Below are 56,310 nucleotides of genomic sequence, written 5' to 3'. Positions count from 1 at the left end.
CGCTGGTAGGAGGTCAGACCCTCGGCGGCGTTGGCATGGCGCTGCTGCTTGTGGAATGCCGACCTCAGCTGCTCGTCATCCGGCAGCAGGGCCCTGGAGGCCTCCACCCATGCCGATATCTCGCGGAGCAGGCTCTCGTAGCTCGCGAAGGACTCCAGATGAGAGTCAAAGCACCGGAACAGTGAAGGCACCAGGCTCGACTCGCGGATGTTCGAGTAAGGCACCAGCCCCCGTTGGGCCAAAGCGGTCCTGTCAGGCACACGATAATCCTGACCTTGTCCCCGGAACCACAGTTGTACCCCGTTGATGGCCTTTGCGCCCTCCTGCAGGGCGGACACGACCTCGTTCAGATGCGCTTGGCTTCGTACCACGAGCTCTGCCACCGCGCTGCGCTTGATCGCGTCAGGCTCTGCCGGAACGAGGTTGTCGAACAGCAGCCGGCCGGCCAATGCGCCACCGGAAAGCAGATTGTCGGCGCGGTTTTCCCATAGTGCCGCCCGTATCCCGGGAGGCATGGTGGCCAGACGCGAATTCCAGAAATCAAGCGCGAGACAGTGATTGCGGTAGCCGCCGTTCTCGCGGAAGAAAACGAAGCCGTAAAGTGGATCCAGCAGTTGCAACGAGGTGCGGCTGCCCACCCGACGATGCAGCATGCTCGCTTCGGACTCCGGTGCAGCCCTGGCCACCATCGGCAGGGAAACCAGCGACATGCCGGCCTCCTTCAATGGCAGGAGCGGGCCACCGAGTTTCTCCAGTTCGCGTTCCATCCTGGCCGGGGGGACCGGGTGCGCCGGCTCCAGGCCCAGTGCAGATCGTTCATGGGGATTGGACAGACCAAGGTTGGCGATGTCATCCGCGAGCTCTGAGAAGTAATGCGCCCGGCGTGCCTGCTCTGGATGGAGCCCCTTGAAGCGAGGAGACACTGCAGCTTCCGAAGCACGCTGCCGTGCGCGCATGAAGCTCCGCTCCAGAACGTCAATGGTCGCATCATTCATCTGTTGGCACGCCTGTCTGAATCCTGGTGATTGCGGCGCAGCTGCAACGACAACGACGTCTGACAGCCGCCATGATGGGCTGCGTAGTGTGGCACGCGAGATCCGGCGCGATGCACGTGTCGCAGGGTTCACGGCGCACAAAAAAACGCCCCGCAACTGCGGGGCGTTTTCAGCACAACCTACGCGGGCCGATCAGCCCTGGTAGTCGCGCACGTCGCTGCCGGTGTAGACCTGGCGCGGACGGCCGATCTTCATTTCCGGATCGACCTGCTGTTCCAGCCAATGCGAGACCCAGCCGGAGGTACGGCCCAGGGCGAACATGACGGTGAACATCTCGGTCGGGATCTGCAGCGCCTTGTAGATGATGCCGCTGTAGAAATCGACGTTCGGGTACAGCTTGCGGGCGACGAAGTACTCGTCCTGCAGCGCGGCCTGCTCCAGCTTCACGGCCACGTCCAGCAGCGGATCCTGCACGCCCAGCTGCTTGAGCACCTTGCTGGTCATCTCACCGATGACCTTGGCGCGCGGATCGAAGTTCTTGTACACGCGGTGGCCGAAGCCCATCAGGCGGAAGCCGGAGGTCTTGTCCTTGGCCTTGACCACGGCGGACTCGACGTTGTCGGCGCTGCCGATCTCTTCCAGCATCTTCAGCACGGCTTCGTTGGCACCGCCGTGGGCCGGACCCCACAGCGCGGTGACGCCTGCGGCGACCGACGCGTACGGGTTGGCACCGGTCGAACCGACCAGACGCACGGTCGAGGTCGAGGCGTTCTGTTCGTGGTCGGCGTGCAGGATGAACAGCAGGTCCAGCGCCTTCACCACGTCCGGGTTCAGATCGTACTGGCCGTCAGCCGACTCGAAGGTCTGCTTCAGGAAGCGGCTGACGTAGTCCAGCGAGGTGTCCGGCTTGTTGGCCGGCAGGCCCTTGCCATGGCGGTAGATCAGCGCCGACAGGGTCGGCACCTTGGCGATCAGGCGCACGGCGGCCTGGCGGCGCTGTTCGGCGTCGGACAGGTCCAGCGAGTCGTGGTAGATGGCCGACAGCTGCGCGATGGCCGCTGCGAGGATGGCCATCGGGTGGGCATCCTTGGCGAAGCTGGCGATCAGGGCGTTGACCGAATCGTCGACGTTGGCTTCGGCGGTCAGCTCATCGGTGAAGGCCTTCAGCTGCTCGGCGCTCGGGCGCTCGCCGTTGATCAGCAGGTAGGCCACTTCGACGTAGCTCGACTTTTCCGACAGCTGCTCGATCGGGTAGCCGCGGTACAGCAGCACGCCCTTGTCGCCGTCGATGTAGGTGATGGCGGACTTGCAGCTGGCCGTCGCGGTGAAGCCGGAATCGTAGGTGAAATACCCCGTTTCCTTGGTCAGCTTCGCGATGTCGACGCAGTCGTTGCCAAGGGTGGGTTTGATGACGGGCAGAACGACCGACTTATCGCCGGCGTTGAGCGTGACCTGATCAAGATCGGACACTGTGTGCGCTCCTTCATGGGAAGGCGCCTGCCCAAGCGCATTGGTCAGGCACGTGAATGACGTCCACGACCTGTGTCGTGGATCACGCCATTATCGCACAGCAGCATTTGCCCGGCGCTAGACGGAAGTCGTAGACGACAGGCGGCCAGAACCCGGCCGTCGAGCGGCCCGGATCGGCAAAAGCACTGTCACACGGACGCAGTGTTCCGTCCATCCAAACGCCCGTTGGGCAGGCGTTGGGGAAAAACAAACGGCCGCGCAGAGCGCGGCCGTCGGTTCCAAGCGGGATCGACAGATCAGCGCGCGTAGCGCTTCTGGAACTTGTCGATACGGCCCGAGGTGTCGATGACCTTGTGCTTGCCCGTGTAGAACGGGTGCGAAGCCGAGGAAATTTCAACCTTGACCAGCGGGTATTCGTTGCCGTCTTCCCACTGGATGGTTTCCTTCGTCGCCATGGTCGAGCGGGTCAGGATCTTGAAATCGGAGGTGACGTCATGGAAGACGACGTCGCGGTAGTTCGGATGGATATCGGCCTTCATGGGCTCACACCGTAAATGGGCTGGTGGTCAAGAGCGGCATTATAAGCACCGGTTGCCGCCTGGGGCAACCGGTGCCGGCAGATCGACGTCAGTCGGCGCCCAGGGCCTGGCGCACCAGGGCCTCGAAACGCCCCTGGTCGTAGGCCATCAGCAGATCGCAGTTGTCCGGCTGGCCGGTCTGGCGGTTCCAGTCGACGATGGTCGCGCCGCGGCTGAACGTTCCGTTCAGCTCCACGTTCAGCGGCCGCGATTCGACCCGCAGCTGCCCTTCCGGGTTCAGCGCCCAGGCCATGGCCACCGCATCGGCGGTGTACCAGCGGCCGCCCTTGGCGTCTTCGGACAGCGCTCGGGTCTTGCGCGAGATCAGCTCGTAGAAGCGCGCGCGCTCGGAATCGGCCTGCAGCCACTGCTCGGCCAGCTCCAGCGGCAGGCCGTGGGCCACGGTGGCCTCCCAGTCCGACACCAGCAGGTGCTTGAACGAGGTGAACACCACGTGCGCCGCTTCCGGGTCGAAGGCGATGTTGAATTCGGCTGCCGGGGTGATGTTGCCGTGGCAGGTGACCGCCCCGCCCATCACCACGATGCGCTTGATGCGCTGGGGCAGGGTCGGGTCCAGTTTCAGCGCCAGCGCCAGGTTGGTCAGCGGGCCGAGCATCACCAGCATCAGTTCGCCGGCATGTTCATGCGACAGACGCAGGATGGCCAGCGCGGCATGCTCGGCCTCGGCCTGGCGGCTGGGCGGCGGCAGGTCCACGTCACCATAGCCATCACGGCCATGCACGTGGGCGGCGTCGACGGAGGGATGCAACAGCGGATCCGGGCTGCCGGCGAACACCGGCACGTCGGTGCGGCCGACGATGTCGCAGAGCTTGAGGGCGTTGCGGACGGTGTATTCGAGGCCGACATTGCCGGCGGCGATGGTCAGGGCGACCACGTCATGCCGTTCATCGGCAAAGGCCATCAGCAGGGCCAGGGCGTCGTCCACACCGGGGTCGGTGTCGATCAACAGGGGGATCTTGTGGGTCATCGTTGCCGTCTTCAGATCGGCAACGAAGTGTGGACCGGGATGATGACCGTTGCAAGTACGGGGGTTCTGGCAGGGCGGCGCCCTGCACCCTGCACCCGCGGTAGTGCCGGCCGCTGGCCGGCAGCGTCAACAGCAACGGCAGAAGCTGGTTTCCTGGGGGATGGCGGAGTGGATCCGGTTGCGGGGGACGCCGCAAGTACGTCCCTGAAGGCTTGGCCTCGGCATCCATGCCGCGGACACCCCCGCAACCGGACCCACCCCGCCTTCGATAGACCCTGCAGTCTGTCGGAACGGTGGCTGTCGGTAGGTGTCGACCTTGGTCGACACATCCACGCAATGCGCGGATGAACATGGAAATGATCGAAAAGGCCATCTGTAGCGTCGAGCCATGCTCGACTCCCGCGCGCAGCGCGAACGGCAGCCGAGCGTAGGCTCGGCTCTACAGTAGATCCACGCCATGCGTGGATGAACATGGAAATGATCGAAAAGGCATTCTGTAGCGTCGAGCCATGCTCGACTCCCGCGCGCAGCGCGAACGGCAGCCGAGCGTAGGCTCGGCTCTACAGTAGATCCACGCCATGCGTGGATGAACATGGAAATGATCGAAAAGGCCATCTGTAGAGTCGAGCCATGCTCGACTCCCGCGCGCAGCGCGAACGGCAGCCGAGCGTAGGCTCAGCTCTACAGTAGATCCACGCCATGCGTGGATGAACATGGAAATGATCGAAAAGGCATTCTGTAGCGTCGAGCCATGCTCGACTCCCGCACGCAGCGCGAAATAGATCCACGCCATGCGCGGATGAGCATGCCGGGACTGGGGTCAGATCCCTTTGCTGCGCAAAGGGATCTGACCCCGTGCCTTACGCCGAGGCGTAACGCACGGCGGTGCCGATCCAGCGCTGCACCACGCGGTCGGCCAGCGCCGGTTGCTGGTCCAGCAGGCGCTCGGCCAGGTCGTGCACGCCGGGCAGCAGGCCGGCGTCGCGGGCCAGATCGGCGATGCGGAAGCCGGCCAAGCCGGTCTGCCGCGTACCGAGCAGTTCACCGGGGCCGCGCAGCTCCAGATCCTTTTCGGCGATGACGAAGCCATCGTTGGTTTCGCGCATGGTCTGCAGGCGCTCGCGCGCCATCTGCGAGAGCGGCGCCTGGTACAGCAGCACGCAGCGCGACACCGCCGAACCACGGCCAACCCGACCTCGCAGCTGGTGCAGCTGGGCCAGCCCCAGGCGCTCGGCGTTCTCGATCACCATCAGCGAGGCATTGGGCACGTCCACGCCCACTTCGATCACGGTGGTGGCCACCAGCAGATCGATGTCGCCGGCCTTGAACGCGACCATCGTCGCCAGCTTTTCCGCAGCCTTCAGGCGGCCATGCACCAGGCCCACACGCACGCCCGGCAGCAGCGCCTGCAGCGATTCGTAGGTGGCCTGCGCCGGGGTGGCATCCAGCTCTTCGCTTTCCTCGATGAGGGTGCACACCCAGTACACCTGCCGCCCTTCCTGGCAGGCCAGGGCGATGCGCTCGATCAGCTCCGGGCGGCGGTCGTTGTTCAGTGCCACCGTCTGCACCGGCGTGCGACCCGGCGGCAGTTCGTCGATGGCCGACACATCCAGGTCTGCGTATTCGGACATCGCCAGCGTGCGCGGAATCGGCGTGGCGGTCATCACCAGCTGGTGCGGCACGCTGTTGCCACCTGCGCCCTTGTCGCGCAGGGCCAGCCGCTGATGCACGCCAAAGCGGTGCTGCTCATCGACGATGGCCAGGGCCAGGTCCTGGAACACCACCGCCTCCTGCATCAGCGCATGGGTACCGACCACCACCTGCGCTTCACCGCTGGCGACCTGTTCCATCACCTTGGCGCGCGCCTTGCCGGTGACCTTGCCGGCCAGCCACGCGATGCGCACGCCGAGTGGTTCCAGCCAGCCGCGCAGGTTGTTGAGGTGCTGTTCGGCCAGCAGCTCGGTGGGCGCGGCCAACGCGACCTGCTTGCCCTGCTCCACCGCCAGCATCGCCGCCAGCGCGGCGACCACGGTCTTGCCGGAACCAACGTCGCCCTGCACCAGCCGCAGCATCGGGCTGGGACGGGCGAGGTCTTCGCGGATCTGCTTGAACACACGCGCCTGCGCACCGGTCAGCGCGAACGGCAGCTGTTTCAGCAGCGCCTTGGCCAGCTTGCCCGGACCGGCCAGCGGCGGCGCATGGTGCGCCTGCAATGCAATGCGCTGGCGACGCAGGCTGAGGTGATGGGCCAGCAGTTCCTCCATCGCCAGGCGGCGCTGGGCCGGATGCGTGCCGGCGGCCAGCGCGGCCAGATCGGCATCCGGCGGCGGCCGGTGCACGGTCAGCAGCGCGCTGCGCAGCGACGGCAGGCCGAGGCCATCAAGCCAGCCGCTGGGCAACAGTTCCAGTGTGCTTTCCTCGGGCAGGCGGTCCAGCGCCTGGCCGATCAGTTTGCGCATCGTCATCGGGCCCACGCCTTCGACGGTGGGATACACCGGGTCGAGGCGATCGCCGAGTTCGGGATCGTCGTTGCGGCCCAGCACCTGGTAGCTGGGGTGGACGATTTCCAGGCCGAGGTGGCCGGGCTTGGGCGTGCCGAAGCAGCGCAGCCGGTTGCCGACTGCGAACTGGCCAACCTGCTGCTGGCGGAAGTGGAAGAAGCGCAGCACCAGGGTGCCCTGCCCTTCATCTTCCACCGCCACTTTCAGCATCGGCCGGTAGCGCATGCCGCGCTCGACCGCGACCACCCGCCCTTCCACCTGCGCCGGCACGCCGTTGCGCAGGTCTTCGATGCGGGTCAGCCGGGTGCGGTCTTCATAGCGCAGCGGCAGATGAAGCCAGAGATCCTGCAGGGTGGCCAGGCCACGCGCCTGCAGTTTGGCGGCCACGGCCGGGCCCACGCCAGCGAGCATCGCCAGGGATGCTTCGCCGGACGGTGACAGGACCGGGGTGACCGCCGCCTTGCGTGCCACGTGGCGGTCAGTCGATGACCATCACCGCGTCGACCTCGAAGTTGGCGCCCTTCGGCAGGCCCGAGACTTCGATGGTGGAACGGGCCGGGTACGGAGCCTGGAAGTAGTCCTGCATGACCGCATTGACCTTGGCGAACTCGCCCAGATCGGTCAGGTACAGGCCCAGGCGCACGACCTTGTCGAGCGAGCCGCCGGCGGCTTCGGCCACGGCCTTGAGGTTGTCGAAGGCGCGGCGGGCCTGTGCTTCCACGTCACCGGCGCCGACGATGTCGCCGGTGGCGGGGTCGAGCGGGATCTGGCCGGAGAAGTACACGGTGTTGCCGGCGCGCACGGCCTGCGAGTACGGGCCGATGGCGGCGGGAGCCTTTTCGGTGTTGATGATCTGGCGGGACATGGTCGCTCCGGTGCGTTGGGGGAAACAGAGCGGTGATTGTACCGGGTGGGGATGCATCCACGCATGGCGTGGATCTACCGCGCCGCTTCGGTAGTGCCGGCCGCTGGCCGGCAACCTCACAAATGTCGGAAGCACCGCACCGTTGCCGGCCAGCGGCCGGCACTACCGGGTGTGCGCAGGATCTACTGGCGGCGTACCGACTGCACGACCGACAGGCGGCGCAGGCGCCGCATCACTTCGGCCAGGTGGTTGCGGTCGCGCACCTGGATGTTGAACGCCAGCACGGCGGCGTTGAAGTCGCGGTCCAGGTAGTCCACGCGCTCGATGTTGGAATGGCTCTGCGCGATGGCGGCGGCCAGCTGCGCCAGCACGCCGGTGCCGTTCTCCACTTCCACCACCAGCGAGGTGTCGTAGTCGCCGGAGACGGTGGTGTCCCAGCCGATCGGCACCCAGCGCTCGGGCGACTTGCGCAGCTCGGCCAGGTTCGGGCAGTCCATGCGGTGCACCACAATGCCTTTGCCGGCAGTGTGGTAGCCCATGATCTCGTCGCCGGGAATCGGCTGGCAGCAGCCGGCGAAGGTGACCACGCCACGCTCGCTGCCATTGATCAGGATCTTTTCCTGCGAGTGGTGGCGCGAATGCGGGCCACCGCGCAGTTCGGCGTAGGCCATCAGCGCCTGCGCGGCCTGGGTCGGCATCCAGTTGCCCAGCGCGACCTCGGCCAGCAGTGCCTCCAGGCGCGGGAAGCGGTGTTCGGTGAGGAACGCATCCAGGCGCCCCTTGGGCAGCCGCTCCAGCGACGAATCCATCGCTTCCAGCGCACGGTCGAGCATGCGGTGGCCCAGCTGCACGGCGTCCTCGTGCTCCAGCTGCTTGAGCTGGTGGCGGATGGCGGTGCGCGCCTTGCTGGTGACCACGAATTCCAGCCACTGCGGTTTCGGCGTGGCCGAGCGCGCGGTGATGATCTCCACCGACTGGCCCGAGACCAGCTTGGTGCGCAGCGGCACCAGTTTCTTGTCCACGCGCGAGGCCACCGCCATGTTGCCGACGTCGGTATGCACGGCATAGGCGAAATCGAGCGCGGTGGAGTTGCGCGGCAGCGCCAGGATCTTGCCCTTGGGCGTGAACAGGTAGACCTCGTCCGGGAACAGGTCGACCTTGACGTTGTCGAGGAACTCCAGCGAAGAACCGGCGGCGCGCTGCGAGTCGATCAGTTCGACGATCCAGGCATGCGCGCGGCTCTGCGCGCTGTTGGGCGAATCGCCACCGAACTTGTAGGTCCAGTGCGCGGCCACGCCACGCTCGGCGATCAGGTCCATTTCCTCGGTGCGGATCTGCACTTCGATCGGCGAGCCATACGGCCCGAACAGCACGGTGTGCAGCGACTGGTAACCGTTGGCCTTGGGGATGGCGATGAAGTCGCGGAAGCGCCCATCCAGCGGCTTGAAGGTGGCATGCACCGAACCCAGCGCGTGGTAGCAGCTGGGCACGCTGCGCACGACCAGGCGGAAACCGAACACGTCCATCACCTGGTCGAAGGATTTGTTCTCGTCGCGCATCTTGTTGTAGATGCTCCACGGGGTCTTGATGCGGCTGACCAGGCGGTGCTCGATGCCCTCCTTGGCCAGGCGCTGCGACAGCTGCACTTCCACCTGCGCCATCGCCTCGCGGCGCACCACCGGCTGGCTGCGGATGTGCTTTTCGATGATCGCGTGGCGCCACGGGTACAGCGCCTTGAAGCCCAGGTTCTGCAGCTCGCTCTTGACCAGGCTCATGCCCAGGCGCTGGGCGATGGGTGCGTAGATCTCCAGCGTCTCGCGGGCGATGCGGCCGCGTGCCTCGCGGCTCTGCGCGCCCAGCGTGCGCATGTTGTGCAGGCGGTCGGCCAGCTTGATCATGATCACGCGCAGGTCGCGCGACATCGCCAGCAGCATCTTGCGGAAGCTCTCGGCGGCCGCTTCCTGGCGGTCGCGGAACTTCAGCTTGTCCAGCTTGGTGACGCCGTCGACCAGTTCGGCCACGGCTTCGCCGAACTCGGCGGCCAGCGCCTCGCGGGTCAGCGGGGTGTCTTCGATGGTGTCGTGCAGGATCGCGGCGATCAGCGCTTCCACATCCAGGCCCAGCTCGGCCAGCACCTGCGCCACCGCCACCGGATGGGTGATATAGGGCTCGCCCGACTTGCGCGTCTGCCCGGCATGCGCGGCGGCTCCGACTTCCCAGGCGCGGCGCAGCAGCGGCAGCTGCTCCGGCGGCAGGTAGTGGGCGGCGCGTTCAAGCTGGAGGACGTAGTCGGGTACGGCGGCAGCGGGGACTGCGGCGACCTTGGCAGTGGGGCCTGGGTTCATGCCCGAAGCCTATTCCAGCGCGACGTTTACGGCAAATCCTGAATGCGAAACAGCCCGCACGGGGCGGGCTGTTCGGCGATCCAGCAATGACGTTGATCGATGCGATCAATCGTCGTTCTTGGACATGTCTTCGTCGGCGACCACTTCGGCGGCGGCCCACTCCAGCGCTTCGCGCTCGGCGCGCTCACGCTCGGCCTTCTCGACTTCGTCGATCAGCGCGTTGTCGATCTTGCGGGCGGCGATTTCGCGCAGCGCCAGCACGGTCGGCTTGTCCTCGGTCTCGCTGTTGTCCAGCGTGGCCTGCACGCCGTTGGCGAGCTGGCGGGCACGCTTGGAAGCCATCATGACCAGTTCGAAACGGTTGTTAACGACTTCCAGGCAATCTTCTACGGTGATGCGGGCCATACGGGCTCCCGGCGACCGATCGGCCGCTCAGTCGAATGAGGGAAAGGGGACGGAGTGTACTGGCAGGGGCTGGACAAAATCAAGCCAACCCCCACCCGATTCTTTTGGAATCAGTCAGTTGCGCCCGGATCGGGGGTCAGCAGCGCCTGGATCAGGCCGGCGTGGCGGACCTTCTGGGCCTCCCGGCGCAGGCGGCTGGCGGTGAAGATGGCGCACAGCTCGTCCACGGCGGTGTCGAACACCTCGTTGACGATGACGTAGTCGAACTCGTTGAAGTGCAGCATTTCATCGCGGGCCGCGCCCAGGCGCTGGGCGATGACCGCCTCGCTGTCCTGGCCGCGCTTGCGCATGCGGTCCTGCAGCGCCTGCTTGGAGGGCGGCAGGATGAACACGGTGACCGTACCCGGCACCAGCTGACGCACCTGCTGGGCCCCCTGCCAGTCGATCTCCAGCAGCACGTCCTGGCCGGCGGCCAGCTGCGGCTCCACCGACTGCCGGGCGGTGCCCTTCCAGTCGCCATGCACCCAGGCATGCTCGAAGAAGTCGCCGGCGGCGATCATTTCCTCGAACTTCTCCGCCGAGACGAAATGGTAGTGCTGGCCGTTCACTTCACCCGGACGCATCGCGCGCGAGGTGAAGGAGATCGACAGGGCGATCTGCGAATCACGCGCCAGGGTGGCGTTGACGATGCTGCTCTTGCCGGCGCCGGACGGGGCGGCAACGATGTACAGCGTGCCGCGCGCGATGGCGGCCGACGGATTCGACGGGGCGCTCATGCGGGGGATCCAACGGGTTGATTTCGCAAACTTTTTTCCTCGGTGTTCCAGATCCGGCGCGGAGGATCGCGCCAGGATGGCGGGGGCTGCGCGGAACATCCTGGAACCAGGCCCGGCAGACGCTTCCCCGGGGTGCGGGCACGCAACTTTACCAGAGCGGCCCCTTCCCGCGCCCGTCCGGCCGGTGCCGGCCCTAGTGCCACATGGGCATCCGGGGGCCTGTGCTATAACCGGCGCGTACCTACCGACAGCCGGGTGGTCTGCGTGCCGCCCCGCCATCCAAGGAGAACGGCATGCCCTCGATGAGTCGCCGCCAGTTCCTGAAGGTCACCGGGACAACCCTGGTGGGCTCCAGCCTGGCTTTGATGGGCTTCGCGCCCGGCATCGCGCTCGCGGAGGTTCGGCAATACAAGCTGACCCGAGCGACCGAGACCCGCAACACCTGCACGTACTGCTCGGTGGCCTGCGGCATCCTGATGTACAGCCTCGGCGATGGCGCCAAGAACGCCGAACCGAGCATCTTCCATATCGAGGGCGACCCGGACCATCCGGTGAACCGCGGCACGCTGTGCCCGAAGGGTGCCGGCCTGGCCGACATCATCCACAGCAAATCGCGCCTGCTCTACCCCGAGTACCGCGCACCGGGCTCGAACGAGTGGAAGCGGCTGAGCTGGGACGATGCGCTGGACCGCATCGCGCGGCTGATGAAGGAAGACCGCGATGCCAACTTCGTGCAGAAGAACGAGGCCGGGCAGACGGTCAACCGCTGGCTGACCACCGGCATGCTGGCGGCCTCGGCCACCAGCAATGAAACCGCGGTGCTGACCCACAAGGTCGTGCGCTCCCTGGGCATGCTGGCATTCGACAACCAGGCACGTGTCTGACACGGCCCGACGGTGGCAGGTCTTGCCCCGACGCTAGGCCGTGGTGCGATGACGAATCACTGGGTCGACATCAAGAATGCCGACCTGATCCTGATCATGGGTGGCAATGCCGCCGAGGCGCACCCGTGCGGGTTCAAATGGGTGACCGAAGCCAAGGCACACAACAAGGCCCGCCTGATCGTGGTCGATCCGCGCTTCAACCGCTCGGCCGCGGTGGCCGACGTGTACGCGCCGATCCGCACCGGTACCGACATCGTGTTCCTGGGTGGGCTCATCAACTATCTGTTGACCGAAGACCGCATCCAGCACGAGTACGTGCTGAACTACACCGACATGTCGTTCCTGGTGAAGGACGAGTTCGCCTTCAAGGACGGCCTGTATTCGGGTTACGACGCGCAGAAGCGCAGCTACGACCGCTCCAGCTGGGACTATGTGTACGGCGATGACGGTTTCGTGCGCAGCGACCCGACGCTGAAGGACCCGCGCTGCGTCTACACCCTGCTCAAGCAGCACTACGCGCGCTACACCGTGGAGATGGTCGAGCGCATCTGCGGCACGCCGGCCGACAGCATCCGCCAGATCTGGGACATGATCGCGTCCACCGCCGGCAAGGACAAGGCGATGACCATCCTGTACGCGCTGGGCTGGACGCAGCACTCGATCGGCGCACAGAACGTGCGTGCCGGCACCATGGTGCAGCTGCTGCTGGGCAACATCGGCGTGGCCGGTGGCGGCATGAACGCACTGCGCGGGCATTCCAACATCCAGGGCCTGACCGACATCGGCCTGATGTCCGACCTGCTGCCCGGCTACCTGACCCTGCCGAAACAGGACGAGCAGGATTACGACGCCTACATCGCCAAGCGCACGCAGAAACCGCTGCGCGCCAACCAGATGTCGTTCTGGCAGAACTACCCGAAGTTCCACGTCAGCCTGATGAAATCGTGGTGGGGTGATGCCGCCACCGCCGACAACAACTGGTGTTTCGATTACCTACCCAAGCTCGACAAGCCGTACGACATGCTGCAGGCGTACGAGCTGATGAACGAGGGCAAGATCCACGGCTACATCTGCCAGGGCTTCAATCCGCTGGCCTCGGCACCGAACAAGGGCAAGCTGATCAGCGCGTTCTCCAAGCTGAAGTTCATGGTCAGCATGGACCCGCTGGAAACCGAGACCATCGCGTTCTGGCAGAACCACGGTGCGTTGAACGACGTCGATCCCAGCGCGATCCAGACCGAGGTGTTCCGCCTGCCGACCACCTCCTTCGCCGAGGAGAACGGTGCGGTGGTGAACTCCTCGCGCTGGCTGCAGTGGCACTGGAAGGGCGCCAACCCGCCGGGCGAAGCGCGCAGCGACATCGAGATCATGTCCGAGCTGTTCCATCGCATCAAAGCGCTGTACCAGAAGGACGGCGGCGCGTGGTGGGAACCGGTGCGCGACCTGGCCTGGAAGTATTCCAACCCCGAGGCGCCGACGCCGGAAGAGCTGGCGATGGAATACAACGGCAAGGCGCTGGTGGATGTGTTCGACCCGAAGGACCCGACCAGGCTGGTGCGCAAGGCCGGTGAACAGCTGGCCGCGTTCGGCGACCTGCGCGATGACGGCAGCACGTCCTCCGGCTGCTGGATCTACATCGGCGCGTGGGGGCCGACCGGCAACATGATGGCGCGGCGTGACAACAGTGACCCGACCGGCATCGGCAACACGCTGGGCTGGGCCTGGGCATGGCCGGCCAACCGCCGCGTCATGTACAACCGCGCTTCGTGCGACGTGGCCGGGCAGCCGTTCGATCCGCGGCGCACCCTGCTGGCCTGGAACGGCAAGAACTGGGGCAGCGTGGACGTGCCGGACTTCAAGGCCGACGAGGACCCGGCCGGTGGCATGGGCCCGTTCATCATGAACCCGGAAGGCATCGCCCGCTTCTTCGCCAAGGCCGGCATGGCCGAAGGCCCGTTCCCGGAGCACTACGAGCCGTTCGACACCCCGCTGCGCAGCAACCCGCTCAGCCCCGGTCAGGCACAGACGCTGAACAACCCGGCTGCACGCGTGTTCGCCAGCGACCGTGCGCAGATCGGTTCGCCGGACGAGTTCCCGCATGTGGCCACCACCTACCGCCTGACCGAGCATTTCCACTTCTGGACCAAGCACGGCAAGCTCAACGCCATCATCCAGCCCGAGCAGTTCGTCGAGATCGGCGCCGCTCTGGCCGACGAGCTGGGCATCAACAACGGCAGCCGCGTGCGCGTGAGCTCCAAGCGCGGCCACATCGAAGCCGTGGCGATGGTGACCAAACGCATCAAGGCCCTGCAGATCGATGGCAAGACCGTGCACCAGGTGGGCATACCGATCCACTGGGGTTTCCTCGGTGCAGCCAAGCCCGGCTACATCGCCAATACGCTGACCAACGCCATCGGTGACGGCAACTCGCAGACGCCCGAATCGAAGTGCATTCTGGTCAAGGTCGAGAAGGTGTAGGAGACACGCCATGTCACTGCAATCGCTGGACATCATCCGCCGCTCGGCCACCACCACGCCCTCGCCACAGGCGCGCAGCGCCCACACCGGCCAGGTCGCCAAGCTGATCGACGTGAGCAAGTGCATCGGCTGCAAGGCCTGCCAGGTCGCCTGCATGGAGTGGAACGACCTGCGTGACGAGGTCGGCAGCTGCGTCGGCAGCTATGACAACCCACCGGACCTGAGCGACCAGTCGTGGACGGTGATGAAGTTCCGCGAGTACGAGGACGAGAAGGGCAAGCTGGAGTGGCTGATCCGCAAGGAGGGTTGCATGCACTGCAGCGATCCGGGCTGCCTGAAGGCCTGCCCGTCGCCCGGCGCGATCATCCAGTACGCCAACGGCATCGTCGATTTCCAGGAAGAGCACTGCATCGGCTGCGGCTACTGCGTGACCGGCTGCCCGTTCGATGTGCCGCGCATTTCCAAGAAGGACCACAAGGCCTACAAGTGCACGCTGTGTTCGGACCGGGTGGCGGTGGGCCAGGAACCGGCCTGCGTGAAGACCTGCCCGACCGGCGCGATCACCTTCGGCAGCAAGCAGGCGATGACCGAGCATGCCGCCGGCCGCGTCGAAGACCTGAAATCGCGCGGTTACGAGAATGCTGGCCTGTACGACCCGCAGGGCGTCGGCGGCACCCACGTGATGTACGTGCTGCAGCACGTGGACAAGCCGGAACTGTACGCCGACCTGCCCAAGGACCCGCGGATCAGCCCGATGGTGGAGATCTGGAAGGGCGTGGCCAAGCCGCTGGGCGTGCTGGCGATCGCCGCCACTGCCTTCGCCGGCTTCCTGCATTACATCGGCATCGGCCGCAACACGGTCAATGACGAGGAAGAAGAGGAAGCCGAGCACGAGGCGAAGAAGATCGAAGAGGAGCAGCGGCCATGAAGTACGCACCGCACCCGCGTCAGATCATCCGCTACCGCGCGCCGACCCGCATCAACCACTGGATCGTGGCGATCTGCTTCGTGCTGACGGCCCTGTCCGGACTGGCATTGTTCCACCCTGCCCTGTTCCCGCTGACCCAGCTGTTCGGCGGCGGACCGTGGACGCGCATCCTGCACCCGTTCGTCGGCCTGGCGATGGTGGTGGGCTTTGCCTTGCTGGCCTTGCGCATGTGGCGTGACAACTTCCTCAGCGCCGACGACCGCGCGTGGATGCGCGGCATGCGCGACGTGCTGCGCAACGAGGACGAGAAGCTGCCACCGGTGGGCCGCTTCAATGCCGGCCAGAAGCTGCTGTTCTGGGCCATCATCGGCTGCCTGTCGGCGCTGCTGCTGACCGGCTTTGTGATCTGGCGGCAGTACTTCAGCCACTTCTTCCCGATCGGGGTGATCCGCTTCTCGGTGCTTGCCCATGCGCTGTTCGGCTGGGTGCTGATCTGCGCGATCGTGGTGCACATCTATGCGGCGATCTGGATCAAGGGCTCGGTGCGGGCGATGACCCAGGGCAAGGTGACCTACGGCTGGGCGTACAAGCACCACCGGCAGTGGTTCCGCGACATCCTGCGCGGGCGGCGGGAACAGGGTTAGCAGCAGGGCCTGCGGCCCTGCACCCGCTTCAAGCCAACGCAACGGCAGCTATCGGTGGGATGGCGGGGTCTGATGGTGGGTGCCGACCGTTGGTCGGCACTGATCGAATCCCGACCAACGGTCGGGATCCACCTCTGTAGAGTCGAGCCATGCTCGACTGTTTTGGCATTGGCACGCTGGACGCCAGCGCCGACAACGGCGAGGATGGAGCCTGGTTCTTCCGGCTGGCCCTGCATGGCGCAACGCATCCTTGAACCCGGTGAGATCGAGACGCTCGCCTCGCGCGACGTCCCCCGCATCATCCTGCCCGATCCGGCATCGCTGTTCACCGATCGCGCGGCGCGCCTGCGCAGCCTCGCCGCGCACAGTGCCATCGGCGGTTACCTGCAGCTGCTTGCGGCGCTGGCCGATGCCCAGCAGGCGCTGCTGGATGAAGTGACGCCACAGCGGCGCGCGGCATTGCAGGCACAGTCACGCGCGCAACAGTCAAGCGCCGCCGCCGGTGCCGGCATGCCGTTGCGGCCGGCCAACACGCTTCAGCTCGATGATGGCTGGCGCGACTGGCTGCGCACGCTGTGCCAGCACTGCGCCGATGAAGCCGGGCTGCCGGCAGAAACACGGCAGGAGCTGCAGCGTGTCGCCGCTGCCGATGACCGCTGGCTCGATGCGCAGGCCCATGCGGTGCTGGAGCGGGATGACGCACCGTCGGTGGATGCGGTGGCAGCGTTGCTGGTGATGAATGCACTGCAGGTGTACTGGGCCGTGCTGGCCGCCAGCTTCCGCGCCACCGACCTGAAACCACTGGCCGACGCGCCCGGCCTGTGCCCGCTGTGCGGCACCCTGCCGGTGGCCAGCGTGGTGCAGGCACGCCCGCCCTACGCGTCCTACCGCTACCTGTCATGCTCGCTGTGCGCCTGCCAGTGGCACTACGTGCGAGTGCAGTGCAGCCAGTGTGGTGCCGCCGGCAGGGACATCGCCTATCGCGCGCTGGCCGATGTGGACGGTGACAGCGGCGAGGCTGTGCGTGAGAGCGCGGTTCGCGCCGAAACCTGCGACCACTGCCACAGCTATCGCAAGATCCTGTATCTGGAGAAGGACCCGCAGCTGGACCCGGTGGCCGACGATCTGGCGACGCTGGCGCTGGATATCCTGCTGGGCGAGGAAGGCTATGCGCGTGCCAGCCAGAACCCGCTGCTGTGGCAGGCCGACGGCGACTGAACCGATGCCACGCACCCGCCCTGCCCCGGCATCCTCGGCTGCGCTGCCTTCACTGGATCGGCTGCTGCGCCTGCCGGCGCTGTCGGCACTGATCGAAGGCCACGGCCGCAGCCGCATCACCCAGCTGCTGCGCTCGCAGGTGCAGACGCTGCGCGAACGCATCAGCGCCGGTGCGCTTTCGGCCGAGCATCTGCAGCAGGCAACCGAGGGCCCGGCACTGGTTGCGGCGCTCGAGGCGGTACTGGCGGCCGATGCCCGCCAGGGACTGCAGCCGATGTTCAACCTGACCGGCACCGTGCTGCACACCAACCTGGGTCGCGCCCTGCTGCCGGAGGTTGCGGTGCATGCGGTCACCCGCGCAATGAGCGCGCCGGTCGATCTTGAGTTCGACCTCGACCGCGGCCGCCGTGGTGACCGCGATGCACGGGTGCAGGCACTGATCTGCGACCTCACCGGCGCCGAAGCCGCCACCGTGGTCAACAACAATGCCGCGGCGGTGTTGCTGCTGCTCAACAGCTTGGCCAACCGTCGCGAAGTGGTGGTGTCACGCGGTGAACTGGTGGAGATCGGCGGCGCCTTCCGCATCCCCGATGTGATGCGCAGCGCCGGTGCACGGCTGCGCGAAGTGGGCACCACCAACCGAACCCACCCGGCCGATTTCGCTGGCGCCATCAACACGCGTACCGCACTGCTGATGGAGGTCCATGCCAGCAACTACGCCATCACCGGGTTCACTGCCAAGGTCGACACTGCGGCGATGGCCACCATTGCCCACGGGCACGGCCTGCCGCTGGTGGTGGATCTGGGCAGTGGCAGCCTGTGCGACCTGGCCGCCTTCGGCCTGCCGTCCGAACCGACGGTGCAGGACGCGCTGGCCGCCGGTGCCGATCTGGTCTCGTTCAGCGGCGACAAGCTACTGGGCGGGCCGCAGGCCGGCATCATCGCCGGCCGCGCCGACCTGATCGCGCGGATCAACCGCAACCCGCTCAAGCGCGCACTGCGCCTGGACAAGATGAGCCTGGCTGCGCTGGAAGCGGTGCTGGCGCTGTACCGCGAACCTGAGCACCTGGCGCAGCGCCTGCCGACCCTGCGTACGCTGGCGCGCACACAGCAGGACATCGATGCGCAGGCGCAGCGCCTGCTGCCGCCGATGCGGTCCGCGATGACGGCCGACTACCACATTGAAGCGGCGCCGATGCACAGCCAGATCGGCAGCGGCGCGCAACCGCAGGCGCAGCTGGCCAGCGCGGGAGTGCGCATCACCTGTACCCGGCGCGGAGGACTGGATCGTTTCGCCAAGCGCCTGCGCCAGCTGCCGCAGCCGGTGCTGGGCCGCATCGCTGACGATGCCCTGTGGCTGGACCTGCGCTGCCTGGAGCCCGACGACGAAGCGCGCTTCCTCGCCCAGTGGAGCACGCTGCAGGCATGATCGTCGGCACTGCCGGGCACATCGACCATGGCAAGACCCGCCTGGTACGGGCATTGACCGGCATCGAGACCGATCGCCTGCCGGAGGAACGCACGCGCGGCATTTCCATTGAGCTCGGCTACGCCTATGTGCCGGTCGATGCGACCGCCGTACTGGGCTTCGTCGACGTCCCCGGCCATGAGCGCTTCGTGCACACCATGGTAGCCGGCGCCACCGGCATCGACGTTGCGCTGCTGGTGGTCGCCGCCGACGACGGCGTGATGCCGCAGACCCGCGAGCACCTGGCGATCCTGCAGCTGCTGGGCGTGGATCGCGGCGCGGTGGCACTGACCAAGATCGACCGGGTGGATGCGGCGCGCATTGCCCAGGTGGAGATCCAGATCGCGGCACTGCTGGCGGGCACGCCATTGCAGGATGCCCCCATGTTCGCCTGCAACAGCCTGGATGCCGATGATGCGGGTGTGACGGCACTGCGTTCCCAACTGCACGCCTGGGCCGCTGGCACCGACAGCGCGCACCCGGCTGAACGGCAAGGCGAACTGTTCCGCATGCCGGTGGACCGCGTGTTCTCGCTGGCGGGCCACGGCACGCTGGTGACCGGTGCGGTGCACGGCGGTGTGACCGCGGTCGGTGCACACCTGCAGCTGATGCCGGCCGGCAACGAGGTCCGCGTACGCAGCATCCATGCGCAGAACCAGCCCAGTGAACAGGCCACGGCGGGGCAACGCTGCGCATTGAACCTTGCCTCCATCGCCCGCGATGCGATCGACCGCGGCGACTGGATCGCCGATCCGCGCGCGCTGCTGGCCACTACCCGCGTCGATGTGCGCCTGCGGCTGCCTGCGCTGGCGACGCCGTTGCGCGATTGGACACCGTTGCACATCCATTGGGGCACGATGCACCGGCAGGCCCATGTGGTGCTGCTGGAAGACGACGATCACGGCAACGGGCAGCTCGTGCAGCTGGTGTTCGATACGCCGGTCTGCGCGATGTGCGGCGATCGCTTCATTGCCCGTGATTCAGCCGCCACCCGCACGCTGGGTGGTGGCATCGTGCTCGATCCGGATCCGCCACAACGGCGCCGGCGCAGCCCAGCGCGACTGGCCTGGCTGGGGGCGCTGGAGCAGCTGGCGGCCGGCGCCGGCATCGGCCCGCTGCTGCAGCAGGCGCCCGCCGGTGTTTCCGTCGCCGCCCTACAACGCTACTGCCGGCGTGCGATCGAGCAGATCGACCTGCCCGGGGACGCACGGCGCATCGCGACCCGCCAGGACACCGTCATCATTCTTGCCGCGCACTGGCAGGCGCTGCGCAATCAGGTGGTCAGCTCGCTGCGCGATTGGCATGAACGGCGCCCGGACGAGCCCGGTGTCGACAGCGGCCGCCTGCAGCGCAGCACCCTGCCCGCTCTGGCGGCGAGCCTCTGGAACGCGCTGCTGCAGGACCTGCTTGACGACGGCAGCGTGCAGCGTGTGGGCGCCTGGTGGCGCCTTCCCGGGCACGACCATGCGCCACCGGAGCGCGAACGCGTACTGCTGCAACGGGTGCTGCCGCGGCTGCATGCCGGTGGCTTCGATCCGCCCTGGGTGCGCACCGTGGCCACTGATCTCGGCCTCGCCGAGGATGAGCTGCGCGCCGTCCTGCGCCGAGCGGCGGCACGCGGTGACTTGTTCCAGATCGTGCCGGACCTGTTCTATGCACCGGCGCGTATCGCCGAGCTGGCCGCCATCCTCGCGCAGCTGTCGCACGCCACCGGCACGGTGGACGCGGCGGCGTTCCGCGATGCCATCGGCCTGGGTCGCAAGCGCAGCATCCAGATCTTGGAGTTCTTCAATCGCGTTGGCTACACTCGACGCGTCGGTGACCACCATCGGCCGCGCGGCGACCTGCAGTGGAACGCCCCGCACGGTTGAGCGCAGCGGCATCGCCGTACTTTCGGAAGGCATGCGCATCCGGGCATGCGGCTGGGCTTCAAACCCAGTAGGGGGCGTCGATCGTTCCCTGGTAGGTTCGACTCCTGCTGCCTTCCGCCATTCGTGTTTCCGCAGGAGATGCCGGCATGGCCACGCATGCGCAGTCCCCCACCGCTTCCACGGCCGAGGCCCCGCCGCGCCTGACCTCGCTGGCCCATGGCGGCGGCTGCGGCTGCAAGATCGCACCGGGCGTGCTGTCCGAACTGCTGCGCGGTGTTCCGGCACTTGCCGCACCGGCTGAACTGCTGGTCGGCCGTGAGACCAGCGATGACGCAGCGGTGTACCGGCTGAACGACGGCCAGGCGATTGTCGCCACCACCGATTTCTTCATGCCGATTGTCGATGACCCGTTCGACTTCGGCCGCATTGCCGCCACCAACGCGCTGTCGGACCTGTACGCGATGGGTGCGCGCCCGTTGTTCGCGCTGGCCATCGTCGGCATGCCGATCAACACACTGCCGCAGGACACCATCCGCGGCATCCTGCAGGGCGGGGAACGCGCCTGCGCCGACGCCGGCATCGTGGTCGCCGGCGGCCACAGCATCGACGCGGTGGAACCCATCTACGGCCTGGCCGCGATCGGCGTGCTCGATCCGCAGCGACTCAAGCGCAATGCCGATGCCCGCGCCGGCGATGTACTGGTGCTGGGCAAGCCACTCGGCGTGGGCGTGTACTCGTCGGCGCTGAAGAAGGAACGGCTCGATGCCAAGGGCTACCGGCAGATGCTTGATTCGACCACACGGCTGAACACCGTCGGCGTACCGCTGGCGGCACTGGGCGGCGTGCACGCGATGACCGACGTCACCGGCTTTGGCCTGCTCGGGCATCTGCTGGAAGTGTGTCGCGCCAGTGGGGTTTCCGCTGACGTGGACAGTGCCCAGGTGCCGCTGCTGCCTCATGCCCTGGAGTTGCTGCAGCACGGCTGCGTTACCGGCGCCTCCAGCCGCAACTGGGCCTCGTATGGCGCCGAGGTGCGCTTCGCCGATGGCCTGGCCGCCCATTGGCAGCCGCTGCTGACCGACCCGCAGACCAGCGGCGGCCTGCTGGTGTCGTGCGCCCCGGAGGCGGTGGATGCGGTGCTGGCCTGCTTCCACGAAGCGGGGTTCGGCCAGGCGGCCGTGGTCGGGCGGTTGAGCGAAGGAACGCCGGGCGTCCGCGTGGTCTGAAGCGAGGAAGGGCGCCCCAAGGCGCCCCTCCAGCATCACTCGATGTTCTGCACCTGCTCGCGGATCTGGTCGATCAGCACCTTCAGCTCCACTGCCGCGTTGGACGTGCGGCTGTCCACCGACTTCGAGCCCAGCGTGTTGGCTTCGCGGTTGAACTCCTGCAGCAGGAAGTCCAGGCGGCGGCCGACGGGCTCGCGCTGCTTGAGCACGCGGCGGATCTCGGCGATGTGGCTGCCGAGGCGGTCCAGTTCTTCATCCACATCCAGCTTCTGCAGCCACAGCACCAGCTCCTGCTCGGCGCGGCCGGGATCGACCGGGTGCGGCAGATCGGCCAGGCGGGCGGCCAGCTTGGCGCGCTGGCCGTCGCGAATGGCCGGAATCAGCGTGCGCACTTCGGTGGCGATGCGTTCGATGCCGTCCACGCGCTCGGCGATGGCAGCGGCAAGCTTGCCGCCTTCGCGTTCACGCGCCTCGATGAAGCCATCCAGCACCTGGTCCATCAGGGCCAGGGCCTCGGCCTGCAGGGCGGGCGCATCGGCGGCCTCGCCGCGGGTCACGCCCGGCAGCTGCAGCAGATCGGTGAAGCTGACCTGCAGGTTGGGGAAATCAGAGGTCAGGCGGTGCGCCAGGCGGCCCAGCTGGCCCAGCAGGGCCTCGTCCACCTGCAGGTTGGCAGCGGCCTCCGGTGCGCGCAGGCGCATCACCAGATCCAGCTTGCCGCGGCTCAGGCGTGCCGCGATGCGCTCGCGCAGCTGCGGCTCCAGCGCCCGCAGTTCCTCGGGCAGGCGGGTGCCGACCTCCAGGAAGCGGTGGTTGACCGAGCGCAGTTCGCAGCCCAGCGTGCCCCACGGGGTGACCCGCTCGCCGCCGGCATAGGCGGTCATGCTTCGAATCATGGAATGTGTCCGGTGCGTGCAAAGGGGGAATGGTACCCTAGCGCCCTCACCTGAGCCCCTTGCCCGCCCCGTGAAGGCCGCGGGCATGGCGGCGTACTCCCTCGCCATTACGGAACCTGCACCATGTCCGATTCCCGCCCCAGCGGCCGCCAGCCCGACCAGCTCCGCCCGGTCGTCATCCAACGCGGTTTCACCCGCCACGCCGAAGGTTCGGTGCTGGTGTGCTTCGGTGAAACCCGCGTGCTGTGCACCGCCAGCGTCGAGAACCGCGTGCCGGGCTTCCTGCGCGGCAAGGGCGAAGGCTGGGTGACCGCCGAGTACGGCATGCTGCCGCGCGCCACCCACACCCGCAGCGACCGTGAAGCGGCGCGTGGCAAGCAGGGCGGCCGTACGCTGGAGATCCAGCGCCTGATCGGCCGCAGCCTGCGCGCCTGCGTGGACCGCAACGCGCTGGGCGAACGCACCATCACCCTCGACTGCGACGTGCTGCAGGCCGACGGTGGCACCCGCACCGCCGCCATCACCGGTGCCTACGTGGCCCTGGTCGATGCGGTGAACGTGCTGATGAAGCGCGGCGACATCAAGCGCAACCCGATCCTCGGCGCAGTGGCCGCCGTGTCGGTGGGCGTGTACCGCGGCACTCCGGTGCTGGACCTGGACTACGCCGAAGACAGCGACTGCGACACCGACATGAACGTGGTGATGAACGACGGCGGCGGCTTCATCGAACTGCAGGGCACCGCTGAAGGCCACGCCTTCCGTCGCGACGAGCTGGACGCGCTGCTGGGCCTGGCCGAAAAGGGCGTGACCGAACTGCTGGCCGCACAGCAGGCGGCGCTGTCGGCATGAACCGCCGGATCGCCCTGACCACCCTGGTGGTGGCTGACTATGACGAAGCGATCGCCTGGTACACCGGCAAGCTCGGCTTCACGCTGCTGGAAGACATCGACCAGGGCACCAAGCGCTGGGTCGTGGTCGGCCCGAGCGACGGCAGCGCCGCCGCCCTGCTGCTGGCGCGCGCCAGCAACGACGAACAGCGCAGCCGCATCGGCAACCAGACCGGTGGCCGCGTCGGCTTCTTCCTCAACACCGACGATTTCCGCCGCGACCACGCCGCGATGCTGGCCGCCGGTGTCGAGTTCCTGGAAGCGCCGCGCGAAGAACCCTACGCGACGGTCGCGGTGTTCCGCGACCTGTATGGCAACACCTGGGACCTGCTGGAGCCCCGCACATGAAGAAACTGGTTCTGGCCAGCCACAACGCCGGCAAGCTGGTGGAGATGCAGGAGATCCTGGCCGACCTGCCGCTGCAGATCACCTCGGCCGCCGAGCTGGGTCTGGGCGATGTGGAAGAGACCGGCCTGACCTTCGTCGAAAACGCGCTGCTGAAGGCGCGCGCGGCCTGCGAAGCGACCGGCCTGCCGGCGCTGGCCGATGATTCGGGCCTGATCGTCGATGCCCTCGGCGGCGCACCGGGCCTGTACAGCGCGCGCTATGCCGGGCACCCGACCAATGCTGCGGCCAACAACGCCAAGCTGCTCGATGCCATGGCCGAGGTGCCCGATGGCCAGCGCAGCGCGCGCTTCTATGCGGTCATCGTGCTGCTGCGCCACGCCACCGATCCGCAGCCGCTGATCTGCGAAGGCCGTTGGGAAGGCCAGATCATCCGCGAACTGCGCGGTACGAATGGTTTCGGCTACAACCCGGTGTTCCTGGACACCACCCACGGCGTGACCGCCGCGGAAATGGAGCCGGCGCTGAAGAACGCCATCAGCCACCGTGCCCTCGCCCTGCAGCAGCTCAAGCAGCAGCTGGCGACGCTGTACTGACGCCACCCGATCGAACCAGGGAAGCCGGCCAGCGGCCGGCACTACCGATGAAGCCCATGCCGCACGCCCACGACCACTGCAACCACCTGCCCGGCGAAGCCTGCTCCGCTGACCACGACACGCCGCCGCGGCTGGTGCCGCCACCGCTGTCGCTGTACGTGCACCTGCCGTGGTGTGTGCGCAAATGCCCGTACTGCGATTTCAATTCGCACCAGGCCAAGGGCGAGCTGCCGTTCGATGCCTACATCGACGCGCTGCTGCGCGACCTGGACCAGGACCTGCCGCTGGTCTGGGGCCGGGTGGTGCACAGCGTGTTCTTCGGCGGCGGCACGCCCAGCCTGTTCCCGCCCGAAGCGATCGACCGCTTCCTGCAGCAGGCCAGCGCACGCCTGCGCTTCGCGCCCAATGCCGAGATCACCCTGGAAACCAACCCGGGCACCGCCGAGCACGGCCGTTTCGACCGCTACCGCGCGGCCGGCGTGAACCGCCTCAGCTTCGGCATCCAGAGTTTCGACGATGCGATGCTCAAGCGCCTGGGCCGCATCCACGACAGCGGCGAAGCCGAGCGCGCAGTGAAGATGGCGCAGGACGCGGGCTACGACAACTTCAACATCGACCTGATGTACGCGCTGCCGGAGCAGACCCTGGCCGGTGCCGAGGCCGATCTGGAGCGCGCGTTCGCGCTGCAGCCGGCGCACATCTCGCACTACCAGCTCACGCTGGAGCCGAACACGGTGTTCTTCGCACGGCCGCCGCAGGGCATCCCCGATGAAGACAACGCCTGGGACATGCAGGAACACTGCCAGGCGCTGCTGGCTCAGGCCGGATTCGGCCAGTACGAGGTCAGCGCCTATGCCCGCCCCGGCCGGCAGAGCGCGCACAACCTGAACTACTGGCGCTTTGGCGACTACCTGGGCATCGGTGCCGGCGCGCACGGCAAGATCAGTTCCGGCGCCGAGGAACACGTGCTGCGGCGCTGGAAGCTGAAGCACCCGCAGGCTTACCTGGACAGCGCCGGCACCCCGGCCTCGTTCGGCGGCGACGACGTGATCGCACCCGCGCGACTGCCGTTCGAGTACATGCTGAATCTGCTGCGTCTGCACGAAGGCTTCAGCCTGCGCGATTTCGAGTCGCGTACCGGCCTGCCACGCAGCGTGCTCGACGCAGCGCTGGCCGAGGCTGTTCAGCGCGGGTGGCTGGAGATGACCGATGGCCACGTACAGCCGACCGAACTGGGCCGCCGCTTCACCAACGATGTGGTGAGCCTGTTCTTGGAGGAATAAGCCCTCCGCCATGACGGGTAGTGCCGGCCGCTGGCCGGCACCACCGCACGCCCGAAGACCGTTCACATTCAGGCTAAAGTAGCGCCGGCATCGGCCGACACGGTAGATTCACCAGATCGATCCGCGGGAATCCGGGTACCGCCTGCCGATGTCAGCTGTCTTCTCCCTTACCTCCGTCGACAAGAACCGCCTGGCCGCCGCCGAGCTGCCACCGCGGGTGCGCGATCTGCTGGGCGCGCTGATCGGCCTGTGCCGGCAGGCACTGGCCGCGCCGCTGATCCTGACCGTCGAAGCATTGGAACAGACCCTGCTGCACGACGCCGACCGCGCACGCAATCCGGCGCAGCAGGCCGACCTGATGGCCCAGCGCGGCCAGCTGCATGCCTTCGCCGGCCACTTCCCGGATCGCGTGCTGGATGCCCTGGCCGAATCGCTGGCACGGCTGCGCGAACCGGCCAGCGCCGTCGCACCTGCCACGCCCGCGCCGGCCCTGCCAGGCATGCAGGGGCTGTCGCTGGTCGCCGAGCACGACGTGGATCGCGACCTGCTGCTGACCGAAATGGTACGCCGCGAAACCCAGCGCTCGACCAACGCGCTGAATCTGCTGGGCCAACGCCTGGGCGTGCTGGCCGCCGCACCGGCATTCGAAACGGACACCCTGCCGCTGGCACCGCAGGCGCTGTGCCTGATCGTGCGCCGGCTGGCCGAACAGGATGCGCTTGGCGCTGAGATCCAGCTGGCGCTGTACCGCAGCTTCGAGCGCCAGGTGCTGGAGCGCCTGGGCGATGTGCTGGATCGCGCCAACGCCCTGCTTGCCCAGCACGGCATCCTGCCGGGGCTGGTCTACACCCCTTACCTGGCGCGCTCCTCCAGCACACGGCGGATCATCACCCAGTCGGTGGGCGGCGGTCGCGCCACGCAGCCGGCCCGGCAAGCGGCCGCACCGCTGACCGGTTGGAACGGCTCCGCCCCGGCCGGCTCGTGGTCGCATCTGGTACAGGACACCGTCAACGACGCTGGCGGTGCCGCTGCCGTCGGCGTGACCGCCTCCACCGGCGGTGCCCTGCATGAGCTGCTGCAGCAGGCCCGCCACGCAGCCGCCGCCCCGGTTGAAACCGGCGCCGTCCCCAGCGCCGCCGTCGACGCGGTGCTCGCTCGCCTGCAGGCCCAGTCCAGTGCCGCCACCGGCGTAGCCGACCTGCAGGCAGCGGTGGTCGCCCAGCTGCGCAGCGAGCATGGCGCCCAGGCCCAGCTGGGCAGCCACGACCGCGACAACCTCGACCTGCTGCGCATGCTGATGCAGCAGGTGCAGCAGCGGCAGCGCCCCGACCCGGTACCGGCCGCCCTGCTGGCGCGCCTGCAGGTTCCGCTGGCCCGCGCGGCAATGGCCGACCCCGGCTTCTTCGTGCGCGACGAGCACCCCGCGCGCGAGCTGCTCAACCAGATCGCCGAAGTCGGTGCGCACTGGCTGGCCGACGATGACGTCGACCCACAGCTGTTGCAACGCATGGCGCAGAGCGTGCAGGGCCTGCTCGCCCAGGATGCGCGATCGCCGGAGGCATTCGCCGCTGCCAACGAAGACGTGCAGCAGCACCAGCGCGCCGCAGCGCACCGCGCCGAGCTGGCCGAGCGCCGCCATGTCGAAGCGGCCCGCGGCAAGGAACGCCTGGAGCTGGCACGCCGCCAGGCCAACGCACAGATCGACCAGTGCTGTGATGCACAGCAGCCCCCCCGTTTCGTGCAGTCCCTGCTGCGCCAGGCCTGGGCCGATGCGCTGACCCTGACCCGCCTGCGGCATGGCGACGATTCGCCGCAATGGCAGGAACGCCTGCAACAGACCGAACGCATTGCCGCGGTCACCGCCCAGGCCGTCGATGCCGCCGATGGCACCGATGCCGCGCTGGCCGCCGATGTGGAAGCCGCACTGGTCCAGGTCGGGTACCACGCCGAGGAGGCGGCCGCCGTTGCACGGCGCCTGGCCACACCCGGCGGCGAAGACGAAACGACCTCACGCACCGAACTCAGTGCCCGCCTGAAAGCGCGTGTGCGCCTGGGCGAGCACGCCGCCGGTGCAGACAATGCCGCCATCCCACCACCGCTTCCTCGCAGCAGTGCGGAAGAGGCCGCCTACCAGCAGCTCTCCAGCCTGCCGTTCGGCAGCTGGTTCGACATCGATAGCGGCGACGGCAGCGTGCGACGGCAGCGCCTGTCCTGGTACAGCCTGCTGACCGGCCATGCCCTGTTGGTCAATCCGCGCGGGCAGAAGATCGCCGAGACCGACCTGGACACACTTGCGCGGCAGGTCAGCGCCGGCCACGCGCAGCTGGTGACCGAAGACCGTGGCCGGCTGGTGGACCGTGCCTGGCAGGCCAGCCTCAGCGCCCTGCGCGCGCTGGCGGGTGGCCGCCGCAAGGAGACGCACGCATGAACCCGCTGCCACAGGACACCCGTCGCGCCCCACGCCGCCAGGTCTCGGATCTGGTGCCGGTCACCGACCAGATGCGCGACTGCGTGGTGGGCCGGCTCGGCAATGTTTCCGAGACCGGCATGCTGATGCTGGCCAGTACGCCATTGCGCGAGGACGCGCTGTACCAGCTGCGCTTCCCGCTGCCGATGGGCGACGGTCGCCATGAAGCCATCGACGTGGGCGTGCACCTGCTGTGGAGCGAACCGGCACATGCGCCGGGTCAAAGCTGGACCGGCTTCCGCTTCCTCACCCTGTCGCGCGAGCATCGGCAGCTGCTGCGCCAGTGGGTGGGCGAGGACAGCGACGAAGGGCCGCTTTCGACGGCCTGAGTGCCGGTTCCGGCACAGCGGTTTTTCGCGGTATGCGGCAGAATCTAGGGCCGTTTTCCGTGTCGAGCCACCGCAATGATCCAGCAAGACCCCGGCGCCCTGTATCCCGACCACCTGGCCGTGCTGTGCCGACGCGCCGAAAAGGCGCTGGCCCGCGGCGGCTTCGATCATCTGGTGGTGCCCAGCGGCACCCTGCACTACCAGGTGTTCGACGATCGCGACTATCCGTATGCGGTGAACCCGCAGTTCAAGGCCTGGCTGCCGCTCACCCGCGTGCCCAACAGCTGGATCGTGTTCACCCCGGGCAAGCGCCCGGCGGTGATCTTCCACCAGCCCTTCGACTACTGGCACGTGGTGCCGGACGCGCCCAGCGGCTGGTGGGTGGACCACTTCGACATCCACATCATCCGCAAGCCCGAAGAGGCGCTGGCGCTGCTGCCGGCCGATCCGGCGCGCTGCGCGATCCTCGGCGAGCCGCAGAGTGCGCTGGGCGCCTTCGTGCCCAACAACCCGGCACCGGTGGTGAACTACCTGGAATGGCACCGCGCCCACAAGACGCCATATGAAATTGCGCTGATGCGCCAGGCACAGGTGCTGGGTGTGCGCGGCCACCGCGCCGCCGAGGCCGCCTTCCGCAATGGCGCCGACGAGTTCAGCATCCACATGGCGTACTGCCAGGCCGTGGGCCAGGATGCCAACGAGCTGCCGTACGGCAACATCGTCGCACTGAACGAACACGCCGCCGTGCTGCATTACACCGAACTGGGCCGCAAGGCACCGCAGCCGCTGCGCAGCTTCCTGATCGACGCCGGCGCCAGCGCCCACGGCTACGCCAGCGACATCACCCGCACCTATGCCGCACAGGGTCACGACGAATTTGCTGCGATGATCGCCGCCGTCGATGCCGCCCAGCAGCAGATGTGCGCTGCCGTACGCCCGGGCTTCGACTACAAGCAGCTGCATGTGGATGCACATCTTTCGCTGATGGACGTGCTGAAGGACTTCGGCGTGATCAACGTCTCGCCGCAGACCGCGCTGGAGACCGGCGTCAGTGCCGCGTTCTTCCCGCACGGCATCGGCCACCTGATCGGCCTGCAGGTACATGACGTGGCAGGCTTTGCGGCCAGCGACGAAGGTGGCCGCATCGAGCGCCCGGCCGGTCATCCGTACCTGCGCCTGACCCGTGTGCTGGAACCGGGCATGGTGGTGACCATCGAACCGGGCCTGTACTTCATCGACATGCTCTTGAACGAAGTGAAGGACGCCGGCCATGGCGATGCGATCAACTGGGACCGCGTGGACTTCTTCCGTCCCTACGGCGGCATCCGCATCGAAGACGAAGTGCTGTGCACCGAAGGCGAAGCGGACAACCTGACCCGGCCGGAGTTTGCAGCGGCCAACGGCTGAGCCCCTCGTGGTTGGCCGCTTGGAGCAAAAGCCGCGCTTGGTGGGGCGGGGTGGGGTCGCGGGGGACGCCGTGAATCCATCCCTGGAGGCTTGGCCGCGGCATCCATGCCGCGGACACCCCCGCGAACCCACCCCGCCCCACCTCTGACAGTTCCCTGCGCGCGTCCAACCACGGAAAAGAAAAAGGAAAAGCAGAAGCGGGTCGCTCGCTGGGCTCGCTCCGTGTCGACCAAGGTCGACACCTGCCAACAGCCGCGCGTCGCAACAATCGCAGTTGCCAGTAGATCCACGCCATGCGTGGATGATTCATTCGATATCTGACAGATGTGCCGACCAACGATCGGCACCCACCAACAGCCGCAGGAATCTGTCAGAGGTGGGGCGGTCCTGACCACCCGCACCGCCCCGCCATCCCACGGATAGCCGCTCTTGCTTTGGCCGTTGCCGTTGCTTCGGCTTGCAGCGGGTGCAGGGCTGCAAGCCCTGCCGAAACCCCCTTACCCCGCCATCACCGCTTCGATCTCGTCGGCGCTGCGCGCCAGCCCTTCGGTCAGCACCCGATGGCCATCATCGGTAATCAGCACATCATCCTCAGTGCGGATGCCAATACCGCGCCAGCGCGGCTCCACCGTCGTGTCATCCACGCCGATGTACAGCCCCGGCTCGATGGTGAAGGCCATGCCCGGCTCCAGCAGACGCGAGTCACCGGCCAGGCGGTAGTCGCCCACGTCGTGCACGTCCATGCCGATCCAGTGCCCGGTCTTGTGCCGGTAGAAGCGCTGGTACAGGCCTTCGGACAGGTTCTTTTCCAGCGTGCCCTTCAGCAGGCCCAGCCGCAGCAGCCCCTCGGTGAGCGTCTGCACGGCGGCCAGGTGACCGGCCTCGTACGGCACCCCCGGCTTGGCCTGGGCCAGCGCCGCGGCCTGGGCGTCACCGACCAGATCGTGCAGCGCGCGCTGCTCGGCACTGAAGCGGCCATTCACCGGGAAGGTGCGGGTGATGTCGCTGGCGTAACCACGGTACTCGGCACCGGCATCGATCAGCACCAGTTCGCCATCACGCGAACGTGCGTTGTTGTCGCGGTAATGCAGGATGCAGGCGTTGCGGCCGGCGCCGACGATGCTGCAGTAAGCGGGCACCGCATCGTTGGCGCGGAACACGCGCTCCAGCTCGGCCTGCAGTTCGTATTCGTGGATGCCTGCCTTCGCCGCCTTCATTGCGGCCAGATGCGCACGCACGCTGATCTGCGCGGCGTGCTGCATCAGCGCCACTTCCGCGCCGGACTTGAACAGCCGCTGCTCGTGCAGCAGGTGGCCCAGCTCCAGGAACTCGTGTGGCGGCTGCGCACCGTGGCGCACCTGCGAGCGCACGCGGTTGACCCAGCCGATCAGCTTCAGGTCGAAGTCGGCATCGCGGCCGAAGTGGTAGTAGACGCGCGAACGCCCTTCCAGCAGCCCGGGCAGGATGTCGTCCAGGTCGTCGATCGGGTACGCGTCATCCATGCCGTACTGCGATACCGCGCCTTCCTGGCCGGCACGACTGCCGTCCCAGGCCTCGCGCTCGGCATCACGCTCGCGGCAGAACAGGATGGCTTCGCCGTGGCGACGGCCGGGAATCAGCACCAGAACCGCTTCCGGTTCCGGAAAACCGCTCAGGTACTGGAAGTCCGAATCCTGTCGGTACGGGTAATGGGTATCCAGGCTGCGCACCTTCTCGGCCGCGGCCGGCAGCACCAGGATCGCGTCCTCGCCGGCCATGTCCATCAGCTGGCGGCGGCGACGCTTGTACTCGCCGGCCGCGATGCCGGTGCGCTGCTTGATATCCATCAGTTCAGGCGCTGCCGATGGCGCGCGGCCAGCACCACATCGCCGTGCAGCAGCAGCACCGCCACGCGGATGAATTCCTCGATCTCCGACAGGGCTTCGTCGTCATCCTCGCCACCGGCCTCGAAATCCTCGCTGGAGGCACGCGCCAGGCTGGCCATGTCGGTCAGCGCTTCCTCGCCCTCTTCGGACAGGGTCGGGCGGTTGCCACCACTGCCCAGGCCGAAGCCGCCGAGGAACGAGCGGGTCCAGCTGAACATGGCATCGGCCTGCGCGGACACGTCATCGTTGTCGGTCAGCAGCAGCTCGAAGGCGAAATCGCGGTCTTCCAGCTGCTTGATGGTGGCCTGCAGCAGCTGCCCCAGCACGCTGTCGGCGGCCACCGGCGGCAGGTTGTCGTCGGCCAGCACACGCGCCGGCCAGTCATTGCCGGGGGCGCCACCGGCGGCCAGCCAGCCGCACAGTGCGCCATGCAGTTCGGCAGCAGTGGCGCCCAGGCCCAGTTCCTGGCTGGCGCGGGAAACGTCGTCGACGGAGGGAAGTTCGGTCATCGTGCGGCTCGTTCGGAAAGGAAACCCGGAGCGCGCACGCGCGCGCCCCTCAGACCCGGTAGTGTAGCAACCCGACGGCATCCTCCCCGTGGCCGCCCAGCCTTGCTGCGACAGCGCTTGACCGCCCTCACCCCGCTTGCCTATCGTGCCCGCATGGAACCCGCCGATCCCCTCGCCCAGCTGCAGGACTTCGCCGCCCGCGTGGAAGCGTTGCTTGAACGCAACCAGCGCCTGGCCGAGGAGAACCGCAGCCTGCGCCACCAGCAGGAACAGCTGGTGGCCGAGCGTTCGACACTGCTGGCCAAGAACGAACAGGCGCGCTCGCGGGTGGAAGCGATGATCAGCCGGCTCAAATCCCTGGAGCAGCACACATGAGCGCCGAACCGGTCAGTGTCCGCATCCTCGATCGTGAATACACGGTGGGCGTCGGCGGCGATGAACGCGACAGCCTGATGGCCGCCGCGCGCCTGCTCGATGCGCGCATGCGCGAGATCCGTGGCAGCAACCGCATGGCCGCCGTCGACCGCGTCGCCGTTCTGGCCGCATTGAACCTGGCCCACGAACTGCAGCTGCTGCGCGACGAGAACGCCCGCCAGGCGGTGGCCCTGCAGCAGACCCTGGCCGACCTGAACCGGCGCCTGGACCGCGCCATCGACGGCACCCCCTAGAAAAAGGGGACGGAGGAAATCAAGGCGCATTCGCCCCTTCCGTGCTGAAAACGCCTTGATTCCCTCCGTCCCCTTTTCTGAATTGGCACGCACTGTTGCCGACGAACGGCCTTTCCAGATCCGGCGCGCTGGCTATAATGGCCACGCGTTCTCTGCGGTACTCGACGGCATGTGCAAACATTCGCCTTGTCCCTTAAGAACGACACCGGGAGCGCGACAGCGCCGGGAGTGCAGGTCCGCCTTGTAGCGGGAAGCCCGATGGTTCTCCAGCGTTCCCACTTGAGCCCCCGGGTTCAAGGTCGTTTCGCATGCATCGACATTGCGGAGAATGCAATATTCCAGCAAGGGCGGCGTCTTCGGGCGTCGCCCTTGTTCTTTGCGGCACAATGACGGCTGTTCCTTGCCGCACGCTGCCATGACCGACCCGCGCCAGGCCCTGCGCCACGACCTGCGGCAACGCCGCCGCGACCTCTCCGCCGCTGCGCGTATCGCCGCCGCCGAATCCCTTGCCGATGCCCTGCTGGCGCTGCCGTTCGCCCCGCGCGAAGGTGCGGTGGCCGGCTACTGGGCGCTGGATGGCGAAATCGCCCTGCACCGCTGGCAGCTGCAGTTGCCCGAAGGCGTTACCTACTGCCTGCCGGTGCTGGCCGGCGAGGCGCTGCGCTTCGCACCGTGGCGGCCGGGGCAGCCGCTGACCAGCAACCGCTATGGCATTCCCGAGCCCGACGTGGCGCTGGAAGACACGCTGGAACCGGCGCAGATGGCGCTGGTGGTGACCCCGCTGGTGGGCTTTGACACGCAGTGCCGGCGGCTGGGCATGGGGGGCGGCTGGTATGATCGCAGCTTCGCCTTCCGCCACGACCGGCCGGCGCCGCCCTGGCTGGTCGGTGCTGCCTTCGCGGTGCAGCAGGTCGAGTCCTTGCCGGTGGCGTCGTGGGACGTGCCGGTGGATGCGATCTGCACCGAAGACGGCACCCTGTTCCCCTCCGCTGCCCCCGTGAACGCATGACCGCCCGCAAGCGCTACTGGCTGATGAAGTCCGAACCGGACGCCTTCTCCATCGATGACCTGGCCAAGGTCAAGGTCGAACCCTGGAACGGGGTGCGCAACTACCAGGCACGCAATTTCATGCGCGACGGCATGCAGGTCGGCGACGGCATCCTGTTCTACCACTCCAATACCAAGGTGCCAGGCATCGTCGGCCTGGCCACGGTGGCCAGCACGGCCTACCCGGACGACACCCAGTTCGACCCGACATCCGACTACCACGATCCCAAGAGCACGCGCGAGAACCCGCGCTGGATGCTGGTGGACGTGGCCTACGACCGCAAGCTCAAGCAGGTGATCGCGCTGGACGAGATCAAGCTGCACGCCGACGAGCTCGGCGAAGGCTTCCCGCTGGTTGCCAAGGGCAATCGCCTGTCGGTGTTCCCGGTGACCGCCGCGCAGTGGAAGCTGCTGCTGTCGCTGGAAAACAAATCCTGATTCCCTGCCTGAGAGTTCTTCCCATGTCCGAAGCCAAGCGCCTGGCCGCCGAGAAAGCCATCGAGTACGTTGAAGACGGCATGATCGTCGGTGTCGGTACCGGGTCCACCGTGGCCTATTTCATCGATGCCCTCGCCCGCATCCAGCACCGCATCAAGGGCGCAGTGTCCAGCTCCGAGCAGAGCACCGCGCGCCTGAAGCAGCACGGCATCGAGGTGATCGAGCTGAACCACAGCGGCAACCTGTCGCTGTACGTGGACGGCGCCGATGAGTGCGATCCGGGCAAGTGCCTGATCAAGGGCGGCGGCGCCGCACTGACCCGCGAGAAGATCATCGCCGAGGCCAGCGAGCGTTTCATCTGCATCGTCGACCCGAGCAAGCAGGTGCCGGTGCTGGGCAACTTCCCGCTGCCGGTGGAAGTGATCCCGATGGCGCGCAGCCTGGTCGCCCGCCAGATCCGCGACATGACCGGCGGCCAGCCGACCTGGCGCGAGGGTGTGGTCACCGACAACGGCAACCAGATCCTGGACATCCACAACCTGCAGATCACCGATCCGGAAAAGCTGGAGCGCGAGCTCAACCAGCTGCCGGGCGTGGTCTGCGTCGGCCTGTTCGCGCGTCGCCGCGCCGACGTGGTGATCGTCGGCGGCGAACCGCCGATCGTGCTCTGACCCTTCTGAAGGATCCTGACGATGTCGCTGTTGCGTTCGCTGCTGATGCTTCCATTGCTGGCGCTGGCCGGCTGCGCCACCGATGCGGCCCGCCACTGGGTAGAGCTCGATGGCGCCCGTTACCAGGTCGAGCTGGCCACCAATGACGAGACCCGTGCGCGCGGGCTGATGTTCCGCGACCAGATGGCGGCCGACCACGGCATGCTGTTCATCCACGACCGCGAGGAAATGCAGGCGTACTGGATGAAGAACACCAAGATCGCGCTGGACATCCTGTACTTCGACAACGAACGCAGGCTGGTCAGCCAGCAGCGCGACGTGCCGCCCTGCTCGGCGGGCGACATGTGCCCGCCCTACCCCAGCGGCGGCCCGGCACGGTACGTGCTGGAGCTCAACGCCGGCCAGGCCGAGAAGCTCAAGCTCAAGGACGGCACCGCGTTGACCTTCGGCCCGGGCATCGAAAAATAAGCGGTGCTGCCGGCCACTGGCCGGCACCCTGGCCGGGGTCAGATCCCTTTCGCAAGCGAAAGGGATCTGACCCCTGAATTTTTCACGCGACACTGCTTGAAACCGTCTGCGAATGACGCCAGTCTGTGGTCATGCAGGACCGGATCACACTCCCCGACTGGGATGCACTGGCCGACCTCGAAGACGAGGCGCTGCCGTTGTTGCCGACCGCGCTGCTGATCGCGCGCGATGAATACCCCGATCTGCAGCCGTCCACGTACGACGCGCTGATCCAGAGCCATGTTGACCATCTCCGCTCGGAAGTGGAGAGCATCGACAACAGCCCGTTGAAGATGGCCGCGATCAACCGCCACCTGTTTGACGAGCTGGGCTACAGCGGCGACCACGACGAGTACTACGACCCGCGCAACAGCTACCTCAACCAGGTGTTCGAACGGCGCCTGGGCAACCCGATCTCGCTGGCGCTGGTGCAGATGGAAGTGTCGCGACGGCTGGGCATCCCGCTCGATGGCGTGTCCTTCCCCGGCCATTTCCTGGTGCGCCTGCCGGTGGACGACGGCGTGCTGGTGATGGACCCGTTCAACGGTGGCCGCCCCCTGGATGTGGATGAACTGCGCGAGCGGGCCAAGTCACACCTGGGCGGGCAGATGCCCGATGACCAGGTGCTGGCGCAGATCCTCGACCCGGCTCCCGCGCGCGCGATCCTGATGCGCATGCTGCGCAACCTGCACGGCGTGTATGCCGAAGCGGGAGAATGGGACCGCGCCGCGCGCAGTGCCGACCGCCTGCTGAAGCTGGCCCCGGACCAGCACGACGCCCTGCGCGACCGCGGCCTGGCCTACCTGCAGCTGGAGTACCTGGCCGGCGCCCGCCACGACCTGGGGCAGTACCTCAAGCGCAATCCCGAGGCCAGCGACGCGCAGTGGCTGCGCGAGAAGCTGATCGACCTCGGCGGGCCGATGCCGCGGCTGCATTGATTTACCGGTGTGCGGACCAACGGTCCGCACCCACCCCAACGGTCCGCACCGGCATTGAGTAGAGTCGAGCTTGCTCGACTGAGGTGCCTCAATCGACCTCGACCATCTCGAAATCGGCCTTGCTCACCCCACAATCGGGGCAGGTCCAGGTCTCGGGGATGTCTTCCCAGCGCGTGCCCGGCGCGATGCCCTCTTCCGGCAGGCCGTCCGCTTCGCGGTACAGAAAGCCGCAGACCACGCACATCCAGGTACGCAAGGTGGTGGGGGTGGCATCGCTCATCGGATAATCGGGGCTGGATTCACGGGCCGCCATTGTCCCATCGCGGCCCACGCACCGGTAGCCATCGATGACTTCTGCTTCCCCGGCGCCCCGCGGCGTCTACCTGATCACCCCGGACGAGCCGGATACCGCGCGCCTGCTGGCCCGCACCGCGCCGCTGCTGGCCGCCGGCGCCACCTGGCTGCAGTACCGCAACAAGACCGCCAGCGATGCCCTGCGGCAGGAACAGGCGACGGCCCTGCAAGGCCTGTGCGCCGCCCACGGCGTGCCGCTGATCATCAACGACGATCCGGAGCTGGCCAGGGCCGTGGGCGCCGCCGGCGTGCATCTGGGCGGCACCGACGGCGACATTCCCAGCGCGCGCGCCCTGCTCGGGCCCGACGCCATCATCGGCGCCTCCTGCTACGACCAGCTGGCCAATGCTGAAAAGGCCGTGGCCGCCGGCGCCAGCTACGTGGCCTTCGGCGCGTTCTTCCCGACCACCACCAAGGTCACCACCAGCCGTGCCCATGCCGATCTGCTGCGGCAAAGCGCCGCACTGGGCGTGCCGCGGGTGGCGATCGGCGGGCTGACCCCGGACAATGTCGGTCCCATCATCGAAGCCGGCGCCGACCTGGTGGCCGTGGTCAGCGGCATCTACGCCGCACCGGACCCGGTCGCAACCCAGCGCGCCTTCCTCGCCCAGTTCGCGTAATGCCCAGGAAAGCCCCATGAACCACGACCAGTCCCACGCCCTGTTCTCCCGCGCCCAGCAGCTGCTGCCCGGCGGCGTCAATTCCCCGGTGCGCGCGTTCAAGTCGGTGGGCGGTGAGCCGTTCTTCGTCGAGCGCGCCGACGGTGCCTACCTGTACGACGTCGACGGCAACCGCTACATCGACTACGTGGGTTCCTGGGGCCCGATGATCGTCGGCCACAACCACCCGGCCGTGCGCCAGGCGGTGAAGCGCGCGATCGACAACGGCCTGTCGTTCGGCGCGCCGTGTGCGGCCGAAGTGACCATGGCCGAGACCATTACCCGGCTGGTGCCGTCGTGCGAAATGGTACGCATGGTCAATTCGGGCACCGAAGCCACGCTGTCGGCGATCCGGCTGGCGCGCGGTGCCACCGGCCGCAACCGCATCGTCAAGTTCGAAGGCTGCTACCACGGGCACGGCGACTCGTTCCTGGTCAAGGCTGGCAGCGGCATGCTGACCCTGGGCGTGCCGACCTCGCCGGGTGTGCCGGCCGGCCTGAGCGAACTGACCCTGACCCTGCCCTACAACGATTTCGAAGCCGCCACCGCGCTGTTCGAACAGCAGGGCGAGGACATCGCCGGCCTGATCATCGAACCGGTGGTGGGCAACGCCAACTGCATCCCACCGCGCGAGGGCTACCTGCAGCACCTGCGTGAACTGTGCACGAAGCATGGTGCGCTGCTGATCTTCGACGAAGTGATGACCGGCTTCCGTGTGGCGCTGGGCGGCGCGCAGGCGCACTACGGCATCTCCCCGGACCTGACCACCTTCGGCAAGATCATCGGCGGCGGCATGCCGGTGGGTGCCTATGGCGGCCGCCGCGAACTGATGCAGCAGATCGCCCCAGCCGGCCCGATCTACCAGGCTGGCACGCTGAGCGGCAATCCGGTGGCGATGGCCGCCGGCCTGGCGATGCTGGAGCTGATCCAGCAACCGGGCTTCCACGCCGATCTGGCCGAGCGCACTGCGCGCCTGTGTGCGGGCCTGGAAGCGGCCGCCGCCGACGCCGGTGTGACCGTGACCACTACCCGCGTGGGCGCGATGTTCGGCCTGTTCTTCACCGATGAAACGGTGGAGACCTATGCGCAGGCCACCGCCTGTGACATCCCGGCGTTCAACCGCTTCTTCCACGCGATGCTGGAGCAGGGCGTGTTCCTGGCACCGTCGGCGTACGAGGCGGGCTTCCTGTCCAGTGCGCACGACGATGCGGTGATCGAGGCGACGCTGGCCGCCGCACGCGTCGCGTTCAAGGCCGCCAAGGGCTGAGTCCGCCCTGGTAGGTGCCAACCTTGGTTGGCACTGCCGCATCTGGTAGGTGCCAACCTTGGTTGGCACAGAGCCGTCGAGCATGGCTCGACGCTACAAACGGCATCAACCGAAGACGAGCTTGCCCTTCATCATCGCGAAGTGGCCGGGGAACGAGCAGAAGAAGGTGTAATCCCCGCCCTTCTGCAGGCCCTGCGTAGAGAAGCGCACGCGCGTGGTCTCGCCACCACCGATCACCCTGGTGTGCGCCAGCACGCGCTTGTCGGCCTTCGGCAGGTAGCTGTCGGCCAGGGTCATGCGCATGCCAGCCATCGCCACCGGCTGGTAATCGGCACTGCGGGTCAGCACCCAGTTGTGGCCCATCGCGGTCGCGGCCAGCTTGCCGGTGTGGCGCAGGGTCAGGTCCACCGCCGTGCAATCGGCGGCAACCTTGATCTCGCGGCTGCTGAAACTCATCTGGTCGGTGCTGTCGATGCTCACCGCACACACCCGCGCCAGCGCCGACGGCGCCAGCATCAGCGCGCCCAGTCCCACTACGATCATCCAAGCCTTCATCGTTGTATCTCCTGCCGGTTCAAGCGCCATTCTAGGCAGGTGCCCGCAACCTGCGCTGCGACCGTCTGTCGCACGCCCGCTCCAGGGTTTCCGCGCCCGCATGCCGATGGCATGCTCGGCCAATGCAGATCGAACTGTTGCTGCTGGATGTGGATGGCGTGCTGGTGCGGTACCAGCGCGCGCAGCGCGTGCTGCAGCTTGCGCACGCGCTGGACGTGCCGACGCAGGCGGTGCAGGCCGCGCTCTACGACAGTGGACTGGAGGCCGCGCATGACGACGGCACGCTGGATGGCCCGGCCTATCTGGAGCGGCTGGGCCAACAACTGGGCAGGAGCCTGGATGTGCCCGCCTGGATCGCCGCCCGCCAGGCCGCCAGCCACCCGCAGCAGGCGGTGCTGCAGCGGCTGGAAAGGCTGCAGCTGCCGATGGCGGTGCTGACCAACAACGGCGCGCTGATGAAGCAGACGTTGCCCACCCTGCTGCCGGAGCTGTTCCCTGCCCTGCAGGGGCGTGTTTTCTGCAGTGCCGATTTCGGCCTGCGCAAGCCGGCACCGGAGGTGTTCCTGCGCACGCTGGAAACACTGGGTGTGGCGCCTGCACACACGCTGTTCGTCGATGACCTGTTTGCCAACGTGCGCGGCGCACGAGCTGCCGGCCTGCACGCGGAAACCGTGCGCGACGGACGTGGGCTGGGCAAGGTGTTGAAGCGCTATCGGATCGCGTGAAGCACCGTAGAGCCGAGCCCATGCTCGGCTGCCGTTGCCTGACATCGCGATGAGCCGAGCATGGGCTGGGCGCTACAGCGATTCCGCGGCAACGGGGTCAGAGCCCTCTCCGCAGGAGAGGGATCCGACCCCAGCGTCAGGGCTTCAGCGCGCCGCGACGAACGCGGCAATCGCTGCGCGCAGGCGCTTGAGGCCTTCGGCCACTTCCTCGTCGGTGATGTTCAGCGAGGGCACGAAGCGCAGCACGTCCGGGCCGGCCTGCAGGGTCAGCAGGCCCTGCTCGGCCGCCTGGTCGAGGATCGCACCGGCCTGGCCGGCGAAGTCCTTGCTCAGCACCGCACCCAGCATCAGGCCGCGACCACGCACCTCGCTGAACACGCCGAACTCGTCGTTGATGCGCGCAAAGCCATCGCGCAGTGCCTTCGACTGGCGGCTGACGTTGGCGGCGATCTCCGCCGAGGCCAGCTTGCGCAGCGCCACGCGAGCCACCGCAGCGGCCAGCGGGTTGCCACCGAAGGTGGTGCCGTGCGCGCCGAACTGCATGGTCTCGGCCACCTTCGGGCCGGCCAGCATCGCGCCGATCGGGAAGCCGCCGCCGAGTGCCTTGGCCAGGGTGACCATGTCCGGCACCACGTCATCCTGCCAGTGCGCGAACAGCGTGCCGGTGCGGCCCATGCCGGCCTGGATCTCGTCCAGCACCAGCAGCGCGTTGTGCTGGTCGCACAGCTCGCGCACGCGCTTGAGGAAACCGGACTTGGCCGGCATCACGCCGCCCTCGCCCTGGATCGGCTCCAGCATCACCGCGGCGACATCGCCGGCGGCCATCGCGGTTTCCAGCTGCACTTCATCGTTGAAATCGATGTAGCGGAAGCCACCGGGCAGCGGCTCGTAGCCTTCCTGGTACTTCGGCTGGGCAGTGGCGGTCACCGCGCCCATCGTGCGGCCGTGGAAGCTGCCGCGGAAGGTGATGATGACGCGCTTGTCGGCCGGACGGCCCTGGCTGGAGGCCCACTTGCGGACCATCTTGATCGCCACTTCGTTGGCTTCGGCGCCGGAATTGCACAGGAACACGCGCTCGGCGAAACGGCTGGCCTTGACCAGCTCCTCGGCCAGGTGCAGCGGCGGTGCGCTGTAGAACACGTTGCTGGTGTGCCAGAGCTTGCCGGCCTGCTCGACCAGCGCGGCCACCAGGTCCGGATCGTTGTGACCCAGGCCGCACACGGCGATGCCGGCGGCCAGGTCGATGAATTCACGGCCCTGGCTGTCCCACACGCGGGCGCCCTGGCCTCGCTCCAGAACCACCTGGCGGGGCTTGTAGACCGGCAGGTAGTAGTGCGAAAGGGAGATCAGCGGATCGGTCGCGGCGGTCATGGCAGTCGGCAAGGTTCAGGAATGCCCATTCTCGCGCCGGAACCCCTGCGGCACAATGCGCCCATGCGACCGTTTTCCGCCCCCCAGCTGAACCCCGCCACCGAGACCGGCTGGCGCCGTCGGTGGTTCGACATCATCTACCGCCATGACTCGCGGCCTTCGCGCAATTTCGACCTGATCCTGGTGGTGGCCATCGTCGCCAGCATCCTGGTGGTGATGATCGACAGCGTGCAGCACCTGCATGCCGAATGGTCCACCGGGCTGTACATCCTGGAATGGGGCTTCACGATCATCTTCACCGCCGAGTACCTGCTGCGGCTGGCGGTGGTCCGGCGACCGCTGCGCTATGCGGTGAGCATCTGGGGCATCATCGATCTGCTGTCGATCCTGCCCGCCTACCTGTCGTTGTTCGTGCCCGGCGCACAGAGCCTGCTGGTGGTGCGCGCGCTGCGCATCCTGCGCGTTTTCCGCATTCTCAAGCTGACCCGCTACATCGAAGAAAGCGGCGTGCTGATGACCTCGCTGTGGCGTAGCCGGCGCAAGGTGCTGGTGTTCCTGTTCACGGTGATCACCATCACCATCATCGCCGGTGCGCTGATGTATGTGATCGAAGGACCGGAGCACGGCTTCACCAATATTCCGGCGAGCATGTACTGGGCGGTGGTGACCATGGCCACGGTCGGCTTCGGCGACATCGTGCCGCAGACCGTGCTCGGCCGCTTCGTCACCTCGGTGCTGATCCTGATCGGCTACAGCATCATCGCCGTGCCCACCGGCATCTATACCGCTGAACTGGCCAGCACCATGCGCGAAGCCGAGCTGGCCGCGCGCCGTGATGCCCGCGGCTGCCCGCATTGCGGGCTGGAAGGCCACGAGCCGGATGCACGGCATTGCCGCAAGTGCGGCGGTCAGCTACCGGATCCGTTCAACCATTGAGGCGCATGCCGGCCAGCGGCCGGCACTACCCTTGGCGCTTACGCGTGGATGCGCGCGCTGCTCATCGCAGGCGGTTGCTGGTGGAGACCAGATCGTTGTAGGCGTCCAGCAGAGTGGATTGCGCGCCTTCCGGAGCCGAGGTGTCCCAGCTGCCGGAGGCCTTGCGCTCGGCAGCCAGCCCTTCGGCGGTGATCGGCTTGCCCTGCTGCAGACGCTCCACGCCGCGCCCGGCGGTGCGCACCAGCTTGTCCGCTGAACGCTGCACGTGGCCCCACATCGGGTCGTCCTTGCCCACCCCGGAGTTCTGGATTTCCGTCACCAACGCCTGGTAATCGGCCAGCTGCGTGCGCAACGCCGCCAGGTCCGGTGCGTCGACCTGGAAGGCCATGGCCAGCTGCTTGCCATCGCCCAGCAGGCGCAGATGGTAATAGGCCAGCGAACGGCCTTCGCTCTCCTCGATCTGCTTCAGCTGTGCCGCGCGACGATCGTTCTCGTTCTTCTCCAGTGCCGCATCCAGTGCCTCGCTGGCCTTGAAGAACCCGGCATAGGCCTGCATCAACGGCGCGTGCTGGCTGCGCAGGCCCTCACCGCCATCGCGGCGATAGTCCTCACGGGTGAAGTAGCCGTCGGCGCGTTCGATCAGCGCGTACAGCGACTGGAAGGCCTGCTGGTAGTCGCGCACCGGTGCATCCAGCGCGGTAGACGGGGTCTTTGCCAGCGCATCGGTCAGCGCCTGGCCGCAGTATTCCACGCGGTGCGACAGCACCTTGCCCGGTGAGCGCGGCTGCGTTTCCTTGCCGGTCGGACCGGCTTCGGGATCCTTCATCCAGCCAGTGTAGGTCTGGAAGCCTTCGTGGATGGGCTGTTCAACGCCGTTGTAGCACTCGATGTAGGCATTGACCTTCTCCAGGCCAGGATCGGCCGCCGCCCGTCCCGGCGCCTTGTCGCAACCGGCCATACCGGCCAGCGTGCCGAGCAGAAGAAGGGGAAGCAGGCGTGCAGAAGCGTTCAAATCGATTCCTTGCAGAAAGAGGCGGTGGGGATCCTCGCGCATGACGTGAACACCCGCATCGGCGGCCTCGGGGAGGCACCACCGTTCGGGAGTGTGGGATGCGATGCGTCGCAATCGACCTGCTCGATTGCGACACAAATGACGCGATGGAGGCTGCGGTTACTGGCGGTTGCTCTGGAACACCAGCGTGTTGTATTCCTGCATCAGCTTGCTGGCCGAACCGCGCGGGGCCATCGAAGGCGAGTCCAGCATGCGCCGCTCGAAATCACTGTAAGGCGTCTTGCTGCTGACCCGCTGCAGGCGCTCCTTGCCCTCCCGACGGAAGTTCTCGGCTTCGCGCTCGAAGCTGTTCCAGTCCAGCTTGCCCGGTTCCTGATCAGCCACCTTGGCATGCGCTTCGTCGGAAATTCGGTTGAACGCATCCAGTCGTTCACGGGCCTTGGCCGGATCAAAATCGTCCTCGCTCATCAGCTCCACGATCGCCTTCGCTTCCAGCATCATCGCCAGGCGGTAGTACTCGCGCGTGCGCCCCTCGGCCTGCTCCAGCACCTTGAGCTGCTCGCGCTGGGCCGCGTCGTTCTGGCGTTCCAGCTCGGCATTGAACGCTTCGCTGGCGACCACGAACGCCTTGAAGGCCGCCATCAACGGCGCGTGCATCTGCTTGCCCTTGGCAAACTGATCGTCCTCGTAGTCCTGCCGATCGTAGTAGTCGTGGGCGTCCTTGCTGACCGGCACCAGTGCCTTCAGCGACTGCTGATAACGGCCCGCGGCGGCATCGAGATCGGCCAGTGCCGGCTTGGCAGCGATCGCCTCGGTCACCGGGGCGTCGCAGCGCTTCATGTCGTAATCGCTGATCTCCGACGGGCCGTACACCTGGGTCTCGCGCCCGGTCGGGCCTGCGTCCACGTCCTTGATCCAGCGCGTGTACGACTCGATGCTGCCGTGGGTCTTCGAATCGAGTGCATTGAAGCACTCGATGTAGGCGTTGAGTTTGGCGGTCAACTGCTGCTGCGTGTCGGACAGCGTCGCGCCGGTGTCCGGCTTGGCGGCCGGGCTGCTTTCACCCGACGTTGCGGGCGACTTGCCGCCGCAGGCGGTCAGGATCAACGACAGCGAAGCGGCCAGCGCCGCGGTGGAAAGCGTACGTGTCATGTGCTCACATCCTTGTTGAAAACGGTTACATCCAAATATTCTAGCGCAGCGGGCCGAAGGCCGCAGCCCTCGGCCCGTGTTCAACGCAGTTCTCAGTCCAGGAACAGGTCCGGCAGCAATGGCCGCGACGGATCCACCGCATAGCCGGCAAGATCGGTGATGCCGGCCTGCGCCAGCACCTCATCGTCGATCAGGAACTGGCCGTGGAAGCCCGCCGCCTCGCGCACCAGCACCGCATGCGCGGCGTCGGCCATGATCTGCGGCGTACGGCAACCGGCCGCGTCCACGCCGGGAATCATGTTGATCGCATCGGTGGCAATCACCGTGCGCGGCCACAGTGCATTGACCGCCACGCCCTGCGGGCCGAATTCCGCGGCCAGGCCCAGGGTGACGAAGCTCATGCCCATCTTGGCCAGCGTGTAGCCGGTGTGCGGCGCCCACCACTTCGGTTCCAGGCTGGGCGGCGGGGCCAGGGTGAGGATGTGCGGGTTCGGCGCCTGCAGCAGATACGGCAGGCAGGCCTGCGCGCACAGGAAGCTGCCGCGCGCGTTGACCTGCTGCATCAGGTCGAAGCGCTTCATCGGCGTGTCCAGCGTGCCGCGCAGCCAGATGGCGCTGGCGTTGTTGACCAGGATGTCGATGCCGCCAAAGGTATCCACGGTGGCCGCCACCGCCGCCTGCACCTGTTCTTCCTCGCGGATGTCGCACTTCAGCGCCAGACCCTGGCCACCGGCGGCCGTCACGGCTTCGGCCGCGCTATGGATGGTGCCGGGCAGCTTCGGATTGGGCACCGACGACTTCGCCGCGATGGCGACGTTGGCGCCGTCGCGCGCAGCGCGCAACGCGATGGCCAGGCCGATGCCACGCGAGGCACCGGTGATGAAAAGGGTTTTGCCCTGCAGACTGCCCACGTTCCACACTCCAGCGTATGCAATGAGCCGCTAGTATGCCGCGCCGACGCGGAGTTCACCCGGCCTTGACGATACTCGGGCCTCCCGTCAACGCACGAGGTCCACGCCATGCGCCGTTCCCGCCTGCTGCTGCCTGCCCTGGGGCTTGCCCTGCTGACCGCCTGCCAGGGCCGTTCGCCGGAACCTGGCAAGGAGCCGCCCGCCGGTGACGCATCGAGTGCACAACAGGCCGCCGCCGACGGCAAGATGCGCTGGAGCGAAGCGGTGGTGTGGGATGGCGACCTCAATGCCTGCCGCCAGGGCGAGAGCGCAGCCACCCGCGACTGCCTGCGTGATGCGATGCGTGCCGGTGGCGCCAGCGCCGAGGCGATCACCGCCGCCGAGCAGCTGTCCAGTGGCGGCGAACTGGCCTATGTGACCGCCTGGCACGAGAACGAAGGGCTGGGCGTGGCCACCGTCGAGTACCCGTTCCGCGCCAACACCAACGAAGGCACGCGACTGGTCGATGCCGGCGGCAAGCGCATCGATGTGGACGCGGTGCAGCTGGATGACACCCTGCGTGCCGACCCGGGCGTGCAGGAACTGCTGAAGGCCAACCCGCAGGCCACGCCGTTCGCGCCGGCACAGTCGGCGGGGGCAACACCGCTGGAGAACGGCGGCATCCGCCTGCTGTACCGCACCCCGCTGCGCGACTGCCACGCCTGCCCGGATGTGGGCCAGCTGCAGATCGCCTACGACTTCGACGCCAAGCGCAACTTCATCGGCCAGCAGGTAGTGCCGGCGACGCCGTAAGGTCACCGGCCTCTGTAGAGCCGAGCCGTGCTCGGCTCATTGAATGCAGCCGAGCATGGCTCGGCTCTACAACACGGTTCTGCCACGCGCATCCCCCATCGCGTGGATCTACCGATAGCTGCGCACCTGCTTGTGCAGCAGATGCGGCACGATCAACCGGTGCACCGGGGCAACCGGCAACATGTACACACGCCCGAACGCATTGTGGGTATGCACCACCGTCGCCACTTCCAGCACATCGCCCTGCCATTGCAGTGCGAGCCGCACGCGCAGATGGCGATCATCGTCTTCCAGCACGATGGCATCGTCGTCCAGCGATTGCAGGGTGAAGATGCCCAGCCGCTGGCCGGGTTGAGGATCGTCAGCGGCCTGCACCGCACGCAACGAACCCAGATGCTTCATGCCCAGCAGCCGCATGCCGTGGTTGCGCAGTGCCATCAATCCATCGAACCAGCCGGGAATGGTCGCCGCCATATCGCGATAGGCCTGCAATGCCGTGCGTCCATCGCGCCGCGTCGGCGCCTGGCAGGCGTGCACGAAGTCGGCGCCGGCCAGCTGTGGGCGCAGAATGCTGCCCGCACTCGGCGGGCCAGTCACCACCTGCGCGTGGCTCACGGTTTCGGCCCCTGCCCCTCGTTGTCTTCCCAATGCAGGATGCGCCGGGTCACAAAGCGGTAGACCGGCTTGCCCGTGGCGAACCACAGCTCGCGCACCCACGAGGTGCGCTTGAGCACGCGCTTTTCCACCGGCGTGAGTGATTGGCGGCAGTACATGCGCTTGTGCTTGAGCAGGTGGCGCAGGTCCTCGCGGGCCAGCAGGCGCATCCAGCGCGAACGCGGATGGCCGATCACCGCCAGCTGGAAGTCGATCAACGCCGGACGACCGTCTTCGGTGACCAGCCAGTTGGCTTCCTTGGCCAGGTCGTTGTGCGCCACACCGCGCCGATGCAGTTGCTGCAACAGCCGCCGTGCCGAACGGAACCAGGCCAGGTCGCCGCGCGGCGGGCGCTGGTACATGGCATCGCCGGCCATGAAGCTGCGATCCAGGTGGCGACCATCCCAGTCCAGCAGCTGTGGCACGTCGGCCATGCCGTGGATATGGCGCAGCGCGCGGGCCTCACGGCGCGCCAGCCACCAGGCCGGCAGCCGCAGCCACAGCGGGGTGGCGCCCAGATCACGACGTACGAACGGACCTTCAGGCCCGTTCACGAGCAGGATGCGACCGAAGCTGTCGGCCTTCAGGGCGTGCGGTGGCGTGTCTGGCGAATGCGGCATGCGCCCATTCTAGGCGATGGCGCTGGTTGCAAACGGTCACGAAGGGGCTGGGAACCAGTCACCTTTGCGCCCCTATAATCGGGCAATGGACTCTTCATGGATCGACGCCACGCTCGCGTGGATTGCCGCTCACCCCGTATTGGCGGGTGCTGTCATCTTCCTCATCGCCTTCTGCGATGCGGTCATCATTCTCGGCGCCATCGTGCCGGCGCTGCCGTTGCTGTTCGCGGTGGGCGTGTTCATCGGCCTGGGCCAGATCTCCGGGCCGTATGCGGTGGCCGCCGCAGCGCTGGGCGCCTTTGCCGGCGACGGCATCAGTTACTGGATCGGTCGCCGCTGGGGCGACCGCCTGCGTGGTGTGTGGCCGTTCAGCCGCTACCCGCAGCTGCTCGACCGCGGCGAGAACCTGTTCCGCCGCAATGCCTTCAAGAGCATCCTGGTGGCGCGCTATGTGGGCGCGATCCGGCCGTTCGTACCGGCCATCGCCGGCATGATGAAGATGCCGGCCAGCCGCTACGTACAGGCCAGCGGCATTGCCAGCATTTCCTGGGCGGTGCTGTTCCTGGCGCCGGGCTGGATCCTTGGCGAGGCGTATGACGCGGTCGCCGCCGTCGCCGGGCGGCTGGTGGTGGTGGTCGGTCTGCTGGTGGTGATCCTGGGCCTGGTCTGGGCCATCGTGCTGTACGGCTACCGCTGGTCGGCCGCGCGCATGGACAACTGGCTGGCGCGCCTGCTGGACTGGTCCAACCGCCACCCGACGCTGGGCCGCTACACGGTGGGTGTGCTGGACCCGAAACGCCGCGAGTCGGTGCCGCTGGCGATGCTGGCGCTGATGCTGCTGTTGCTGGGCTGGGGCTGGTTCGCACTGCTGACCGTGGTGGTCGCGCACGGTGAGCCGCTGGCGGTCGATCTGCTGGTGCACCAGGCCATGCTGGCGCTGCGCAACCCGCTGGCCGACTATCCGATGGCCGCGCTGGCTTCACTGGGCGCCTGGCAGGTGCTGCTGCCGGCCACGGCGGCAGCGATGGGCTACCTGATCTGGCGCCGGCGCTGGATGGCCGCCGCGCATTGGCTGGCGGCCCTGGCCTTCGGCCTGGCGCTGACCATGCTGCTGGGTGCCACCGTGGACGTGGTGCGCCCGCTCGATGCCAGCAGCGGCTTCGGCTTCCCGTCAGTGTCGGTGACCATGGCCACCATCACCTTCGGCTTCTTCGCGGTGCTGATCGCGCGCGAGATGCCCGGCCGTACCCGCGTCTGGCCGTACCTGGTGTCGGGCATCGTGGTCAGCCTGATCGGCTTCGCCCGCCTGTACCTGGGCGCGCACTGGCTGAGCGATGTGATCGGCGGCATGCTGTTCGGCACGTTCTGGCTGCTGGTGCTGGGCATCGCCTACCGCCGCCGCTTCAACCGCTCGTTCTGGGTGAAGCCGGTCGCGTGGTTGTTCTACGGCGTGTTTGCCGTGGCGGCGATGTGGTACGCACCGCGCAACATTCCGGTGAAGCTGGAACGCTTCGAACCGACCCTGCCGGCCCCGCAGGCGGTTGACCTGCAGGCATGGTGGCAACGCGACTGGGCGCAGCTGCCGGCGCGCCGCAACGAATTCGACGATGACCAGCGCTGGCCGCTGGACGTGCAGGTGGCCGGCCCACTGGCCCCGCTGCAGGCGCAGCTGGAAGCGCGCGGCTGGAAGCGGCAGGAACAGGCCGGCTGGCAGGAAGCGCTGCTGATGCTGGACAAGAACACAGGCGCCGACGAACTGCCGGTCCTGCCGGCCACGCTGGACACCCGTGTGGAAGCACTGCTGATGGTGCGCCAGGGCGCCAGGCCGGACGAACGCTACGTGCTGCGCCTGTGGCCGGCCCCGGTGCAGCTGCAGCCGGGCGCCACACCGTTGTGGCTGGGCAGCGCGCAGACGCTGCGCTACGAGCGTCACTTCCAGTGGATCGGCATGTGGCATCCGGTGCGCGGCGTGGATCCGGCGATGAACGCGGTGAAGGAGGCCGTGCAGGGCCTGCCGCAGCGCGAGGACGTGCACAGCGAGACCGGGTTGCCGGTGCTGCGGCTGAAAACCACCACGCCCTGACCGGTACCGGTCGCGATCACCCACTGTAGAGCCGAGCCCATGCTCGGCTGCTCTTCGCGCAATCCATCAAGCCGAGCATAGGCTCGGCTCTACAGTAGATCCACGCCATGCGTGGATGCGGGTTCCACCGATACCCAGCGTATGCCCCAAGGTGCACACCCACCCGAGGATGGCTTCTACGGCATCCAGCCCAGCAACTGCTGCAGACGCTGGTGCGGGTCATCCAGCTGCAGCAGCTGCAACCGCTGCTGCTCGCTCAGCGGCAGCAGTTCGGCCAACCGCCAGCCGACCCAGCTGGCCTGGTCCAGCAGCGCCGGGGTGGCCGGCGCATAGGCCTCGCCTGCCTGTTCGATGATGTGCCCCAGCACCGTGGCCAGCAGCGCATGCTGCGGCCGCAGTTCGTCGTCAGGGTCCTGCTCGCACCAGCGCACGTCGGCCACCACCAGCCCGTTGTCGCGCACGCGGGTACGTTCGACGTGGAAGCGCCGCGTACCACGCAGGCGCAGCTGCAGCACGCCATCGGCGCCGACATCGAAATCTTCGATGCGCACCTGCACGCCGTAGGCCGCCGGCGTTGCCGGAGCCCCCACTTCCTGGCCGTCGAGGATCAGGCAGACGCCAAAGCCTTCGCCGCTGCGGCCGCAGTCGCGGACCAGATCCAGATAACGCCGCTCGAACACGCGCAGGCCCACCGCCGCCCCCGGTACCAGCGTGGTGTGCAGCGGAAACAGCGGCAGCGATCCGTCGGTGCTCATCGGGCCTGCAGCGCTGCCAGGAAGCGGCGCGGTGCGCCGTCGAAGCCGCCGTTGGACATGAACACCACATGGTCGCCGCGGCGTGCGCTCGATTGCAGCTGCGCCAGCAACGCGTCGGTATCCGGTACCGCATGGGCTTGGCCGCGTACCGCGGCGATCACCGCGGCCGCATCCCAGGCCAGTTCCGGGCGGTGCAGGAACACCACCTCGTCGGCCAGCGCCAGCGAAGGCGCCAGTGCCTGCGCATGCGCGCCCAACCGCATCGAATTGCTGCGCGGCTCCATCGCGACCACGATGCGTGCATCGCCGACCTTGGCACGCAGGCCTTCCAGCGTGGTGGCGATCGCGGTCGGGTGATGGGCGAAATCGTCGTAGACGGTGATGCCGTCATGGCTGCCGATCACTTCCATGCGCCGCTTGACGCTGCGGAAGCGTGCCAGCGCCGGAATCACCTCGGCCGGCGCCACGCCCACGGCATGTGCGGCGGCCAGCGCGGCCAGACCATTGAGCACGTTGTGGCGGCCCAGCAGCGACCACTGCACGTCACCCAATGCCTGCCCACGATGGTGCACGCGGAACGCGCTGCCATCGGCGGCCAGCAGTTCGGCATGCCATTCCAGCGACGGGTCGAAGCCGAAGCGCTCGACCGGAGTCCAGCAGCCCATCGCCAGCACCTCGGCCAGGTGCGGGTCCTCACCGTTGACGATCAGGCGGCCGCGCGCCGGCACCGTGCGCACCAGGTGATGGAACTGGCGCTGGATCGCGGCCACATCCGGGAAGATGTCGGCGTGGTCGTACTCAAGGTTGTTGAGGATGGCCACCAGCGGCCGGTAGTGCACGAACTTGCTGCGCTTGTCGAAGAAGGCGGTGTCGTATTCATCGGCCTCGACCACGAACTCGCGCCCCTGGCCCAGGCGTGCGGAAACGCCGAAGTCCTCGGCCACGCCGCCGATCAGGAAGCCCGGCGAACGCCCGGCGCTTTCCAGCAGCCAGGTGAGGATGGTGGTGGTGGTGGTCTTGCCGTGGGTGCCGGCCACGGCCAAGGTGTCGCGGCCCGGCAGCACCTGTTCGGACAGCCACTGCGCACCGGAAATATAGCGCTGGCCGGCGTCGAGCACCGCTTCCACGGCCGGATTGCCGCGCGACAGTGCGTTGCCGATCACCACCTCGTCGGTACCGGCCGGCACGCTGTCGGCGCGGTAGCCCTGGTCCAGGGTAATGCCCAGCTGCTCCAGCTGGGTCGACATCGGCGGATAGATGGCCTGGTCGCTGCCACTGACCGGATGGCCCAGTTCCCGCGCCAGGGCGGCCACGCCACCCATGAAGGTGCCGGCGATTGCAAGGATATGTACGCTGCTCATGACCGAGGATTGTGACCGATGACGGCTGTATAGGGCCAATGTCTGCTCAGGGGTAAGACAACCCCTACAACGGATGTGAGAAAACTCCAATCTTCTGTCAGGGAATTCCCGATAGCGATGTTCTGTGAACCCGGACACAATTCGAACTGCCAGCCGCAGTACCCGAACCGGTCCTACTCCCCAAGAGGCCATCCCCAAGGGAGCTCATGCTGCGGGGCCCTGAGCAAGCCCTTCGCTGGCGCCTATGAAACGACACAGGCCTGATCCTCGCGGACCAGGCCTGTGTTTTTTGCGCCCGAGGGGCCGGCAGCGTGTGCCGACCCGACCGGATCAGGCCTTGATCGCCGCCAGGATGCGGGCTTCGATCTCGTCCAGTTCGCCCACGCCATCGACGCGGGCCAGGGTGCCACGGCCGGCGTAGAAATCGACCACCGGGGCGGTCTGGTCGTTGTAGACCTGCAGGCGCTGGCGCACCGATTCCGGATTGTCGTCCGCGCGGCCCTGCTCCTTGGCGCGACCGGCGATGCGGTCAACCAGCAGCTCGGTGGCCACGTCCAGCTGCACCACCGCGTCCAGCGGCTGGCCGATCTTGGCCAGCAGGCCGTCCATCGCATTGGCCTGGGCCACATTGCGCGGGTAGCCATCGAGGATGAAGCCCTTGGCGACATCGGCCTGGGTCAGGCGCGACTCCAGCATGCCCAGCAGGATGTCATCCGACACCAGGTTGCCGGCATCCATCACCGTCTTGGCCTGCTTGCCCAGCTCCGTGCCCGCGGCGATTTCCGCGCGCAGCATGTCACCGGTCGAAATGTGGGCGATCCCCAGCTTTTCCTTCAGGCGCGTCGCCTGTGTCCCCTTGCCCGAACCGGGCGGTCCCAACAGAACCAATCGCATTGACCTGACTCCAACGTGTTGAAAACAAAGAAGGTTCGCGCCCCGGACGGACCGGTATCGCTGCACCGCAATAGCGCCACTTTACCGCATCCGGGTAATGTCCCTGCAATGTCCCCTCCCCCGAGCAGGTAGAAGCATGCGCAACGGTACTCTCCTCTACGCCCAGTCTGGCGGTGTCACCGCGGTCATCAACGCCACCGCGGCGGCAGTGATCGAGCAGGCCCGGGCCAAGGGCATCAAGGTGCTGGCCGCCCGCAACGGCATCCTCGGCGCCCTGCGCGAGGAGCTGATCGACACCAGCAGGGAGAGCGCTGCGGCGATCCGCGCCCTCGCCCATACCCCCGGCGGTGCGTTCGGCTCGTGCCGGGTCAAGCTGAAATCGCTGGACGCCGACCGCGCCCGCTACGACCGCCTGCTGGAGGTGCTGCGCGCGCATGACGTGCGCTGGTTCCTCTACAACGGCGGCAACGACTCGGCCGACACCGCGCTGAAGGTCTCGCAGCTGGCCAAGGCCTCCGGCTACGACCTGACCTGCATCGGCGTGCCCAAGACCATCGACAACGACCTGGCGGTGACCGATACCTGCCCCGGCTTCGGCTCGGCGGCCAAGTACACGGCCGTGTCGGTGCGTGAGGCGGCGCTGGATGTGGCGGCGATGGCCGAAACCTCCACCCGCGTCTTCATCTACGAGGCGATGGGCCGCCACGCCGGCTGGCTGGCCGCGGCCGCCGGCCTGGCCGGCAATGGCGACGACGAAGCCCCGCACATCATCCTGCTGCCCGAGCGCGCCTACGACGAGGCGGTATTCCTGGCCAAGGTGAAGGCGGTGGTCGAGCGCGTCGGCTACTGCGTGGTGGTGGCCTCGGAAGGCATTGCTACTGCCGATGGCCGTTTCGTCGCCGACGCCGGCGGCGGCAAGGACTCGTTCGGCCACTCGCAGCTGGGTGGCGTAGCCGCGCACCTGGCCGGCCGGGTCAAGGATCAGCTGGGCCTGAAGGTGCATTGGGCCCTGCCCGATTACCTGCAACGCTCGGCCCGCCACCTGGCCAGCAAGACCGACTGGGAGCAGGCGCAGGCGGTGGGCAAGGCCGCCGTGCAGCTGGCGCTGAAGGGCCAAAACGGGGTGATGCCGGTGATCGTGCGCAGCAGTGATGCACCGTACCGCTGGAAGATCGAAGCGGCGCCGCTGTCGAAGATCGCCAACCACGAGAAGAAGATGCCGGCCGGCTTCATCCGCCGCGATGGCTTTGGCATCACCGCCAAGGCCCGCGCCTACCTCTCACCGCTGATCAAGGGCGAAGCCCCGCTGCCCTATGGCGCCGACGGCCTGCCCAAGTACGTCACGCTGAAGAACGTGGCAGTGAAGCAGAAGCTGCCACCGTTCGAGGGCTGACCCGAAAAAGGGGACGGAGGGGATTAAGTCGTATCTGCCCTCTGTCCCTCTTCTGCGTCAGCAAAGCGTCGAATACGACTTAATCCCCTCCGTCCCCTTTTCATCGAGGAGCATCATGGCACTGCGTGTTGTTCGACTCGGTACGCCGCGCGCCGCTGGCGAGGGCCTGCGCATCGGCACGGTGCGGCGGCCGCCGCGTGGCGTGCCGCGCAGCGAGTTCGCCCGGCAGGACTGGTACGACGTCTGGTTCCCGACCCTGTCACCCAGCGCGGAACTGGTGAAGCAGGCGCAGGCGGCGCAGAGCGCGGCCCAGTGGAACGCCTTCTTCCGCCACTACAAGGCGGAAATGAAGATGCCGGCTGCGGCCCACGCGCTGGACCTGTTGGCCGCACTGTCGCAGCACAGCGACATCAGTGTGGGGTGCTACTGTGAGGATGAGGCGCACTGCCACCGCAAGGCGCTGCGCGAGCTGCTGGTCGCACGTGGGGCGACGCTGGTCGAATGATGGCAGGGCCGCCGGCCAGCGGCCGGCACTCCCCGGCGCCGTGACCGATGGTCACAGTAGATCCACGCCATGCGTGGATGCGCGGCACTGCGTCACGTCAGTAGATCCACGCCATGCGTGGATGCGCGCTGCCGGACGGCCTTAATTGCAGGCCTTGCCTTCCATCTGCAACTGCGCGGCGAACATTGTCACCTTCGGGATCTGGCCGGACGCGGCCTGCTTCTTTGCTTCTTCCAGGTAGATCCGCGACTGGCCCTGGCCGTCCAGGGCCTGGCTGTTGTTCACCGGCAGGCGCCAGACGCGCACCACGGCCTGCTGTGCCGGGCACGCGGCGTTGGGCACACGGATCACGTCATTGAGTTTCCAGCCCTTGTCGGCGCTCGGCTGCGCCTTGGCGTAGTCAACGAAGCGTGCGCGCGGCTGGCACTGTTCACTGGTGCGCACGGCAGAGAAGCGGTACGGCTCGGCGGCCTGGCCGGTGAATGCCCCTTCCAGGCGTGCGCAGGCCTCGGGAATCTGCCGCAGGGTGTGCACCGCGCCCACCGCCTGCGGTGCACCGACGGCACGTTGCAGTTCCGGGGTCTCCGCAGCCAGTGCCGGTACGGCCGGGACCAGGGCGGCAAGCATCAACAGGGACAGGCGCATGGAGATTCTCCTACAGGACTGTGCGCAGGCTTGCAGAGATTGGCTTAACGGGGTGCAAAGGGCGTCGTCACGATTGGCAGGAATGAGCAGTCGAGCAAGCTCGACTCTACGGGGCGGTGAACGCATACTGCAGCCACCAGGGAATGCTGAACACCGCCATACGTCGGACGACCGCCAAGGTCGGTACGGGTTGGTTCCAGGCTGCAGCCCGTCGTCCCCCTCGTGGTGCCGTTCATCGCCACTGGATGCCTACATCCATTCTGCGGAGGGGTCTAATGCTGGAACGTCACGGGCTGTCACTGGCGCTGGGCTGCGCCATCCTCGCAATCCTGTTCGGAATCGTCTCGGCGCGCTGGATCCTGCGCCAACCCACCGGCAATGAACGCATGGTCGCCATCGCCACCGCGATCCAGGAAGGTGCGCGTGCCTACCTCAACCGCCAGTACCTGACCATCGGCGTGGCCGGCGTGGTGCTGTTCGTGCTGGTCGGCATCTTCCTGAGCTGGTACACCGCGATTGGTTTTGCGGTCGGCGCGGTGCTGTCCGGTGCGGCCGGCTACATCGGCATGAATGTCTCGGTACGCGCCAACGTGCGCACCGCCGAGGCCGCGCGCAACGGCATCAGCGCGGCAATGGACGTGGCGTTCCGCGGCGGCGCGATCACCGGCATGCTGGTGGTCGGGCTGGGCCTGCTGGGCGTGGCCGGTTACTACGCGCTGCTGCTGCGCATGGGCCTGCCGATGGAACAGGCACTGCATGCGCTGGTCGGGCTGGCCTTCGGTTCATCGTTGATCTCGATCTTCGCGCGTCTGGGCGGTGGCATCTTCACCAAGGGCGCCGATGTGGGCGCCGACCTGGTCGGCAAGGTCGAAGCCGGCATTCCCGAGGATGATCCACGCAATCCTGCGGTGATCGCCGACAACGTCGGTGACAACGTCGGCGACTGCGCCGGCATGGCCGCCGATCTGTTCGAGACCTATGCGGTCACCGTCATCGCAACGATGCTGCTGGGCAGCCTGATGCTGGCCGAAGCCGGCGCCAATGCGGTGCTGTATCCGCTGGTGCTGGGCGGGGTGTCGATCATCGCCTCGATCATCGGCGCGCTGTTCGTCAAGGTGGGCGAACCGGGTAGTGGCCGGGGCAGCTCGATCATGGGCGCGCTGTACAAGGGCG

The 56,310-nt window shown here is 67.4% G+C and carries 54 protein-coding genes, 1 tRNA gene and 1 other RNA gene (2 of these 56 running past the window's edge); 32 read left to right on the top strand and 24 right to left on the bottom strand.

Annotated elements, in window-relative coordinates:
* The 9 genes from C9412_RS11045 to gmk form a co-directional block, all read right to left on the bottom strand.
* Positions 1-995, bottom strand: the 5' portion of a protein-coding gene (locus tag C9412_RS11045) for an FRG domain-containing protein (protein ID WP_107231658.1). The gene continues 487 nt to the left of window position 1, outside the view; only the first 995 of its 1,482 coding nucleotides appear in the window; its start codon is at positions 993-995; the stop codon falls past the left edge of the window.
* A gap of 192 nt (positions 996-1,187) precedes the next feature.
* Positions 1,188-2,465, bottom strand: a complete 1,278-nt coding sequence (locus tag C9412_RS11040; protein WP_107231657.1) for a citrate synthase — start codon at positions 2,463-2,465, stop codon at positions 1,188-1,190.
* Positions 2,466-2,761: 296 nt separating this feature from the next.
* Positions 2,762-3,004 (bottom strand): type B 50S ribosomal protein L31, encoded by a 243-nt coding sequence (locus tag C9412_RS11035; RefSeq protein ID WP_005410871.1) that lies wholly within the window; start codon positions 3,002-3,004, stop codon positions 2,762-2,764.
* A gap of 88 nt (positions 3,005-3,092) precedes the next feature.
* Positions 3,093-4,031, bottom strand: coding sequence for a nucleoside hydrolase (locus C9412_RS11030; RefSeq protein ID WP_107231656.1), 939 nt, complete (start codon positions 4,029-4,031; stop codon positions 3,093-3,095).
* An 860-nt stretch (positions 4,032-4,891) separates the two neighbouring features.
* Entirely contained in the window at positions 4,892-7,003 is a 2,112-nt protein-coding gene (gene recG / locus C9412_RS11025) for an ATP-dependent DNA helicase RecG (protein WP_099559967.1), read from the bottom strand.
* Positions 7,004-7,010: 7 nt separating this feature from the next.
* Positions 7,011-7,397, bottom strand: coding sequence for a RidA family protein (locus C9412_RS11020; protein ID WP_005410875.1), 387 nt, complete (start codon positions 7,395-7,397; stop codon positions 7,011-7,013).
* A gap of 182 nt (positions 7,398-7,579) precedes the next feature.
* Positions 7,580-9,742 (bottom strand): bifunctional (p)ppGpp synthetase/guanosine-3',5'-bis(diphosphate) 3'-pyrophosphohydrolase, encoded by a 2,163-nt coding sequence (locus tag C9412_RS11015; protein ID WP_107231655.1) that lies wholly within the window; start codon positions 9,740-9,742, stop codon positions 7,580-7,582.
* A gap of 105 nt (positions 9,743-9,847) precedes the next feature.
* Entirely contained in the window at positions 9,848-10,147 is a 300-nt protein-coding gene (gene rpoZ, locus C9412_RS11010) for a DNA-directed RNA polymerase subunit omega (protein WP_005410877.1), read from the bottom strand.
* A gap of 110 nt (positions 10,148-10,257) precedes the next feature.
* On the bottom strand, positions 10,258-10,923 hold the full coding sequence (gmk, locus tag C9412_RS11005) for a guanylate kinase (RefSeq protein WP_107231654.1): 666 nt from the start codon (positions 10,921-10,923) through the stop codon (positions 10,258-10,260).
* A gap of 293 nt (positions 10,924-11,216) precedes the next feature.
* Here gmk and fdnG point away from each other — a divergent pair, with 293 nt between their 5' ends.
* From fdnG to selD, 8 genes are all read left to right on the top strand, one after another.
* The gene (fdnG, locus tag C9412_RS10995) at positions 11,217-14,285 is read left to right on the top strand and encodes a formate dehydrogenase-N subunit alpha (protein WP_146160138.1); all 3,069 of its coding nucleotides are present in this window, start codon (positions 11,217-11,219) and stop codon (positions 14,283-14,285) included.
* Positions 14,286-14,295: 10 nt separating this feature from the next.
* The gene (gene fdxH / locus C9412_RS10990; protein ID WP_107231652.1) at positions 14,296-15,213 is read left to right on the top strand and encodes a formate dehydrogenase subunit beta; all 918 of its coding nucleotides are present in this window, start codon (positions 14,296-14,298) and stop codon (positions 15,211-15,213) included.
* Positions 15,210-15,857, top strand: coding sequence for a formate dehydrogenase subunit gamma (locus C9412_RS10985; RefSeq protein WP_107231651.1), 648 nt, complete (start codon positions 15,210-15,212; stop codon positions 15,855-15,857). The genes fdxH and C9412_RS10985 overlap by 4 nt, the downstream gene beginning before the upstream one ends.
* Positions 15,858-16,091: 234 nt before the next feature.
* A complete protein-coding gene (gene fdhE / locus C9412_RS10980; RefSeq protein WP_107231650.1) occupies positions 16,092-17,075 on the top strand; it encodes a formate dehydrogenase accessory protein FdhE in 984 nt (327 codons plus the stop codon).
* A gap of 4 nt (positions 17,076-17,079) precedes the next feature.
* On the top strand, positions 17,080-18,504 hold the full coding sequence (selA, locus tag C9412_RS10975) for an L-seryl-tRNA(Sec) selenium transferase (protein ID WP_107231649.1): 1,425 nt from the start codon (positions 17,080-17,082) through the stop codon (positions 18,502-18,504).
* The gene (gene selB / locus C9412_RS10970; protein WP_107231648.1) at positions 18,501-20,414 is read left to right on the top strand and encodes a selenocysteine-specific translation elongation factor; all 1,914 of its coding nucleotides are present in this window, start codon (positions 18,501-18,503) and stop codon (positions 20,412-20,414) included. The genes selA and selB overlap by 4 nt, the downstream gene beginning before the upstream one ends.
* 24 nt (positions 20,415-20,438) lie before the next feature.
* Positions 20,439-20,534 (top strand) — tRNA-Sec (locus tag C9412_RS10965).
* A 26-nt stretch (positions 20,535-20,560) separates the two neighbouring features.
* Positions 20,561-21,640 (top strand): selenide, water dikinase SelD, encoded by a 1,080-nt coding sequence (gene selD, locus C9412_RS10960; protein ID WP_107231647.1) that lies wholly within the window; start codon positions 20,561-20,563, stop codon positions 21,638-21,640.
* Between the two features lie 35 nt (positions 21,641-21,675).
* Here the strand turns inward: selD and C9412_RS10955 are convergent, their stop codons facing one another.
* Positions 21,676-22,536 (bottom strand): YicC/YloC family endoribonuclease, encoded by an 861-nt coding sequence (locus C9412_RS10955; protein WP_107231646.1) that lies wholly within the window; start codon positions 22,534-22,536, stop codon positions 21,676-21,678.
* A 123-nt stretch (positions 22,537-22,659) separates the two neighbouring features.
* On the opposite strand from C9412_RS10955, the gene rph reads away from it, so the two are divergent.
* The 7 genes from rph to pepQ all read left to right on the top strand — a co-directional run bounded on the left by rph (position 22,660) and on the right by pepQ (position 29,850).
* Positions 22,660-23,385, top strand: a complete 726-nt coding sequence (rph, locus tag C9412_RS10950; protein WP_010484035.1) for a ribonuclease PH — start codon at positions 22,660-22,662, stop codon at positions 23,383-23,385.
* Entirely contained in the window at positions 23,382-23,771 is a 390-nt protein-coding gene (locus C9412_RS10945; protein WP_107231645.1) for a VOC family protein, read from the top strand. Before rph ends, C9412_RS10945 begins: the two co-directional genes overlap by 4 nt.
* Positions 23,768-24,364 (top strand): RdgB/HAM1 family non-canonical purine NTP pyrophosphatase, encoded by a 597-nt coding sequence (gene rdgB, locus C9412_RS10940; RefSeq protein ID WP_107231644.1) that lies wholly within the window; start codon positions 23,768-23,770, stop codon positions 24,362-24,364. Before C9412_RS10945 ends, rdgB begins: the two co-directional genes overlap by 4 nt.
* Positions 24,365-24,420: 56 nt before the next feature.
* Positions 24,421-25,647, top strand: coding sequence for a radical SAM family heme chaperone HemW (gene hemW / locus C9412_RS10935; RefSeq protein WP_258190143.1), 1,227 nt, complete (start codon positions 24,421-24,423; stop codon positions 25,645-25,647).
* Between the two features lie 148 nt (positions 25,648-25,795).
* Positions 25,796-28,075: a DUF1631 family protein gene (locus tag C9412_RS10930; protein WP_107231643.1), complete on the top strand. Its 2,280-nt coding sequence runs from the start codon at positions 25,796-25,798 to the stop codon at positions 28,073-28,075.
* Positions 28,076-28,080: 5 nt separating this feature from the next.
* Positions 28,081-28,443: a PilZ domain-containing protein gene (locus C9412_RS10925; protein WP_057498843.1), complete on the top strand. Its 363-nt coding sequence runs from the start codon at positions 28,081-28,083 to the stop codon at positions 28,441-28,443.
* 75 nt (positions 28,444-28,518) lie between these two features.
* Positions 28,519-29,850 carry a Xaa-Pro dipeptidase gene (gene pepQ / locus C9412_RS10920; protein ID WP_107231642.1) on the top strand — a complete coding sequence of 444 codons (1,332 nt, stop codon included), beginning with the start codon at positions 28,519-28,521 and terminating at the stop codon, positions 29,848-29,850.
* A gap of 497 nt (positions 29,851-30,347) precedes the next feature.
* On the opposite strand, the gene C9412_RS10915 is transcribed toward pepQ, so the two are convergent.
* Entirely contained in the window at positions 30,348-31,670 is a 1,323-nt protein-coding gene (locus C9412_RS10915; protein WP_107231824.1) for an aminopeptidase P N-terminal domain-containing protein, read from the bottom strand.
* Positions 31,671-31,675: 5 nt separating this feature from the next.
* Positions 31,676-32,224 (bottom strand): YecA family protein, encoded by a 549-nt coding sequence (locus C9412_RS10910; protein ID WP_107231641.1) that lies wholly within the window; start codon positions 32,222-32,224, stop codon positions 31,676-31,678.
* A gap of 153 nt (positions 32,225-32,377) precedes the next feature.
* Here C9412_RS10910 and C9412_RS10905 point away from each other — a divergent pair, with 153 nt between their 5' ends.
* From C9412_RS10905 to C9412_RS10870, 8 genes are all read left to right on the top strand, one after another.
* The gene (locus C9412_RS10905) at positions 32,378-32,599 is read left to right on the top strand and encodes a TIGR02449 family protein (protein ID WP_005410898.1); all 222 of its coding nucleotides are present in this window, start codon (positions 32,378-32,380) and stop codon (positions 32,597-32,599) included.
* Positions 32,596-32,892, top strand: a complete 297-nt coding sequence (locus C9412_RS10900; RefSeq protein ID WP_005410899.1) for a cell division protein ZapA — start codon at positions 32,596-32,598, stop codon at positions 32,890-32,892. The genes C9412_RS10905 and C9412_RS10900 overlap by 4 nt, the downstream gene beginning before the upstream one ends.
* A 146-nt stretch (positions 32,893-33,038) precedes the next feature.
* Positions 33,039-33,224, top strand: a non-coding RNA gene (ssrS, locus tag C9412_RS10895) — 6S RNA.
* Between the two features lie 83 nt (positions 33,225-33,307).
* Positions 33,308-33,901 carry a 5-formyltetrahydrofolate cyclo-ligase gene (locus C9412_RS10890; protein WP_107231640.1) on the top strand — a complete coding sequence of 198 codons (594 nt, stop codon included), beginning with the start codon at positions 33,308-33,310 and terminating at the stop codon, positions 33,899-33,901.
* Complete coding sequence (locus C9412_RS10885) at positions 33,898-34,377, top strand: EVE domain-containing protein (RefSeq protein ID WP_107231639.1); 480 nt, start codon at positions 33,898-33,900, stop codon at positions 34,375-34,377. The genes C9412_RS10890 and C9412_RS10885 overlap by 4 nt, the downstream gene beginning before the upstream one ends.
* 23 nt (positions 34,378-34,400) lie before the next feature.
* Positions 34,401-35,048: a ribose-5-phosphate isomerase RpiA gene (rpiA, locus tag C9412_RS10880; protein ID WP_107231638.1), complete on the top strand. Its 648-nt coding sequence runs from the start codon at positions 34,401-34,403 to the stop codon at positions 35,046-35,048.
* Between the two features lie 21 nt (positions 35,049-35,069).
* A complete protein-coding gene (locus C9412_RS10875; protein ID WP_107231637.1) occupies positions 35,070-35,516 on the top strand; it encodes a DUF192 domain-containing protein in 447 nt (148 codons plus the stop codon).
* A 131-nt stretch (positions 35,517-35,647) separates the two neighbouring features.
* Entirely contained in the window at positions 35,648-36,493 is an 846-nt protein-coding gene (locus C9412_RS10870; RefSeq protein WP_107231636.1) for a SirB1 family protein, read from the top strand.
* An 88-nt stretch (positions 36,494-36,581) separates the two neighbouring features.
* Here C9412_RS10870 and C9412_RS10865 read toward each other — a convergent pair whose 3' ends face one another.
* Positions 36,582-36,806, bottom strand: coding sequence for a rubredoxin (locus C9412_RS10865; RefSeq protein WP_057497622.1), 225 nt, complete (start codon positions 36,804-36,806; stop codon positions 36,582-36,584).
* A gap of 34 nt (positions 36,807-36,840) precedes the next feature.
* On the opposite strand from C9412_RS10865, the gene thiE reads away from it, so the two are divergent.
* The gene (gene thiE / locus C9412_RS10860; protein ID WP_107231635.1) at positions 36,841-37,467 is read left to right on the top strand and encodes a thiamine phosphate synthase; all 627 of its coding nucleotides are present in this window, start codon (positions 36,841-36,843) and stop codon (positions 37,465-37,467) included.
* A 16-nt stretch (positions 37,468-37,483) separates the two neighbouring features.
* Positions 37,484-38,773 carry a glutamate-1-semialdehyde 2,1-aminomutase gene (gene hemL / locus C9412_RS10855; protein ID WP_107231634.1) on the top strand — a complete coding sequence of 430 codons (1,290 nt, stop codon included), beginning with the start codon at positions 37,484-37,486 and terminating at the stop codon, positions 38,771-38,773.
* Positions 38,774-38,878: 105 nt separating this feature from the next.
* On the opposite strand, the gene azu is transcribed toward hemL, so the two are convergent.
* A complete protein-coding gene (azu, locus tag C9412_RS10850; RefSeq protein WP_107231633.1) occupies positions 38,879-39,328 on the bottom strand; it encodes an azurin in 450 nt (149 codons plus the stop codon).
* Positions 39,329-39,450: 122 nt separating this feature from the next.
* On the opposite strand from azu, the gene C9412_RS10845 reads away from it, so the two are divergent.
* The gene (locus C9412_RS10845; RefSeq protein WP_107231632.1) at positions 39,451-40,053 is read left to right on the top strand and encodes an HAD-IA family hydrolase; all 603 of its coding nucleotides are present in this window, start codon (positions 39,451-39,453) and stop codon (positions 40,051-40,053) included.
* 144 nt (positions 40,054-40,197) lie between these two features.
* Here the strand turns inward: C9412_RS10845 and C9412_RS10840 are convergent, their stop codons facing one another.
* The gene (locus tag C9412_RS10840; protein WP_107231631.1) at positions 40,198-41,424 is read right to left on the bottom strand and encodes an acetylornithine transaminase; all 1,227 of its coding nucleotides are present in this window, start codon (positions 41,422-41,424) and stop codon (positions 40,198-40,200) included.
* 63 nt (positions 41,425-41,487) lie between these two features.
* On the opposite strand from C9412_RS10840, the gene C9412_RS10835 reads away from it, so the two are divergent.
* On the top strand, positions 41,488-42,360 hold the full coding sequence (locus tag C9412_RS10835; protein ID WP_107231630.1) for an ion transporter: 873 nt from the start codon (positions 41,488-41,490) through the stop codon (positions 42,358-42,360).
* A 61-nt stretch (positions 42,361-42,421) separates the two neighbouring features.
* On the opposite strand, the gene C9412_RS10830 is transcribed toward C9412_RS10835, so the two are convergent.
* The 3 genes from C9412_RS10830 to C9412_RS10820 form a co-directional block, all read right to left on the bottom strand.
* Positions 42,422-43,372 carry a YiiG family protein gene (locus tag C9412_RS10830; protein WP_107231629.1) on the bottom strand — a complete coding sequence of 317 codons (951 nt, stop codon included), beginning with the start codon at positions 43,370-43,372 and terminating at the stop codon, positions 42,422-42,424.
* A 159-nt stretch (positions 43,373-43,531) separates the two neighbouring features.
* A complete protein-coding gene (locus tag C9412_RS10825; RefSeq protein WP_107231628.1) occupies positions 43,532-44,524 on the bottom strand; it encodes a YiiG family protein in 993 nt (330 codons plus the stop codon).
* Positions 44,525-44,616: 92 nt separating this feature from the next.
* Positions 44,617-45,435: an NAD(P)-dependent oxidoreductase gene (locus C9412_RS10820; RefSeq protein ID WP_107231627.1), complete on the bottom strand. Its 819-nt coding sequence runs from the start codon at positions 45,433-45,435 to the stop codon at positions 44,617-44,619.
* A 108-nt stretch (positions 45,436-45,543) separates the two neighbouring features.
* On the opposite strand from C9412_RS10820, the gene C9412_RS10815 reads away from it, so the two are divergent.
* A complete protein-coding gene (locus tag C9412_RS10815) occupies positions 45,544-46,227 on the top strand; it encodes a hypothetical protein (protein WP_107231626.1) in 684 nt (227 codons plus the stop codon).
* A gap of 108 nt (positions 46,228-46,335) precedes the next feature.
* Here C9412_RS10815 and C9412_RS10810 read toward each other — a convergent pair whose 3' ends face one another.
* Together C9412_RS10810 and C9412_RS10805 are read right to left on the bottom strand one after the other, a co-directional pair.
* Positions 46,336-46,842 carry a DUF2867 domain-containing protein gene (locus tag C9412_RS10810; RefSeq protein ID WP_107231625.1) on the bottom strand — a complete coding sequence of 169 codons (507 nt, stop codon included), beginning with the start codon at positions 46,840-46,842 and terminating at the stop codon, positions 46,336-46,338.
* Positions 46,839-47,501 carry a serine/threonine-protein kinase gene (locus C9412_RS10805; protein ID WP_107231624.1) on the bottom strand — a complete coding sequence of 221 codons (663 nt, stop codon included), beginning with the start codon at positions 47,499-47,501 and terminating at the stop codon, positions 46,839-46,841. The genes C9412_RS10810 and C9412_RS10805 overlap by 4 nt, the downstream gene beginning before the upstream one ends.
* An 85-nt stretch (positions 47,502-47,586) precedes the next feature.
* On the opposite strand from C9412_RS10805, the gene C9412_RS10800 reads away from it, so the two are divergent.
* Entirely contained in the window at positions 47,587-49,584 is a 1,998-nt protein-coding gene (locus tag C9412_RS10800; RefSeq protein ID WP_107231623.1) for a bifunctional DedA family/phosphatase PAP2 family protein, read from the top strand.
* Positions 49,585-49,760: 176 nt separating this feature from the next.
* Here C9412_RS10800 and C9412_RS10795 read toward each other — a convergent pair whose 3' ends face one another.
* The 3 genes from C9412_RS10795 to C9412_RS10785 all read right to left on the bottom strand — a co-directional run bounded on the left by C9412_RS10795 (position 49,761) and on the right by C9412_RS10785 (position 52,594).
* Positions 49,761-50,339, bottom strand: a complete 579-nt coding sequence (locus C9412_RS10795) for an LON peptidase substrate-binding domain-containing protein (RefSeq protein WP_107231622.1) — start codon at positions 50,337-50,339, stop codon at positions 49,761-49,763.
* Positions 50,336-51,700 carry a UDP-N-acetylmuramate:L-alanyl-gamma-D-glutamyl-meso-diaminopimelate ligase gene (gene mpl / locus C9412_RS10790; RefSeq protein ID WP_107231621.1) on the bottom strand — a complete coding sequence of 455 codons (1,365 nt, stop codon included), beginning with the start codon at positions 51,698-51,700 and terminating at the stop codon, positions 50,336-50,338. Before mpl ends, C9412_RS10795 begins: the two co-directional genes overlap by 4 nt.
* Before the next feature lie 330 nt (positions 51,701-52,030).
* On the bottom strand, positions 52,031-52,594 hold the full coding sequence (locus tag C9412_RS10785; RefSeq protein WP_107231620.1) for an adenylate kinase: 564 nt from the start codon (positions 52,592-52,594) through the stop codon (positions 52,031-52,033).
* 136 nt (positions 52,595-52,730) lie between these two features.
* Here C9412_RS10785 and C9412_RS10780 point away from each other — a divergent pair, with 136 nt between their 5' ends.
* Together C9412_RS10780 and C9412_RS10775 are read left to right on the top strand one after the other, a co-directional pair.
* On the top strand, positions 52,731-53,987 hold the full coding sequence (locus tag C9412_RS10780; RefSeq protein ID WP_107231619.1) for a 6-phosphofructokinase: 1,257 nt from the start codon (positions 52,731-52,733) through the stop codon (positions 53,985-53,987).
* 115 nt (positions 53,988-54,102) lie between these two features.
* Positions 54,103-54,492, top strand: a complete 390-nt coding sequence (locus C9412_RS10775) for a DUF488 family protein (protein WP_107231618.1) — start codon at positions 54,103-54,105, stop codon at positions 54,490-54,492.
* Positions 54,493-54,633: 141 nt separating this feature from the next.
* On the opposite strand, the gene C9412_RS10770 is transcribed toward C9412_RS10775, so the two are convergent.
* Positions 54,634-55,137: a hypothetical protein gene (locus tag C9412_RS10770; protein ID WP_107231617.1), complete on the bottom strand. Its 504-nt coding sequence runs from the start codon at positions 55,135-55,137 to the stop codon at positions 54,634-54,636.
* Between the two features lie 275 nt (positions 55,138-55,412).
* Between C9412_RS10770 and C9412_RS10765 the strand changes: the two genes are divergently transcribed.
* Positions 55,413-56,310 carry the 5' end (the start) of a sodium-translocating pyrophosphatase gene (locus C9412_RS10765; RefSeq protein ID WP_107231616.1) on the top strand. The gene runs 1,145 nt beyond the window's last position, so the window shows 898 of its 2,043 coding nt (coding positions 1-898); its start codon is at positions 55,413-55,415; the stop codon falls past the right edge of the window.

Source organism: Stenotrophomonas sp. Nf1 (assembly GCF_003028475.1).
GTDB lineage: Bacteria > Pseudomonadota > Gammaproteobacteria > Xanthomonadales > Xanthomonadaceae > Stenotrophomonas.
Note: the sequence above shows the minus strand (reverse complement) of the source record. Positions and strands in the feature narration are given on the sequence as shown.

Bases quoted from the DNA above. Each gene is read 5' to 3' on its own strand.
- hemW (WP_258190143.1), top strand. From the start codon at position 24,421: ATGCCGCACGCCCACGACCACTGCAACCACCTGCCCGGCGAAGCCTGC.
- C9412_RS10805 (WP_107231624.1), bottom strand. From the start codon at position 47,501: ATGCCGCATTCGCCAGACACGCCACCGCACGCCCTGAAGGCCGACAGC.
- selA (WP_107231649.1), top strand. From the start codon at position 17,080: ATGCCACGCACCCGCCCTGCCCCGGCATCCTCGGCTGCGCTGCCTTCA.
- C9412_RS11030 (WP_107231656.1), bottom strand. From the start codon at position 4,031: ATGACCCACAAGATCCCCCTGTTGATCGACACCGACCCCGGTGTGGAC.
- hemL (WP_107231634.1), top strand. From the start codon at position 37,484: ATGAACCACGACCAGTCCCACGCCCTGTTCTCCCGCGCCCAGCAGCTG.
- selB (WP_107231648.1), top strand. From the start codon at position 18,501: ATGATCGTCGGCACTGCCGGGCACATCGACCATGGCAAGACCCGCCTG.
- C9412_RS10930 (WP_107231643.1), top strand. From the start codon at position 25,796: ATGTCAGCTGTCTTCTCCCTTACCTCCGTCGACAAGAACCGCCTGGCC.
- mpl (WP_107231621.1), bottom strand. From the start codon at position 51,700: ATGAGCAGCGTACATATCCTTGCAATCGCCGGCACCTTCATGGGTGGC.
- C9412_RS10795 (WP_107231622.1), bottom strand. From the start codon at position 50,339: ATGAGCACCGACGGATCGCTGCCGCTGTTTCCGCTGCACACCACGCTG.
- C9412_RS10900 (WP_005410899.1), top strand. From the start codon at position 32,596: ATGAGCGCCGAACCGGTCAGTGTCCGCATCCTCGATCGTGAATACACG.
- C9412_RS10835 (WP_107231630.1), top strand. From the start codon at position 41,488: ATGCGACCGTTTTCCGCCCCCCAGCTGAACCCCGCCACCGAGACCGGC.
- C9412_RS10840 (WP_107231631.1), bottom strand. From the start codon at position 41,424: ATGACCGCCGCGACCGATCCGCTGATCTCCCTTTCGCACTACTACCTG.
- pepQ (WP_107231642.1), top strand. From the start codon at position 28,519: ATGATCCAGCAAGACCCCGGCGCCCTGTATCCCGACCACCTGGCCGTG.
- fdxH (WP_107231652.1), top strand. From the start codon at position 14,296: ATGTCACTGCAATCGCTGGACATCATCCGCCGCTCGGCCACCACCACG.
- C9412_RS10775 (WP_107231618.1), top strand. From the start codon at position 54,103: ATGGCACTGCGTGTTGTTCGACTCGGTACGCCGCGCGCCGCTGGCGAG.
- C9412_RS10800 (WP_107231623.1), top strand. From the start codon at position 47,587: ATGGACTCTTCATGGATCGACGCCACGCTCGCGTGGATTGCCGCTCAC.
- C9412_RS10905 (WP_005410898.1), top strand. From the start codon at position 32,378: ATGGAACCCGCCGATCCCCTCGCCCAGCTGCAGGACTTCGCCGCCCGC.
- C9412_RS10955 (WP_107231646.1), bottom strand. From the start codon at position 22,536: ATGATTCGAAGCATGACCGCCTATGCCGGCGGCGAGCGGGTCACCCCG.
- C9412_RS10825 (WP_107231628.1), bottom strand. From the start codon at position 44,524: ATGACACGTACGCTTTCCACCGCGGCGCTGGCCGCTTCGCTGTCGTTG.
- selD (WP_107231647.1), top strand. From the start codon at position 20,561: ATGGCCACGCATGCGCAGTCCCCCACCGCTTCCACGGCCGAGGCCCCG.
- C9412_RS10945 (WP_107231645.1), top strand. From the start codon at position 23,382: ATGAACCGCCGGATCGCCCTGACCACCCTGGTGGTGGCTGACTATGAC.
- C9412_RS11015 (WP_107231655.1), bottom strand. From the start codon at position 9,742: ATGAACCCAGGCCCCACTGCCAAGGTCGCCGCAGTCCCCGCTGCCGCC.
- C9412_RS10845 (WP_107231632.1), top strand. From the start codon at position 39,451: ATGCAGATCGAACTGTTGCTGCTGGATGTGGATGGCGTGCTGGTGCGG.
- thiE (WP_107231635.1), top strand. From the start codon at position 36,841: ATGACTTCTGCTTCCCCGGCGCCCCGCGGCGTCTACCTGATCACCCCG.
- C9412_RS10885 (WP_107231639.1), top strand. From the start codon at position 33,898: ATGACCGCCCGCAAGCGCTACTGGCTGATGAAGTCCGAACCGGACGCC.
- C9412_RS11035 (WP_005410871.1), bottom strand. From the start codon at position 3,004: ATGAAGGCCGATATCCATCCGAACTACCGCGACGTCGTCTTCCATGAC.
- azu (WP_107231633.1), bottom strand. From the start codon at position 39,328: ATGAAGGCTTGGATGATCGTAGTGGGACTGGGCGCGCTGATGCTGGCG.
- C9412_RS10875 (WP_107231637.1), top strand. From the start codon at position 35,070: ATGTCGCTGTTGCGTTCGCTGCTGATGCTTCCATTGCTGGCGCTGGCC.
- C9412_RS10890 (WP_107231640.1), top strand. From the start codon at position 33,308: ATGACCGACCCGCGCCAGGCCCTGCGCCACGACCTGCGGCAACGCCGC.
- rpiA (WP_107231638.1), top strand. From the start codon at position 34,401: ATGTCCGAAGCCAAGCGCCTGGCCGCCGAGAAAGCCATCGAGTACGTT.
- C9412_RS10780 (WP_107231619.1), top strand. From the start codon at position 52,731: ATGCGCAACGGTACTCTCCTCTACGCCCAGTCTGGCGGTGTCACCGCG.
- C9412_RS11020 (WP_005410875.1), bottom strand. From the start codon at position 7,397: ATGTCCCGCCAGATCATCAACACCGAAAAGGCTCCCGCCGCCATCGGC.
- C9412_RS10985 (WP_107231651.1), top strand. From the start codon at position 15,210: ATGAAGTACGCACCGCACCCGCGTCAGATCATCCGCTACCGCGCGCCG.
- C9412_RS10770 (WP_107231617.1), bottom strand. From the start codon at position 55,137: ATGCGCCTGTCCCTGTTGATGCTTGCCGCCCTGGTCCCGGCCGTACCG.
- rpoZ (WP_005410877.1), bottom strand. From the start codon at position 10,147: ATGGCCCGCATCACCGTAGAAGATTGCCTGGAAGTCGTTAACAACCGT.
- C9412_RS10910 (WP_107231641.1), bottom strand. From the start codon at position 32,224: ATGACCGAACTTCCCTCCGTCGACGACGTTTCCCGCGCCAGCCAGGAA.
- C9412_RS10865 (WP_057497622.1), bottom strand. From the start codon at position 36,806: ATGGCGGCCCGTGAATCCAGCCCCGATTATCCGATGAGCGATGCCACC.
- fdhE (WP_107231650.1), top strand. From the start codon at position 16,092: ATGGCGCAACGCATCCTTGAACCCGGTGAGATCGAGACGCTCGCCTCG.
- rph (WP_010484035.1), top strand. From the start codon at position 22,660: ATGTCCGATTCCCGCCCCAGCGGCCGCCAGCCCGACCAGCTCCGCCCG.
- gmk (WP_107231654.1), bottom strand. From the start codon at position 10,923: ATGAGCGCCCCGTCGAATCCGTCGGCCGCCATCGCGCGCGGCACGCTG.
- C9412_RS10785 (WP_107231620.1), bottom strand. From the start codon at position 52,594: ATGCGATTGGTTCTGTTGGGACCGCCCGGTTCGGGCAAGGGGACACAG.
- rdgB (WP_107231644.1), top strand. From the start codon at position 23,768: ATGAAGAAACTGGTTCTGGCCAGCCACAACGCCGGCAAGCTGGTGGAG.
- C9412_RS10870 (WP_107231636.1), top strand. From the start codon at position 35,648: ATGCAGGACCGGATCACACTCCCCGACTGGGATGCACTGGCCGACCTC.
- C9412_RS10815 (WP_107231626.1), top strand. From the start codon at position 45,544: ATGCGCCGTTCCCGCCTGCTGCTGCCTGCCCTGGGGCTTGCCCTGCTG.